Raw genomic sequence first — 44,508 nt, forward strand, 5'->3', positions numbered from 1 at the left:
CTTACAGGGTAACGAGCATCGGAATTCCCGCCCTACGGGAGCGGGTATAGGCACCCTGCGTGATGATCCGAAGGGCGCTCAGGACTATGTGAGCTACGTGAAGTCGACGGCTGCGACACCGCTGTCAGGATGCAAAATCGTGCTCGATTGTGCGAACGGAGCGGCTTCCTTCCTAGCTCCGCAGCTATTCGCGGAACTGGGAGCGGAGACTATTCTATTGCATCATCAGCCAGACGGTTTAAATATTAATCAGGATTGCGGCTCAACGCACCCAGAGCATTTGCGTAAGGCAGTGCTGGAACAGGGGGCTCATGCGGGACTTGCATTCGACGGTGATGCGGACCGGCTGATTGCGGTTGATGAACGAGGCGAAATTCTGGACGGGGATCACATCCTCTATATCCTTGCCGCTAGTCTAGCCAAGCAGGGACGTCTGAGTCAAAACATGGTCGTTTCTACCATCATGAGCAACCTTGGCTTTCATCAAGCGCTGCAAAGCATCGGTCTCGATTCGTTAAAAAGTAAGGTCGGAGACCGGCATGTTATGGAAGCGATGCAGGGTGGCGGCTACAACTTGGGCGGTGAGTCTTCCGGACATATCATTTTACTGGATCATTCCACGACAGGGGATGGCCTGTTATCGGCCGTTCAGCTGCTGCAGGTCATGCTGCAAGAAGGGAAGCCTTTATCCGAACTGGTGTCCCCCGTTGTCAAATACCCTCAGCTGGTGGTTAATGTGCGTGTGAACCATAAATCCAAGCTAGAAGGCAATCGTCGCATTGATACCGTCATCCGTCAGGTGGAAAGTGAGATGGCCGGCCGTGGCCGTGTTTTGGTGCGGCCTTCGGGCACGGAATCACTCGTGCGTGTGATGGCGGAGGGACCGGATGAAAGGGAGTTGTCCGGTTATGTGGAAGGCATTGTAGAGGTGGTCAAGGAAGAGCTTGAATATAGCGTGGTTTAATCCGTTCGTCCCTATGAGAAAGACGATTGTATGCTTGGTTCTTATTCAAATGTTAACAAGCATTCCTTTGTTTTTCCCGGTATACTCGCTTAACACGGAGCTTGGGGTGGCGGTCAACGGGGAGAAGATCGTCTTTACAAATGCCCAGCCCTACATCGATGAACAGACGAGTAGTACGATGGTGCCGGTAAGGGAAATTGCTGAAAAACTAGGTGCTGAAGTGACATGGGATCGTTCCTTGGAACAGGTGACCTTTCGCAGTAAGTACGCTACATCCTTATTAACTATTGGTCAAAAGATTATTTCGGTTGACGGCAAGCAGGTGGAAGTAGACGCTCCGGCTGTCCTGAAAAATGACCGAACCATGGTTCCGCTGAGAGCTGTTAGTGAGAGCCTCGGGGCCGATGTCGATTGGGTTGGAGAACGAAATTTGGTACTGATTACTTCGGCGGACAAAGCGCAAAGGTCCACTTGGATCTGGGACAGCAAACTGATTGAGACGGATGGTGACAGCATCCTCGCGTTTGCGGCGAACCAAAAACTGACTGCCATCTATCTGCGCTATGAAAAAACATACCCGGCTCAGGATGTTTACCGGAATTTCATCCGCAGAGCGAATGAGCAGGGCATCAAGGTTGAGGCGCTGGCTGGCCAATCGGATTGGATCTATGAAGATAAGCATATCTATATCAAGCAATGGATTGCAGCGGTTACGCAATATAACGCTTCGGTAGGTGCTCTCGAACGCTTCCAAGGCTTCCATTTTGATATTGAGCCCTATACATTGGGTATGTGGAAGACTAATCAAACCTGGGTGCTTGAACGGTGGATGGCTACGATCAGATTCATTGAATCGGAAGTGAACAACACGGATCGCAGCATGACGATGGCCTTCGATATTCCCTTTTGGATAAACACGCTTACCGTTCCGGGATCCAGCTACTCTTTTAGCGCGTGGCTGCTGGAGAAGGCGGATAGTGTCGTCATTATGGCTTATCGGAATAAGGCGCTCGGCAGCAACGGCATCATTGCCGTAGCCAAATCCATCATTTTAGAAGCAGCTACACTGAAGAAACAGGCGGTTATTGCCGTGGATACGCTGTCCAGTAAGGAAGCCGATTATACGACCTTTTATAAGTCGAATTCTTCACTTATGGAGTCGGAATTGAAACAGGTCAAGGAAGGCCTCTCCCCTTATCCGAGCTATATCGGCATCGCTATCCATGATTACGTGAGGTGGATCGACCTATTGAACGCTAATCGCTGAGCGGGTTCGATGAACTAGAAGGAGGAGGATGCAAAATGAAAAAAATAGGCTTGATGATCTCTCTGTTGGCTGGTGCGGCGATCGGTGTCTCAGGAATGGCTTTCGCTTTCACAGGCGGCCATGAGACGGCTGGCACCTTTCAGGAATCGTCTTTACCGGGTGGAGGCCTTGAGGTTCCTCATAATGATCGGATTCATCTTTCTACCGATAAGCAGTGGATCTCTTCGGAAGGTCACTTGTCGGATCTGATTCGACTACAGTGGACGAAAGACCGAGCGAAGCCGGCCATCGCTTGGCTGGATGAGAATGGTAAGGACAAGGCGGCTATTATCGCTCATGCCAAAGCGAATAACCCGGAGCAGCACGATCATAATCATATGTCGTTTGAAACAACAATGGCACCTGATGGCAAAAATCCGAATGAGCTGTTCACGCGTCTGGAAATTCCGTTCGACCAGGATGTGGCTGAAATTCGGACGCATTCCTCTAATTTTAATGTGATGGACGGGATTTTAAGAGTTGCCGGAACCGGTGGGGTCAATCGTGATCTGACTTGGGCCAAAGCGGATGATGGGAACGTGACGACGCCACGCTGGGCAATGCGTGCAGATAACTCCGAAGAAACCGGAGGAAATGCCGGCTCCAATCTGCAAATTATCCGTTATTCGGATGATGGTAAAGCACTGGACAATCCGTTAACCATCAATCGCAGCAGCGGCAATATCGGCATTGGAAACTCGGATGCCAAGACGAAGCTTGATGTTAGTGATGACAGCCTCCGCATCAGGAAATCGATGACGCCGGCTTCGTCTACTGCCCCCGGAGAAGTAGGGGAGATGGCGTGGGATGACGGGTTTGTTTATGTGTGTGTGGCACCTAATACATGGAAGAGAACAGCACTATCTTCGTGGTAAAAATAATTTCTTTAAGTCCTCTATTTCATAGAGGGCTTTTTTTTGAGGCATAAGCGGGGAACGCTTTGTGCGACGCGGGATCTGGCGGAATGAAGTGCGCTTACTTTGCGGCTTTTTGTCACTTTTTGTAAGCGGTGTCATGCAATTCCTAGTGTGTAATATAAGAAACACAAGTTCGTATACCCCCTTAAAATGGAAAAGATTGTAGAAATCTATGAGAGGATCATAGAAAGGTGTGAACCGTTTGTGACTTGGAAAGTGTTGATTGCGGATGATGATCCGAATGTGAGAGAAATCATCCGGTTATATTTCCGTCAGCAGCTCATCGAATTAATCGAAGCCCCTGATGGTGTCGCGGCCCTGACCATTTTAGCAGAAGTAAAGCCTGATATTGTGATTCTAGATGTGATGATGCCGGGGCTCGACGGTTATGAAACGTGCCGTGAGATTACCAAGCGTTATGATGATGTGCCGGTCATTATGCTGACCGCGAAGAACGATGAGTTTGATCGGGTGCTAGGCCTTGAATTAGGCGCCGATGATTATATGACCAAGCCCTTCAGTCCGAGGGAGCTAGTGGCGCGGATTAAAGCGATCTTTCGTAGAATGCAGAAGGGACAGCGGGTTATTGAGGTAGATGCCCCCGTCCAATATGAGTTTGATGATTTGGTCATTCATGTGGCTCGCCGAGAGGTGCTCGCGGGGAGTGTGAAGATTGACATGCGGCCCAAGGAGTTTGAACTGCTCGCCTTTTTTGCGAAATCTCCGGGCGACGTGTTTACAAGGGAACAGCTGCTGGAGCAGGTGTGGGGATATGATTTTCTAGGCGATATGAGAACAGTGGACGTTCATATAAAAAAACTTCGTGAAAGATTAAGCCCGTGTCATCATGTTTGCATTCATACGGTTTGGGGAGTGGGCTATAAATTTGAGGTAGCTGCATGTTCCTAAATGCAAATAAAAGCATTCTCCGCAAAATGCTAACCAGCTCCATCGTTACGGTGCTTCTGGGGCTATGTGCGGTGGGGCTCGTTATTTCGATATTTGCCAAGGATTATATCGTCGACTCCAAAAGTAATGAGATGATCCGGCAAGCCAAGCAGGTGAATCTCGCCATTCAAAATCAGACGGAACCGAGTGATAGATTTAAGGAGCAGCTGCGCTTTTTCGATGAAGCCTTTGATTCGCGTATTTGGATATTTGATTTGAATGGAAACATCGTTACTACCTCCTCAAAGGATGAGGTGAACGTAGGCAAGGTCATCAGCACGGAAGTGGTAAACCAAGTCCTGAATGGTGAACCCACCATATGGAATCAATCTGAAAGTTTTAAGGAAGGCATGCTTTCGATTGCTGTCCCATGGGGAAAAGACAACGACGTATACGGTGGTATCGTTCTGCATTCGCCTCTTAAAGGGATGAATGAGACGATCACTCAGCTGAGAGAAACCATCCTTTGGGTGACCCTGCTCGGTATCTTCTTTTCATTTGGTGTATCATTCTATTTGTCCTGGTCCATTAGCCGACCTATCCAACAGATCGACAAGGCGGCAGCCAAAATTGCCATCGGTGATTACAGTGAGAGAATTCAAATCGATTCCAAGGATGAGATTGGTGAGCTTGCGACAACCATTAATCACATGGTGGAGCAGCTTGCACGCGTTGATCTGGAAAAGAGACAGCTGAATCAGCTGCGGCATGACTTTTTGGCTAATGTTTCCCATGAGCTGCGAACTCCGCTTACGGCGATGCGGGGTTTTTTGGAGGCACTTCAGGATGGTTTAATCGAAGAAGGAGCGAGGGATAAATATTACGATATCATGTACAACGAAACCCTACATATGAACCGACTAGTCGATGATATTACGGACTTAATGAAGTTGGAAAATAAGGAAATCGATCTTGTGTGGTTGCCGGTCGATGTTCAGGCGATGATGTCCAAGCTGGCCTTTAAATTCCAACCGGAAGCAGAACTTCGTGGGACGGTGATTCACTGCCTCATGGATGAAAATTCACCACAGGCTCATGCCGATCCGGATCGATTGGAACAAATTTTGAATAATTTGATCAAAAATGCCGTGAAGTTCACCGAGAACGGAACAATCGAATTGAAGGCGATGGCCGTTCCATCTGAAGGGTGTGTCCTCATCACGGTAACCGATACGGGAATCGGTATAACACCGGAGGATCAAGGGCTCATCTGGGAGCGCTTCTTCAAAGTGGAGCGAGGTAGACCCGTGAAGCATAAAGGCTCATCGGGTCTGGGGCTTGCCATTGTGCGAGAGCTTGTCGAGCTTCACAATGGAAGCATTCGCGTGCAAAGCGATCTGGGGATCGGAAGCGCCTTTGAGGTCAGAATTCCGCTTTATGACAGCCGTCCGTATGTGCAGCCGTTGGCAAATTTAGCTGGTGTTGGATAGCTCGTATCCATCTATTAATAGAAAGCCGCAGAAAGGAGGGTTCCTTTTCTGCGGTTTTCTGCTTTATGTTGTATTTGAAGTGGACTAAATAGTTAGAAGGCGCCAAAAGCACCCGATTATAGGGTGTTTTTTTTATATAGGACAGGCACGCTTTAGATTTTGTGAAGTGCTATGTAGAACCCAACGGCAATGTTAAAATGAAGGAAATGGTTATCTTTAGTATTGGGAGGTTATTCATGTTTTCCTTTGTCCGTCTGCTCTGTTCTTCTTTCCTTCAGTACAAGCTGCAGACTGCGCTTCTGTTGGCCGCTCTCCTTGTTGAGCTGGCCTTCGAAACGTTCATGCCGCTCAGCTACAAATTCATTATTGATTTGGCTATCGTTCCGCAGCAGTATAACTTGCTGCTGCTGATACTTACCTTCATGGTTTCCGGCGCTCTCGCATCCGTCGTGGTGGGCATGTACCGTGATCGCATGTTCGCAGGTCTCGGCTCCCGCATTGTGACGAATTACTATAAGCAGCTCTTTGAGAAGCTGCAGAGCCTTTCTACGGACTTTTTCCATCGAATCAACGGGGGAGACATCGTTTCCAGATTCAATAATGATCTCATTTCCATCGATACATTTATCAAGCTGATCCCCTACGCGCTTTTATCCATACTAGGGCTTGTCTTGAATGTAGGGGTGCTTTTCGTGCTGCAATGGCAGCTTGCACTGCTTGCGGTGATCGGATTGCCGCTCTGTCTGATCGGACCGAAATTATTCGGTCACAAGGCTTATGACGCCAGTTATCAGTTGAAAGAAGAACAGGCTAGAATCGCCACTGCCGTACAGGAAAATGTAAGCGCTCAGCCGGTCATTAAAGCGTTTGGGCTTCAGCCGTTAATGATTCAGCGTTTTGCCGATCGTATGTTTCAATACGGGAAGTTATCGACCCGATCCAGTTTCCTGAATTTCCTGATCGACCGTACGACCAATATGGGTACGATGATTTTGAACTTGATGACGATTTGCGTGGGATCAATGCTCGCTTACTTCGGCATCCTCTCTATCGGTTCGCTGCTCGCCTTCAGCGCGATTCTGCTCAGCCTGAGCTACTTGGTTGCGGCTATAACCTGGCTTGCGCCTCAATTTATTGAAGCGACATCCGGTATGCAGCGGGTCCGTGAGCTGCTCGATGAGCAGCCAAGCGTTCCCAGCAATGATCAAGGAGAGCATCTGCCTCATTTTGAACATGACATTGAATTTCGTAGTGTCACATTCGCTTATAGCCCCGAGCAGCGCAGTTTGAACGGCATCAGCCTGACGATTCCCAAAGGCACCTTTGCTGCATTTGTTGGAGCCAGCGGCTCAGGTAAAAGCACGATCATTAACTTGCTGATGCGCTTCTATGATCCGCAGATGGGCTCGGTGCGCTACGATGGAACCGATATCCGTCAAATTGCGTTGCAATCACTCCGATCTCAAATCGGCATCGTGTTTCAGGAAAGCTTCCTCTTTCGATCCTCCATTCGTGAAAATATTCGCCTTGGCAAGCCGGAGGCTAGCGACGAGGAAGTGATGGAGGCAGCGCGTTTAGCCGAAATCCACGAATTCATCATGAGCCTTCCCGAAGGGTACGATACGGATGTCGGCGAGCGTGGCGGACGTCTGTCCGGCGGTCAGCGACAACGTGTCGCGATCGCCAGGGCGATCATTCGCAACCCGGCCATTCTTATCCTGGATGAAGCGACCTCGGCGCTTGACCCGGCGACAGAGGCGGCAATCAACAAGACGTTACAACAAATAACTGCCACCAGGACAGTCATATCCGTGACACACCGTCTTGCGTCAGCCGAGCATGCCGATTGTATCTATGTGATGCATCAAGGCGAAGTTGCTGAGCAAGGCAGTCATCAGGAATTACTAAAGTTGCCGGAAGGACGTTATAAACAATCGTGGACGAAGCAGAATGGCTTCGATATTAGCGAGGACGGCTATCACGTAGAGATTAGCTCGGGAAGGCTGAAGCTATTTCCGATTTTTTCAGAAATGGATGAATCGTTATTACGGGATATATCCCACTTTTTCGTCACGGAATCGTATGCCAAAGAACGGACGATCATCCACGAAGGTGATCTGGGGGATAAGTTTTACATTATTGTGAGGGGCAAGGTCGAAGTATTGAAACGAAACAGCGCGGGAAACAATGATCGGGTTGCCGTGTTGTCAGACGGTGATTTCTTTGGGGAAGTGGCTTTACTTCGCAACATTCCCCGAACCGCTACGATTCACACGCTATCACCGGTCGTCTTTATCACGCTGCAGCGTGAATTTTTCCAAGACTTAATGAAACGTGCTCCTCATTTGACATCATTCTTGGAAGCACGGTCAAAATAAATGGCTCGAATAGAATCCAGCAATTGCTGCTCTTTAGCAGCGATTGCTACTTTATCTTTAAATTCCGGGCGGATGAGATGCGCCAGCGGCTGTTCGACCTCATCGTAGTGCCGGAAAGCGTCTAATGCCTGAGCATCCCATGCATCAGCGTATAGCAGCAAATCGCCGGGCATCACTCGCGTTCGATCGGTGCCTTCCTCCGGGAAGCATTCAAAAGGTTCATCCACATTCAGTGAGCCGTAATCGTCGGTAAGCTGCTCCCCAGGGTGAATGTCACGGACCGCAATTTCAATTTCGTATGCGGTTCCAATACAATTGGCATGAAAGCTATGGTTTACATAACGGCCATTATCCCAGCAAAGGATGTACTTCCCCTCCTGATTGCGGTAGGAGTATTTCAGAACGAGCTTCTTTCGGTCTTCCTCGAGCGCTTGTACCGTTTCTGTTTCCAGAATTTGATCCAAATCATCGAGTGCCCAAGTTATCGTTCCTTTGGGAATGAGTCGGGTAGCGAATACGCCAAAGCCAATCTTGTCATCAATGTAACGTAGTTCCGTATGCGGATGCATCATATTCTTACACTCCCAATTGAAAATCGACAGTATTTGTCGTTTATTAATATATTACTGATTAACTTGTAGATTCCTGCTTTTATATTAGCTAAAAGAAAAAAGCTACTTTCGCAGCTTCGCCTGCATCCTTCAGCGTTTTTCCTTTAGAAAAGCATGATGATAATCTCCCAATATAAAAAGCCAGAGAAGACTTCCTTCTCTGGCTTTATTACTTCAGCGCTGCTCTTTTCCAAAATCACGGACCAACAGTAATGCTCCCGACACCCCCGCTTGAACTAGGAGTAAAAGTCCAAGTACCAACATTAAATAAATAATTTTGCCCATTGTTGTTATCCCAAGTACCGCTGCCATTATTGAAAACAGCTTCTAATTGGGAAGCCGTTCCAATATTAACGGTTATTTTGGCATAACCGCTTAATTCCGAGTTAGGCATGGCGATTCCGGGTACAGCTGTCCAAGTACCGCCTGCGGGGCGGTAGTGGATGAACGGTGTCGTGAAGCCTTTTTTGTAGTAAACGGTAACGGAGTTGCCCACAGGTGTAGGATTGGTCGTTACACTAATAGCTGCGCTGTCAGCGGACAGATTACCCGCCGCATCATAAGCTTTAACGGTATAACTATAAGCCGTGTTAGCTGTTAAACCAGAATTTGTATAGCTGGTGGTAGCCGTTGTAGCAATTTTCACGCCATTGCGCCAGATCTCATAGCCTGTCACACCAACTGTATCAGTGGAAGCTGACCAGCTCAGGGAGATGCTTGTATCCGTTTTACTCGTGGATGCCAGATTTGTCGGAATGCTCGGGGCTGTGGTGTCAACTCCTTGTGGTAGACCTGCTGTAATATTCCCAACTCCGCCTGTAGAGCTAGGGGTGAAAGTCCAAGTGCCGACATTAAATAGGTAGTTTTGGCTGTTATTATTATCCCAAGTGCCGCTGCCATTGTTAAATGCGGCTTCCAATTGAGTTGCTGTACCGATGTCGATCGTGGTTTTGGCGTAGCCGCTCAACTCAGAGTCTGGAATGGCTTTCCCAGGTGCTGTTGTCCATGTACCCCCTGCTGGACGGTAGTGGACGTAAGGGCTTGTGAACCCTTTTTTATAATAAAGAGTCACCTTATTTCCTTCTGTGTTATCGTTGCTATTTTTCGTGTGATTAATGACATACTGCTTGAAGCCAGCCATATTGCCATTTGCCGAACCATCACTATTAACGAGATTAGCAAGTCTCAACAGCGTGAAGCCGTTGTATCCCCATGACATGATTTTTTCTTCGATTTTTTGAAAATTGCCAGTTGGCAAAGCATTCTCACCGTTTAGTCGAACACCAAGGTTGTTGGCAATGAAAGAGACGTTATCTACCAACGTAGAAGGTTTCGAGTAGGCTGGAGCACTGCCATCATCATTCATTTCCAAAGCGGTAAATGTCAGATCCAAATTGTTGTCTTTAAATTTCTGTATCAGTGTCGTGTAATTGTAATAACCTGCGGTATTTTCAGCGCTGTGGGGAGCAGATGGATTGTTGTACTGCCAGTGGAGACCGGATATTTTAGCTCCTATACGGACACCGAATACGGGATCGAAGTTGGTATGCGCTGCAGCTGCAATGACACCAAGATGGTTTTCAAGCACACTTTGGTACCAGGTGAGGAAATCTTTGCCGTACGTTGAATTGTATCCACCTGTGGAGTAGAAGGTATCTCCATCACTTGGAGGGTTGATTTGGCTTGTGTTGGTTAAGGATAAGTTCCAAGCTTGGTTGACACCGTTCAATGAGCCGTATTTCGTAATCATGGCATTTCGAAAAGCATTCTTAGCCGTATCTGTATATACTTGAAACTTCCCTCTTGTAGGGTAGCTCCAGCCGGCCGAATTGTAGTAGGAAGGATAGCGGAGTTCACCGGAAGGCCCAGCGCTTAAATAAATTTTGGGGATTATGGACTTATAGCTTGTGAAGTTGGCAGCAAAAGAGGCAAATAATTCATTATACTGCTGTCCGATACCACTCCAAAAAGGTGAAATGGCCTCATTGTTTACATAACCAGTTTCACTTTTGTACTTCATTTCATCAGCGGTACCCTTGCTCCACAGCCAGGAGGGGATAGGAATATTGCAATCATCGCCGGGATTCCCTCCGCAAGTATGTGTGGATAAGATCGGTACCCACTTGAGTCCAGACTGACTAACAACATTGGCATACGTCGTGTAGTAGCTCCAGTCAAATTGATTATCACCTGCGGCCTCAACATCGCCCCACCACACATCAGTGGTCAATGCGTAAACGCCATTATTTTTTAACGTAATTAATTGATTCTTAAAGGCATTCCAATCGGTGATTTTCGTTAAAGGAGCCATAACCGATGCTTTGAAATCGTTGGCTACATCAGCGGAAGCCGTATTCGAGTTGCTGAACAAGCCGAGAATTGTGCTGAAAACCAAGAAAAATCCTAATACAAGTATGCGAGCTTTCCTCCAAGCGATCGTAGATAAACTCAATTTTACCATTCTCCTTTTTTGTAGCGATTTGTTGGGCTGGTGGATAAAAGGGCTTCGAGTAGTACATGAAAGAGTTGGAGCCACATAAAAAGGAGGGCGTATGCCGGTCATCGTGTAAGTGTGTTGGAGATGGTAAAGCGCAGAGTTTTGCAAACGTTTGCGGTTTTATTCTAAGCGATTTCCTTGGGTTTTACAGTGGAATTTATTGTTAAAATAGGTTGATTTTGTTGACGGTAAAAGCGTGACCTCGAGGTTTTAAGGATAATTCAGCCATAAATGAGGCCATGCAACCTTATGTTTACTACGCAGCGAATCGTGGCATTATGGAAGGAGATACGACCGCATTGCATATCAACTCCTATTGATTTATTGGGCGATTGAGTAACAACTTTAATTCATTATGAGCAGAATATTTAATGTTCGTAGGGATAAAACGAACAAATGCTCGACTTCAACGCTTTTATGAACCCTTTCCTTCTAGGCGTGACAAAGTGGACTTTACTTGCATACAGTTAGTATTGTGCTAAAGAAAGTAATACACTCCGAAAAGTGCGCCAATATTCGACTAAAATCACAGAAATCTTAACTTTTTCACTTTCTTCCACTTTGCATGAAAGCCACAATCTGTTAGTATATAAAGAAAGACGATAGATTTAGTAAGGATTAAAAGGAGGCACCTTTTCATGGAAAAATTGATGCTTGATTCTATAGATGAAATGACGCATCTGGATCAACTCGAGGCTGAAGCGATTTATATTATTCGAGAAGTAGCGGCGGAATGTGAAAATCCCGTAATGCTGTATTCGATCGGGAAGGATAGTTCCGTGATGCTGCATTTGGCGCTGAAAGCATTTTATCCGGAGAAGCCGCCGTTTCCTTTCATGCATATCGATACCACGTGGAAGTTTAAAGAAATGATTGAATTCCGCGATCGCAAAGCCAAAGAATTCGGAATTAAGATGATTGTTCACTCCAATCAGGAAGGGATTGATCAAGGGATCAACCCGTTCGATCATGGTTCCGCGTATACGGATATTATGAAAACCCAAGCCTTGAAAGAAGGATTGGACAAATACGGATTTACAGCTGCGTTCGGCGGCGGAAGACGTGACGAGGAGAAGTCGCGAGCGAAGGAGCGGATTTTCTCTTTCCGTAATAAGAACCATGCCTGGGATCCGAAGAACCAACGACCAGAAATGTGGAAGCTTTTTAATACAAGAATCAATAAGGGCGAAAGCACTCGTGTATTCCCAATATCTAACTGGACGGAAAAAGACATCTGGCAATACATTCGCAGAGAAAACATTGATATTGTGCCACTTTATTTTGCCAAAGAAAGACCTGTACTCGAACGCGACGGACATCTCATCATGGTTGACGATGATCGCATGAAACTCGAACCCCATGAGAAAATTGAAATGAAGAAGATGCGCTTTCGTACATTAGGCTGCTATCCTCTTACTGGCGGAGCCGAGTCGGAGGCGAATACAATAGATGCCATTATTGAAGAAACGCTTGGCGCGGTTTCATCCGAACGGACAACGCGGGTAATTGACCAAGAAGCGGCGGGAAGTATGGAAAGACGTAAACGGGAGGGTTATTTCTAACATGAAAAGTCTGCTTAAATTTATTACTTGCGGAAGTGTAGACGATGGAAAATCCACCTTAATCGGACATATGCTATATGAAGCCAAGCTATTATTCGCCGACCAGGAAAGAGCGTTAGAGCTGGATAGCAGATTAGGCAGCCGCGGCGGCAAAATTGACTATTCCTTGCTTCTAGATGGGTTACTTGCAGAGCGCGAACAAGGGATTACGATTGATGTGGCTTATCGGTATTTTACGACAGACCACCGTTCGTTCATTGTAGCGGACACACCTGGGCACGAAGAATACACCCGTAACATGGCCGTAGGAGCATCTTTTGCTGATCTGGCTATCATTCTTGTGGACGCCAAGAAAGGGGTTATTACCCAAACCAAGCGCCACACTCGGATTTGTGCACTTATGGGCATTAAACATCTTGTTTTAGCTGTGAATAAAATGGATTTAGTGGGTTTTGATCCTAAAATATTCGATGCAATCAAACAAGAATTCTTGCAGTTGACTGCTGAGTTCAACTTTGAAAGCATTCAGGTGATCCCTGTTTCTGCCACAGAAGGGGATAACATTACGAAAAAATCGTCAAATACTCCTTGGTACGAAGGCCTTGCCTTGCTGCCATATTTGGAAAATGTGGACGTTCATCAGAACGACAATGCAAAGCAATTTATGATGCCGATTCAGCGTGTATGCCGTCCGGATCATACTTTCCGCGGTTTCCAAGGCCAAATTGAGGCTGGGCGTATCGCAGTTGGCGATGAGCTGACAACGTTGCCTAGTCATGAGAAGGCGAAAGTCAAACGGATCCTCGTGGGAGACCAAGATCGTGATTATGCCTATGCTGGACAGCCCGTAACTATTCAATTGGATCGGGAAGTCGACGTTTCGCGGGGTTGCGTATTCACGAAGGATAGTCAGCTTCAAGAGGCGGACCGTTTTAGTGCTACGATTCTTTGGATGGATGATTCTGTACTGACGCCAGGCAAGAACTATCTGGTCAAAGTAGGAACGAAAATCCTGCCAGGTACCGTAACGTCTATTACGCATAAAATTGATGTTAATACGGGAAAAACGGTGCCAACCGATCATATTGTCAAAAATGAATTGGCCAAATGTGAGTTTTCTTTATCTGACGCTATCGTTATTGATTCTTTTGAACAAAATAAAAGCATCGGCGGATTTATTCTGATCGATCGTGTCACCAATATGACATCGGCTTGCGGAGTGATTGAGCAAATCCTTCAAAGCTCCGACATTGCTGCACAGTTAGATACGGAAATCACCAGAGAAGTTCGTGCTCAGCAAAAAGGTCAGAATCCTTTGACCCTTTGGTTCACGGGTTCGGTTTCAGACCAATCGGCCCTTGCGAAGGAAGTCGAAAAACGTTTGGTATCGACAGGCCACCATACTATGTTACTGGGGAATGGCCACGGAGAATCGTTGCAGCGATTAGCAGAAGTTGCGAAATTGATGAACGATGCTGGACTTATTGCATTAGTATCGAATGATTCCCCGAACGTTAACGGCCTAGAAACCGTGCGAGATATCATTGGCAAAGAGTATTTTGAGGTTTATGTTGCAGGCAGCTCGAGCAATGATATACCTGGGAATCAGGAAATTGTAATTGATCTAAGTGAGCTTTCAACCGAAGAAGCTGCAAATCATGTCGTGAAACGCATTATTAAATATTTAATCAATGAGAGTAGTGTTGGACAATTTCTTAATTTCTAATTCGAACAAAATCCCTACATCACCGTGAATCGTGATGTAGGGATTTTTTGTGTCCGCGGCTGACTCTAATCGTGAAAGAGAACGTTAGGACTCGTTATTTAAGTTTGATTTAAGTTATCTGCATTATGATTTACATATGTCAGAAGCGGTAATGCTTTTTGGATAATAATCAGATGATTACTACTTAAATATACGAGGGGTGTTAATTTATGAAAAACAAGAACCTGAAAAGTCTAAGCATCATTACTGTGGCCGCATTACTTAGCGTAGCAGCGGTGGGCTGCTCTAACGCACAAGTCGGTAGCGAGAACGCTACTGCTACTGCAACTACACAAACAGCAACTTCGACCGTATCGTCAACAACTTCATCAACAGCAACCTCAACATCCAAAGCTTCCGTTCAAGATAAATCGGATTTATTCAGTGATCGGGATTTAGAACAGTCGGCAGATCTAGCAACTGCCACACCAATGAAATTGGAAAGCAATCAAGATGTGACACTGAATACAGAAGGCATTTATGTTTTAAGCGGTGAAGTAGAAAATGTGACGGTAGTAGTCGATGCTGCCGAAGATGCAAAAGTTCAAATCGTTCTTGACGGTGTCAGCATAACGAATGAAGATTCACCTGCCATTTATGTGAAGGCAGCGGATAAAGTATTCGTTACATCTACTGGCAGCAAGAACCATATGGAGGTTTCCGGAAGTTATGTGGCGGATGGAGATACCAATGTGGATGCCGTCATTTTCTCTAAAGCGGATATGACCCTGAATGGAACCGGAACCTTAGACATTGTATCCCAAAAAGGTAATGGTATTTCTTCAAAAGATGACCTCAAAATTACTGGAGGCGTGTATACCATTCAGTCATCGGCGGATGCGATAGAGGCTAATGATGCCATTCTGATCAATGATGGAACGATTACAATAGATTCTGATAAGGATGCCCTGCACAGTGAAAACGATGAGGATCCTTCCAAAGGATATATCTATATTGAAGGTGGCACATTAACGATCAACGCTGCCGATGATGCCATCCGTGGCAATAGCTTTGTTCAAATCGATGGCGGCATCATTAACATAAAGACCAGTGAAGAAGGCATCGAGGCCAATAATATCAAGATAAATGATGGTCAGATTACTTTGTATGCGAATAATGATGGCATAAATGCCTCATCCAAAGTTAATTCTGATGTGTCGATTGAAGTCAATGGCGGTACCATTGATGTTAGTATGGCTAGCGGTGATACGGATGCATTTGATTCAAATGGTGATCTCTATATCAATGGAGGAACCATTAACGTAAAAGCAGCCTCCGCTTTTGACTCGGATGGTACAGCTCAATTAAATGGCGGTAATGTTACGGTCAATGGAGAAAAAATCACTCAAATTACCCAATCACGCGGGGGTGGTGGAGGTCGAGGCGGGGCAGGTGGCGGCAAAGGAATGCGCCAATAGCAATAGCAAACGGAAAAGATTAGCCTCAGAGATAATGCTCTGAGGCTTTTTTTAGTTATTCCACCGTTCAATTTAGAGAAGAGTTCTCCTCATCATTGATCGAATATGTTAAGATTTATTTTACTGTGAAGCACGCTACAACGATCGGGGGACTAAACATCCACAATTTTATTTATATTGTCATTGTCCTCTTTTTTGGGTTTGGAGTCTTAAACGAAGGCTATCTCTACGAATTAAATTACTTAGTCGCCACTACCTTTTTGCTAGCTGCATGGCTGATCGTCTGCTTTACCCTGAAGCAGCTGCGCCTGCATCTCATGCATTTGTTTGTCGTTGTTCTCGTTTTATTTTACTGGGCTAGTGTGTTTATCGCGACAGATAGGGAGCAGGCTATTTTAGAGGCGATCAAGATTACGGCCATGCTGCCCTTTTCATTTCTCCTTGCCAACCTGACCCAAGAACAACTGATGAAGCTGTTCAGATGGATGCCATACATGGGGGCATTTCTCGTAGTTGTAGGGATCGTCTTTCAGCTCGAAAGGCAGAATCGATTAGAATCGACGATCGGCTATGCCAATACGCTAGCGATTATATTGCTCATTTCTTTATTAATAACTCTCTTTTTTTATATCCAAAATGCTCGTAAGAGTGATCTTATTCTGATGGTGTTTCAAGCATGTGGGCTGCTGCTCACCTTTTCCAGATCGGTCTGGGTGCTTTGGTTAGTGTCATTAGCCTCACTTGCCTTATTTCAAGAGTTCCGAAAGCGAGACATTTGGCTAAAAATAGTGGCTGTCCACCTGACGAGTTTTATAGTGACGGCGCTATTAAAAAGGGATATTTTGTTTTTTTGGTCAAGGGTTAAATCGATTCAGCCCGAAACCTCTGAGTTCCGATTGAGACTCGTTTATTGGAGAGACAGCCTTCCGATAATTCGTGATCATTTTTGGATAGGGACCGGTGGAGGTGGATGGGGTGTGCTGCAGAATCAGTATCAATCTGAGGCTTATTTTGTTCGTTTTGTTCATAATCACTATCTCCAGTTAGCGCTCGACATCGGTGTTGTGGGAGCCTTACTGTTCATTGTCGGTGTTCTGATCTTCTATTATAGAAGTTCTATTCTGTTAAAAACGATGAAGGCTTCAGATGCAGACTCTTCCGGTCTATGGGTGAAGGGGATTATGCTAATAAGCACGGTACTGCTGCTTCATGCTGGATTTGATTTTGACTTTAGTTTCCTTCTTATCTTTGCGATCTTTCTCGTGTTTATTGCGTTCATGATGGTGCAAAGCCCCGATTTCGCTCATGTAAGTTGGGGGACATCGACGATTGGAAAAGTGATGCTATCGATTGTCTTGGTGGCGATGTTATTCGGTACGACCTGGGTTGCGGTAGGGAAATACATCCAGACAAGGGGCCAGAACAGCGTTGCTGCGGGAGATATAGAATCGGCGATTCTAGCATATTCGCTTGTACAAAAAATGCTGCCATGGTCAGCATCTGCCTATTACGACGCAGCGAAGGTATATGTAATAAGTGGTAACCAGACAGGAGATCGCAATGACTATCTATCAGCCAAGTCTCAAATTGAACAGGCCATGCATCGCGTACCCGATGAGGTAGTGTATAAGCAGTTAAATGATGAACTTTATCAAAAATTAATGAAGGAATAAAATGGTTGGCCTAGATGATTATATCTTTTATGGTATAATCATTTTTGTTATATTACCCTATTACTATTAAAGAGGTGGCTCACTCGTTATGACGTCTTGGAAACCTATTTTCCAAAAGATTAGCCTTGCATTATTTGTAATATTTATTCTCCAAATTAGTTTGCCGACGGTTTCGTATGCGTTTTCAGGTTTTTTTGGTTATTCGGCGCAGGACGGGAAATTACGAGGATACGTCTATGTGAAGGATCCTACTAAGGTAAAGGTGGATGTAATGCAGAATGGATCCGTAACTTCCATTACTTATGATGGAGATAAGGTGAAGGAATCCAATTTTTACAATCCTTACTACTGGTATGATGACCTGAATCAAAAGTTGAAAAATGTGAATATAACGCCCTTTGGCTATATATCCAGCACGGCTCCTACGAAGATTGTTGCGTCGGATGGTCTAACCTCGCAGGAATTTACCAAAGTTGTAGATGTAAACGGGGATGTCCGTTATTTTGGCGATAATACTAGACTTGGGTATTACCGTATTACAGGTAAGCAGTACCTATCGGCTTTAGATGCAAATCATGCGATAGCACCATATAGCGATCTTGTTAGTTTTACGCCTGCTAGTACTGACTCCAATGCTATTCAACTAGATTTACCAAAGGTTGATAATCAATCCGTTATTGATTTTACAAAACTTGCGGTTTCAGATTTTAAACTGCGTGATGACACGACAGGTAATAGTCTGACCATAACCAATATCAATAGAATTTCAGGATATGAGCAACTTGTGCAACATCCAAATATATATTTAAATAGCATCGTCACCCTAGAAACTTCGGAGTTTATGATAAAGGATCATAGCTATACGTTGAGTTTATCTTCTTCAAGTAGTGGGAATGAGTTAAAACTGCCTGTCGAAGGAATATATTCGTTTGATCTTACTCTGGGATATGTAAAAGGGCAATACACCGTTGAAAAGGGCAACGAATACTTCTTCGAAGGTCACAATGCTACTTATTTTGATAATGTCCAGCTCAGAAGTGGTCCGCAGTTAAAGTCGAACGCTGAATATATGGCTGTTGGTCAAGAAATTGATTTTAAACTATTTAATAAGTTTGCTGATGGCTCTTCGGAGGAAGCAACGAACTATGAAATTTTCGCATTAGTTTACTCTAATCCAGCACAGAAGGCTATTTCTTTTGATAGTACGACCAAGAAAATTACAGCCCTTAATCAGGGGGCAGCAACCTTTGCTTTGAAATATAATGGTGCTACTTATGCCTTTACGGTTACGGTTTCTGCTTTAAATGTAGGCGGCGGCGGAGGAGGACCAGTTCTAGTCCCAGGAACAGGAGGGGGAGGTTACTTCCAATTCTCATTTGAAGATCAAGATCTAACACGTGGCCAAATCCATCCAAAGATATCTTGGGCGACTTCTTCGGAACCAAACTATTCCGGCTATGAACTAACCTTTTCTGACATAAATAAAGCGGCAATCGGGCAATCAAGAAGTGTGACAAAGCAAGAAGCCATAAATAATCAATATAAAGTGGATATACCAACTAATACTTTACCGTCAGGTGCTGTATTTGTGAACTTGTTCCCGAAGGATTTATCGGGTCAAATAGGATCAGAAGTATATACTACGCAAATCTATGACAATACATCCAATAGCCCAATCCTACCTGGTGGCAATTCAACAATACCAGCGCCTGTGTTACGGGATGTGTCTTTTAAAGATCAAGATACCAAAATAGGAACCCTAGCGGGAACAATCCTGTGGTATGACGCATCCACGGAACCTTCACCTGCCACGTCCTACAGCCTTTATTTTGTCGACGCCAATAATGCAAAGTTGAAACCTATTGCAGAAATACCGAAAACGAATTTGAGACGAATCTTTCAAGGTGTAGACCTGCCGAGTTACGAAGTCATATTCCCTAGTGGCTATCCGATGCCAAGCGGAGCGCAAAGAATCGGTATTTATGGCAAGAATGAGCAGGGCGAGAGTTCGCAAGGAACTTATTTCGGATTTTGGGATATAACAGCAGGAACATTAGGAAATGATTATTTTGAAGATGCTGATAATCGTGCTGGTCATATCAATGGTACGTTACGTTGGGCGCCGATGCTGAATGAAGCCAATATCGTAAGCTATGTGGTGCAATTCCTTGGCACATTATTTGAACCTCTTGGCACTCCCTTTGCAAAATTGAATAAAGGTCAGCAACAATATAGTGTTTCTATGCAAGGAGATCAAATTCCAGCGAACGCCAAGCTAATTGAACTGCGAGCGCGAAATGCAGACGGACAAGAATTGCTTGTGGGCCGATATACGATTGCCGATAATGTGCTGGGAGAAGTGCCTAGCTCCACATTTGTTGAGCAGCTTCCTGGAATGATTCAAACCCGGAATACCGATCTTGATGGTGAAGCGGGAGAAATTGGAGGAGACGTATATTTCTTTGCTGATTTTTCTACAGTGAATACACCTATTTCACGCTATGATGTTTATTTTACGAATGATCAATTGAAGAAAATCAAACCTATCCTGAGCCTGCCTAGAAATAATGTAGGTGAGTACCACACCAGTATTCCTATGAACACCCAAATACCAGACGGTGCAACGAAGCTTGCGATCTATGGCGTTACGCCAACGGGAGAGAGTCTGCCGACAATCATGAATTTAGAAGATCGGATCTACAGTCATTCTCTCTTGCTTACACAGATTAACATTACAAATAATAAATCAGACAAGGAAGATTCGATTACTATAACGGGGCTGCAAGAGTATGATGTTGTGAGTGTGTACCGTGAAGCGAATTCGATAAATCCATTTTTGACAGGTTCAGTTTTGGGGCAGAACGCTTCTTCCATTACATTCATAGTTCCTCAGCTAGGGACAGAAGCAGGGAGTTTGTATGTTGCGCTTCAGCGCAATAATGGCACTAGAAGCCTCAAAGTGAAAAAAGACTACGATAAGGAACCTGCACCCGCTGGCGGCGGAGGCGGTGGAGGTGGAGGCGGTGGCCCGGCTGAATCATTCAAATGGGACATCGTCAATCAAAATGGTAACATCCGTATTACGTCTAGCGTAGATGCTGTTCAATTGAAAAAACTTGCAGAAGAACAAGCTAAGTCTGGGAATCGGGAGATTACTATTGACGTCAAGACCAACGCAGATGGATATGACTTCCAAATCACGGCAGGTTTATTAGAAGAAGTTACAAGTAAGCAGAAAGACGCTGTATTAGTTTTCAATACAACTGTAGGAACAGCCCGGATTCCTTTTGCTCTACTTCAAGAAGCAGTCGATGCGAATGGTGGAACCGATGCTATGAGCCTTAAGATCAGTGTGGATGGTCTGCGGGTTGCAGAGCAACAAGCGTTGGAGAAAACGATCGCTACTAACGGCGGATCAAGTGTAGGTAAAGCATTATCCTATGAACTCACGCTGATGGATAGTAATAAAACAGTTGCGAACATTGATACGTTTTCCGAGTTTGTGGGGCATGTGATTCTATTGCCGAAAGATTTGAAACTGAATCCTGGCGAAAAGCTTAATGGAGCTGTTTGGGATCCTAGTAGTAACACGCTAATATCTGTCCCAATGAGCATTACTTTGGACAAAGAGGGCAAACCCGCCATCGCAACGCTATGGCGTAAAGGTAACTCGATTTATACCGTGTATAAAGCAAAAAAACAGTTTGCAGATGTGCAAAATGACTATTTTGCCAAAGCAGATATTGAGTCCTTAGCAGCTAGTGGTGTTATCCAAGGGTTCGAAGATGGCTCTTTCCGGGCGGAGGCGAGTGTTACCCGTGCAGAGTTTGCAACACTTCTTGTAAGAGGCCTTGGATTGAAAACAACCAACAGCGCACTTAAAGATTTTACGGATGTGAACGATAAGGATTGGTTTAGTCAGGCTGTCTATACAGCTGTAGGTGCAGGCCTTATCCATGGTTATGAAGATGGCACTTTCCGTCCAACGCAAAGCATTACGCATCAAGAAGCGGTTACGATGATCAGTAATGCGTTGAAATTTATTAATGCTACTACGAAGCTTAATGAATCTGAGCGTACAAAGTACGTGCAGCGTATGAAGGAATTATCTTTGCAAGTAGATGAGTGGGCAAGTGATGCGACAGCATTGGCTTTAAAATTGAATATTTTGAATGTATCGATTGGATTTTCTTTTGGAAAAGATGCGGCAACAACCCGTGGACAAACGGCAGTATTGCTTAATAAGCTACTACAGAATGCGGCTTGGCCAGCAAATTAGTAAAGCTTTAAACAAACACACTTGATATCCAAGTGTGTTTTGTTTGCATTCTGTCTTTATTTCGTAGATCATTATAAAATATCACTCACAAACAACCTACGGAGGTCGACACATGCAAAAGTGGCTCAGAACCACGCTTATTTCACTTCTTTCCCTTATACTTATACTCGCAGTAGCATTTCTAATTTATGCATCTAATTATTATCATGCCGTTGACGTTTCCAAGGACGCCTTGGTAAATGAAAAGACAATCACGACAGATGGAAAGCTCACCATTCTTTCGCCGTCAACGCCGAGCGAGACTGGTTTCATTTTTTATCCTGGCGGGAAGGTTGAGCATATTGCTTATCTACCCATGTTGGAGAAATTACGTCAAAATGGCATCACCTGTGTGCTTGTTGAGATGCCTTTTAACCTTGCGGTTTTGAATAGTAATGCCGCAGATAACGTGTTTGGAAAACTTCCCAAAATCAAAAACTGGTATATCGGTGGACATTCACTAGGCGGAGCAATGGCAAGTAATTATGCTTCTAAACATCAAGAGCAAATCAAGGGGCTTATTTTACTTGGCGCCTATATTTATGGTGACATTCCGCCGGAAAATGCGCTAACCTTGTATGGCTCGCTTGATGGTGTTTTGGACAAATCGAAGATAACCTACAAAGAGAATGTGTTCGTTATCGAAGGTGGCAATCATGCGCAATTTGGAAATTACGGCGCTCAAAAAGGCGATGGAACTGCGACGATCTCAAGTGAACAACAGCAGAAGGAAACCGTTAATCACATAGTTGAATTTATGAAGATGAAAGATAAATCGTGATGAAAATCGAACTCGATAACACAACCATAGACGTAAACGTCCAATATGCCATCCGTAAGAAGCTCTACATCCACATCGATGACACGGGTTTCATCACGGTCAAAGTTCCCAACGACACCAGTCAGGAGCAAATCATTCACGCTGTGCAACAACACAGCAAGTCTATCTTAGACAAGCTAGATGCCATCACCAAAGCACGGCAACCCATCCCCAAAGTCAGAGAATATGAAAACGAAGGCAAGTTCCTGCATCTCGGGAAATATTATTTCCTCCACGAGTTAATTGAAACGAATGGTCTCTCGCAGGAAGAGTTGAAAATCAACCTAAAGAAGTTCTATTTCACGAGCTGCAAGAAGGTCATAGCAGAGCGCATCAAAACCTATCAAACCCAGCTAAAGGTCAAACCCAAGACGATCGAGATCGATGAGTCGAGAACGAAGTGGGGGAGCTGCAGCTCGGACAAAAAGCTAACCTTTAATTACCGTCTAGCCATGGCACCGGTCGATGTGATCGACTACGTCATCGTTCACGAGCTATGCCATCTCATGCATATGAATCATGATCGCTCTTTCTGGCGACGTGTAGGCAGTATAATGCCGGATTTCAAAGAAAAGGAAGCCTTCCTAGCTCGGTACGGCCAAGCGATGACGCTGTAAGCAAGGTCTCACCCAAGGGGGACCTTTTGTCACGCTAAACGAACATCAGATTTGTCCAGATCTCTTATCGGTTTTCTCCATGGTAGGCTAGAAAAGCCAAGTGCTACAATACTACCAAGCACTTACTAAGGGAGTGATACCTGTGAGGAAATTGACGATAGAAGAGAAAAATCACTATGATGAGTTTGGTTATGTGGTAGTTCCAGATCTTTTTCAGAAGGAAGAATTAAGTGGGATGAACGAAGAACTCGATGGGTGCGAAGCACCACCTCAATCTTCGGGGGAGCACGAAGGATTTACGTATCAGCTAGCGATGCTGACGGATAAGACGAAACATTTTGCCCATGACGAACGCATTCTGACCTTAATCGAAGATATTGTGAAACCCGGCATCGCGATCTTCTCTTCCAAGTTGTTGATCAAGCTGCCACACAGTCCATCGGTATGCCACTGGCATCAGGATGATGCCTACTACACGGAGGTTGTGAACAGCGACACTCGGATGTCGATTTGGGTACCGCTGCAGGATACGGATGAGAAGAACGGGTGCCTATGGATCGTTCCTGGCAGTCATAAGCAAGGGCTGCAACCATATAAAGTTCAGAATAATGGCACGTGCCGGAAGGCACTGGATGAAGATCAGGTAGACTTATCCAAAGCTGAACCAGTGCCAATGAAGGCTGGCTCTATCTTGCTTTTCAACGCACTCACCTGGCATTCTTCGAAAGGGAATGAAACGGACCAAGTGAGACGGGCGTTCATTGTATCGTATCAGGAGGCAACGGTGCCAGTCGGGCGAGGGAAACAGCACATTGTTCTACGACCTGTGAGCTAGGTACGGTTCCTTATTTGCAAGGAGTGAGTATGCTGTGTTAAACGCGACCCAACTAGCGGATCATTTTCATAAATCGATGTTTTCGATCGCTTTTGCCGGCAATACGATACTCCCTGCTGGTACGTATCAGGCTCCTTACATTCATAACATTCATTCGATCCATTACATTGTGAGAGGTACGGGTTACTATGTGATGAATAAGGTCAAGTATGAATTGGAAGCGGGCTCCGTGATGCTGTTCGTTCCAGAGACGACGTTCGAATGGTGGATCTCGGATGAAGAAGATGTTGAAATTTACCATATTAGATTCGATTACCACCTGTGTTACAAAGAGAAGCAAGAGTGGGTCATCGCACCCGCAACGAGCTGGCTTGCCCCTCTGCGCGGTAGACTGACGACGGTTCGGCCGGCCGAAATCCGAAGATGTTTTGATATGGTGTTTCAACAATGGAAGGGCTATGATCCAATTTCACAGTATCGCTGTAATTTGGCATTTCGTGAACTGTGGCTCTCTTTGATTCATCAAATCTACGATCAGCAATACAGCAGTGATGCAGACTCTGCTATTGGGTTTACCTGCCAATATATCGCGGATCATTACCAGTCTCCTCTGACGGTGGAGCAGTTGGCTAAGATGGCCGGGCTTAGCGAGGGTTATTACTCCCGACAGTTCAAGCGACTGACTGGCCTCTCACCGAAAGATTACATCATTCGATTGCGAGTGACGAAAGCGAAGGATTTGCTGGCATGTTCCGGATTGACGATGACTTACATTTCCGAGTTAGTCGGGTACGATGACGAGTTTTACTTTAGTCGGGTGTTCAAGCGGATTACCGGAATGACACCTTCATCGTATGCCAAACTATCGAGGAAATTGTGAGGTTAGCGGATTTCCAAATTCGTTTTGATTTGTGTTCAGAAAAAGATGATTGACAATAAGTGTGAAAACGCTTTATAGTTAACGTACAAAGTATGAATATACGGTTGGGCGCGAGTCTAGGAGAAGACCTTATCCGTAATCATATTCTGCCATACAATTGGTGGAATATGTTTACATGGATAAGGTCTTTTTTGCGTTCCTAATTGGATATTGATGATTTCTTACTAGAAGGTGGGACAGATATGGCAAAAGGCTACGTGTTTGATTTGGATGGTACAGTATACCTTGGGGATCGAGCCATTGAAGGGGCGGCTGATGCGATACAAGCATTGCGTTCACGAGGAGACAAGGTCGTATTTTTGTCGAATAAACCAATTGCAACGCGTCAATCTTATGTGGAAAAGTTATCTAAAATGGGAATTCCCGTAACGATCGAAGAGGTGTTGAATTCATCGCAAATCGTTGCTAAATACTTGAATCAGCGTCTCCAGCCAGGTGAGTTAGTTTTCGTTATTGGTGAGGAACCGATTGTAGAGGAACTGTTGGAAAACGGCATCCCACTTACACAGGATAGCGAGCAAGCCCACTATGTGGTGCTTTCATGGGACCGCCAATTCACTTATGACAAATTGAATAATGTGTATCAGGCAGCGATTAGAGGTTCGATCATTATAGCATCTAATCCAGATGCGACCTGTCCACTAGACGGGGGTCAGATTCCGGACACGGGTACATTTATTGCCGCCTTGGAGGTGGCGACGGGCAAGGCGATTGATCTGGTCGTAGGCAAACCGTCCTTAATTGCCGCCGAGGCAGCAGCAGCTCATCTGGGATTGCCTTTCGAAGACTGCTTTATGATCGGAGATCGGCTGGAAACCGATATCAAAATGGCCAATGACGCTGGCATGAAATCCGTGTTGGTGCTGACGGGGGTTGCAACGAAGGAAATGGCGGATAGCTCGCCGAATCGCCCGCTGCATATTATTCCAAGTATCAAAGAGGTCATTCATTTATGATAATTCATGGTATAATGTTCTGACATCGACGAAGGGTGGAATCAAGCGTGTATCCGATTGTTGATTTAGTTGAACATCAAACTATCGCAGCTGTACAAAAGGTCGAAGATATTGAGCTGGCAATTCAAAGTCCGGCGAACATTGTGTTTTTGCTTTTCGGATCCATCTTTACTTTGAAAGAAATGGTAGACCGACTCAAGGATGCAGGCAAGCATGTGTTTATTCACATGGACTTCATTGAAGGCATCGCATCGGACAAGAGCGGTGTCGCATATGCCGCGCAGGTCATCAAGCCGACAGGTGTTATTTCAACGAAGAGCCACTTGATCCGCGGTGCGAAGGAAGCTGGGCTCATGGCCATTCAGCGTATCTTTCTGATTGATCGAAGCGCGGTCCTCCGAGGTATTAAGGCAGCGGAGCAGAGCGGTCCCGATGCAATTGAAGTGATGCCCGGCATCATGCCTCGCATTATTCGCGAAATGACAGATATGACGTCACTTCCTATTATTGCAGGTGGTTTGGTTGGTAATATCAAAGAAATTGAAGAAGCGCTGGAAGCCGGTGCACTTGCTGTATCTGCAGGTTCATCCGGATTGTGGCAATAGGATAAAATAGCTAATTCCAAGTGGGAGAGACCAGGAGAAACCTCTTTGGAAAAGATGCGAGATTTCCGTTCGCATTCTTTTCTATGGAGGTTTTTTTATATTCAGGGGGGAGCAGGTAGGACGATGAGACCGACGTTTTCGGCACAGAGCCGTATCGAGATTTTAAGAAGCATGGCACAGCAGGAATTGGACGTATTAGTCATCGGAGGAGGGATTACTGGAGGAGGGATCGCACTAGATGCGGTCACTCGAGGTATGCGAATCGGCCTTATTGAGAAGAACGACTTCGGTTCTGGAACTAGCAGTCGCTCAACGAAGTTGATCCATGGCGGACTTCGTTATTTGAAGCAAGGCGACGTGAAGCTGGTGCAGGAGGTGGGCAAAGAACGGGCTATTTTATATAAAAATGCTCCGCATCTCGTTATTCCGGCTCCGATGCTTCTTCCCGTGTATAAGGGGGGGACTTATGGCTACCTAGCCTCTTCTATCGGACTGTACATTTATGATTGGCTGGCAGGTGTAGCTCGCAAAGAACGCAGAAAAATGTTGGGGCGCAGTCAGACTGCTCTTCAAGAGCCTTTACTAAAACAAGATGGGCTCAAAGGTGGTGGGCTGTATTTCGAATACCGAACTGACGATGCGCGCTTAACGATCGATATTATGAAAACAGCATATGCACGTGGAGCCCAAATTGTAAATTATGCCGAGGGAACTGAGTTCATTTATCGGGATGGCAAGGTGGTTGGTGTCGAGGTTACTGATCGCATAAACGGGCAAACTTTTCAAATCTATGCGAAGCACATTGTGAACGCTGCTGGGCCATGGGTAGATAAGATGCGTCAAATCGACGGTTCTTTGAAGGGGAAACGTTTGTTTCTGACCAAAGGTGTCCATCTTGTTGTTGATTACACGAAGCTGCCCGTCAAACAAGCGGCTTACTTCGATACGCCAGATGGTCGGATGGTGTTCGTTATTCCTAGGGGGAAGTCGACGTATATCGGAACGACGGACACGGCATTTGAGAAGTCAATAGATAACCCGAGAGCGACGAAAGAGGATCGCGACTATATCATTCGGGCTGTAAATGCGATGTTCCCGAGCATACAACTCACAATCGACGATATTCGTTCTCATTGGGCCGGTCTAAGACCACTCATCTACGAAGAAGGCAAAGGACCTTCCGAATTGTCCAGAAAAGATGAGATCTTCGTTTCGGACAGTGGCTTGATCACGATCGCAGGAGGCAAATTGACCGGATTCCGTAAAATGGCGGAAAAGGTTACCGATCTGGTGGCGCAGCACTTGGAACGTGCAGAGGGCAGGAAAATTCCCGCTTGCAGTACGGACGCTATTACCATTAGCGGCGGTGAGAACAGCGGTGCGTCCAATTACCAAGAATGGAAGAAGGAGATGCTTCGCATTGGAAAGACGCAGGGCGTGGACAGGTCAACGATGCAGGAATGGATCGATACCTATGGGACGAATGCGCTGCAAATACTGGAGTATCTCCCTGTCGCTAAGCAAGTAACCCCCAATCTAGAGCTGCAGTTTGTCCATGCTCAGTTACTGTATGCAATGGAAGCCGAAATGACAGTTACGGCGGTTGATTTCCTGAGACTGCATACAGGCTGGTCGTACTTTCAATTGGAGAAGGCGGAGAAATATGCTGATATTGTCCTTCAAATGTTAAGCACCAGCTTATCTTACAATGCGGATCAGAAGCAGAAGCAGATCGCTATGGTCGAGTCGTTATTCCAATCGATTTACGAATTGCCGGCGAATGATCATGCGATTTAACACCTTGAAAGGAGGTGAAAAGTATGGCCGCTAGCGTGTGGCATATTACTCATTTGGATTTAACGATTCGCATTTTGATGGCAGTAAGTTTGGGTGGACTTGTTGGGCTGGAGAGGGAGTGGAGCAACCACGCAGCTGGCTTACGAACGCATATTTTGGTTTGTATCGGATCCACAGCTATTATGCTGTTATCCATCTATGGCTTCTCCCAGTTCGTTACGGAAGCGAACGTACGCATGGACCCAGCCCGTCTGGCTGCGCAGGTCATTAGCGGGATAGGCTTCCTTGGAGCTGGCACGATTATGAGAACTGGTTCTACGGTATCCGGTCTTACTACGGCGGCTTCGGTTTGGGTCGTTGCAGCCATTGGTCTATGTGTAGGAGCAGGTTTCTATTACTGTGCGGTGCTGGCGACTGTTATGGTTTTGCTGAGCTTATTTGTTCTGAATAAATGGGAAAAGTTTATGATGCGGAACAGGCGAACGCAGGAGGTGGTCATTAAAATCGTCGATAAACCTGGGGTTCTGGGTACGATTGCATCGCAATTTGGCGAGCAAGGGATCCAGGTTGTTAACGTGCAGATGAAGCCTGATGGCCAAATTGAGATATCAGGAGTATCGGAAGGGGTGATGGAGCTTCGTTTTCATTTGAAAAGCGGCTATACGGAGGCGCTGTTGCAAGCGATTGATCGTATTTTGAAATCCAGCCATATTATTTCATTGGAATCCAAGGGGGTACAACTAAGCGGGGGAGCTTCCCGTGTGAATCAAACCTACGCTTTGTAAACGGTTAGGAATACACAAGTTGCTTCTAAATGATAATAAACTTGTTGACATTAACCCTAGAGATATGCCATACTCTCACTAAAGAAAACGCTTTATTTCGTTCAAAACGATTGGGTGCGGAGATCATTGAGACAGCCCAAGAGACGAACGGACCGTGCATAAGTGTGCGGCCCTTCTGTTTCTTGTCTGCTTAATGTTCTCCTTTTTTATGCTTATCTCGTCCACGAATGATACCGATCAATGAAAATTCGCTTTAATCCAGAGAGGGGATTTGTATATGAAAAGTAAAAAATGGTTAACCACACTAGCGACATCATCTTTGTTATTGACAGCATTGACGGCCTGCGGCAGCGGCGGTACAGAGACGACGGGGGAGACAACGGCTGAGGTTCCGCCAGCAGTTGAAGATAACACGCCTGTTACGATTCAATATTGGCATTCCCACGCAGAAGTTCAAATGCCCGCTGTGAATGACATGATCGCGGCATTCCAGAAGAAATATCCGAACATTACGGTAGAAGCTGTGTTCCAGGGAGCTTACGCTGATTTGCAAAAGAAACTTCAGGCAGCCATTGCAGCGAAAGATGTACCAGCTGTGACTAACGTAGAAGTATCTGCGCTTCCGAGCTTTGCAGACAGCGGTGCTTTCGCAGATTTATCCGGGTATATCAAACGGGATAAAGTAGACATGAACGACTTCTCACAAGGTATGGTGCAAGCGTATTCATATGATAAAAAGCAATTCGGCTTCCCGCTAATTGTCAGCACGAGCGTTATGATTTACAACAAAACCATGCTGGATAAGCTCGGCGTGCAACCTCCTCAAAAGTGGTCTGAAATTGAAGAGTTTAACAAGAAAGTAGCCGTTAAAGAAAATGGGAAAACGACTCGTTACGCATTCTCAGTTCCTGGTTGGGATACTTGGTATATGGACCCGTGGATTTCAAATGGCGGAGGCTCGATTCTTAACCCTGAGCATACCAAAACGTTGCTAGATCAGCCAGATAGCATGAGATGGATCCAAAACTTCAACAAATGGTTGAAAGATGGTTCCCTTCATATGGGGTACGGTAAAGGTGCATCGGATACGATGAGACAGATGTTCTTGGATGAGAAGGTAGCTATGGTACAGCATACATCAGCGGTATTGAAAACATACTTGCAGAATGCGAAGTTTGAAGTTGGTGTATCCTTCATTCCTGGTGATAAAGAGCGCAAATCACATATTGGCGGAGCAGGAATTGTCATGATGGAAGGTGCGCAAGCTAAACAGAAGGAAGCTGCTTGGAAGTTCATCAAGTTTATGACAGATGCTGAGCGCAACATCAAGTGGGCTGAAGGAACAGGCTACTTACCAACGCACAAATCGGTACTGAATACCGATGAAGGCAAGCAATATTTTGCTAAGCTACCACAATACAAAGCTGTATTTGATAACTTTGATAACGTTGTAGGACGTCCACAGCACCCAGCTTATCCGGAGTTCAGCAAAAAGTATATGGAAGTCGTAGGTAAGATGATTTTGGAGAATGCAGATCCAGAACCGACGATGAAAGAAGCTGTGAAAGAAATCAATACCATTTTAAGCGAAAGTTAATCCGAAATAATTCGAAATAATTAGCTGTCTCGTCGTGTAGAAAGCTGAGGTTTTCTACACGACAGTTCATTTAAGTAAGTTGAGAGGGGGATACGCCATGAATACGGACAACAAGCCGAGCCAGATTCATCCAGAAGTTGGCGGTATCGTGAGAACACGTTCTCGTTCCCGCCTACTGGAATATTTGAAAGACTTCTCGTTTGCCATACCTGCATTGGTCATCCTGATGGTATTCATCTATTATCCACTAGCTAACTCGTTGTATATAAGCTTTACGAACTGGAATATGACGAAGCCGACGAAGAAGTTCATCGGATTCGATAACTATGAATATTTGTTAACCAGTAAGACCTTCTATAAGGTGCTTCAGGTTACATTCACCTATACGGTAGCGGATGTTTTGTTAACACTTGGCATTGGATTACTGCTCGCCTTGTTATTTAATCACACCTCGCGTACGTTCAATTTCATGCGAGCTATTATTTTCATGCCGCACTATGTATCAATGGTTATCGTCTCAATGATCTTCTTGTGGATTTTCAACGGTCATTACGGTCTGATGAATAACATCATGAAATGGATAGGACTCGAGCCTATTCAATGGCTTACGAATACGAAAACAGCACTGTGGGTGCTGGTTGCCGTTGGGGTATGGAAAGGCGTCGGCTTTACGATGATTATTTTCATCTCCGGTCTAAGAAGTATACCGCTTGAATACTACGAAGCTTCCGGTATCGATGGGGCATCGAAGTGGACGCAATTCTGGAGAATTACGGTACCTCTTCTTTCTCCAACTACATTGTTCCTTGTCATTACCCATTTCATCTCTTCGATGCAAGTGTTCCAGTCCGTTGACGTTATCACGAACGGTGGGCCGCTAGAGTCAACCAAAGCCATGGTGTACTGGATCTATGAAATGGCATTTACGGATTTCAAAACAGGCCGCGCATCAGCCTTAGTTGTGATCTTCTTCATAATTATTATCTTGTTAACCATGGTTCAGATGTATGTGTCTAAGAAGAAAGTTCATTACGAAGGGTAGGTACAAGAACATGACAAAACCGTTGCTCCATACTACCCGTATCGGTATTGCCGTTATCATTACGCTATTGATGTTTTTCCCGATTTATTGGATGCTGATTACCGCTTTAAAAACGCCGGCCGAGCTCCGGATGTCATCTCCGACATTTTGGCCGGATAAGGTGATGTGGGAGAACTTTGCTACCGCATTTAAAGCCATTCCATTTTATCGGTTTACGCTGAATACGGTTATTCAAACTGTGGGGATTGTTTTTCTGCAGATTAATATTGGTCTTATGGCGGCTTACGCTTTTGCGAAGGGAACATTCCCTGGCAGAGATAAGTTATTCGCACTCGTACTCGCTGCGCTTATCGTACCAGAACAGGTTGTATTCGTACCGGTATATGTACTGATGTCGAAGTTGAATTGGATTAATACGTATTACGCGCTTATCATTCCGCATGCTGCATCTGCTTACGGCATATTCCTCCTCCGTCAAATGTTTCGCTCGATTAATAATGATGTGATCGAGGCGGCGAAAGTGGATGGTGCCAATCGGGTTCAGGTGCTGTACAAAATACTAACGCCGATGGCCATGCCTACCGTCTCTACTTTAGCTGTTATCAGCTTTATTAGTAGCTGGAATGCCTATTTCTGGCCGCTCATCATGACGAATTCGAACAAAATGCGCGTGTTAACTGTTGGTATTTCCATGATGCGGGATTCGATCGCTGGGGATGAAGCATTAAATATGCATATCATCATGTCGGCGAGTGTGCTGATAATCTTGCCGATCGTCGTATTGTTTATTTTTGCGCAAAAATATATTGTGGCTGCAATGGCTAATTCCACTTTTAAATAACGTGTTTAATGCATAGGAGGAATGTATGAATATGACGCAACCATCAGTATTAGTCATCGCTCATCGTGGTGCCAAAGGGGAGGCCCCGGAGAATACACTCGGCGCTTTCCGTCTCGGGATTGAACAGGGCTGCGATGCCATCGAATTGGACGTTCATTTATCCAAAGACGGTGAAATCATAGTCATTCATGATTTCACTATTGATCGAACAACAGATAGGAAGGGTGTCGTACATGAGATGACACTTTCTGAATTAAAACAGGCTGATGCGGGCCGCTGGTTCAGCTCACAATATGAAGGTGAACGAATTCCTACATTAGAAGAAGTGTTCGACCTTGTTCCGCCGGAAGTGATGATTAATGTAGAGATCAAAGATTCTTACGACCGTAAGCTCGAACCAGCACTGGCCGAGCTCATGAAAAGGAAAGATCGCGTGCATAATGTGGTTGTCTCCTCCTTCGATCACAAAAGCCTTCTCTTCCTAAAACTTTTGCTGCCTGAAGCGAAAATCGGGCTTCTATATGAAATCAATCCAGGAAGTCACGCTGGTTTGGCGACAGGATTTGGGGTTCCGGTGTATTCCCTGCATCCTAATTTTAAAAGGATTAACCGAGAGGATATCAGGGATGCCTTAAGTAAAGGAATCCAGGTGTATCCTTGGACGATTAATGACGAAAAGAAGATGAAACAAGCCATCGAAAAAGGAGCTTCTGGTATAATTACTGATTTCCCTGGTAAATTACGCAAGATTTTGACAGCGTGGAGTCAGCCCTTAGGGGGCAAGGATGACTAGGATTCACTTCGCTTATGTTGTGGTTGTGGCGGGATTGATCGCGTTAACAACGGTAGGCTGTCAGAAGCCAATAGCGATTGCCAATGCTAGTGTGATTCCATCAGCTACACCGATCGAGGCAGTTGCTACTCCTAAGCAGGTGATGAACACAATGACGGGGATAACCCAAGAAGAAGCGGGCATTAAGATTCGTGTTGATATGCCTGAAATCCGAACATTTCTTGAAAAGAGCAAGCAGGGACCTGTCATCCCGGCATTGAAGCAGAATGCGATTCCGCAAGGTATGGCGTACTTGGAAGAGAAGAATTGGCTATTGGTCACTCATTACCGCGAGGACGGCAAGCCTAGCATTATCTCGGTTATTGATGAGAAGAGCGGAGAGATGCTCAAAGCTCTTGAGATCTTTAAGAACGAGACTACACCTTATACAGGTCATGCAGGCGGTGTTGCTGTTAGTAACAAATACATCTGGATATCATCCGAGGGCAACGCCTACTATTTCCCCAAGGAAGATCTCTTGAAAGCGGATAAGGCGGGTAAAATCGTCTTTAAAGGAGCCGTTCAAACGGATACGCGCGCTTCATTTAATGCTTTTGCTGATGGCATCTTATGGGTTGGTGAATTTGCACAAGGTGCCAGCTACCCTACGGACGCCTCACACTATATGACGAACCGAGATGAGAAGGAGCATAAAGCTTGGGCTGTCGGCTATAAGCTTGACCCTTCGACAGACTTGCCGAGTGCTTCTAAATTGCAAGCGTCGGGACCGGTTGTACCTGATATGATTATTTCGCTGCCTGACAGTGTTCAAGGGATGTATCTCGACAAGGGCGGCTTATGGCTCAGTCAGTCGTACGGAAGAAACAGTATCAGCGACTTAACGCGATATAAGAACAATTTATTGGATAAACCGCATACGACGGTTAAGCTCGGACAATCTGAAGTACCTGTCTGGTTTCTAGACAATAAGAACAAGATGGAGAAAATGGAAATTGCACCGATGGCTGAAGGCATATTTAAATGGAAGGGCCACATGTACATCTTATTTGAATCGGGTGCAACCAAATACAAAACCTCCACGACTTATGCGTTAGAGCGAATTTATATGCTGCCCTGGAGTGAGTGAGGTACAGTGGTCGGTTGTCTATATTTGCGTTATGATTATAAGGTATACATGATAACCGGAGGTGGACAACACGACATGATCACTGGCTTAGCTCACAGGGGCTACCCAAAAAAGTACCCGGAAAACACGATATCCTCTTTTCAGGCAGCTTTAGATTTGTCTTACAGTCATTTGGAGTTGGATGTTCAACTTACGAAAGACGGAGTGCCTGTCGTCATTCACGATACAACCGTGAATCGAACAACAAATGGTACTGGCCGTGTTGCAGACTACACATTTGAGCAAATTCGGAAATTGGACGCAGGCGGAGGTCAGCAAATTCCAACACTGAAGGAAGTTCTTTTGCTGGCGAAGGGGAAAGCTCAGGTAGATATTGAGCTGAAACAAAGCGGGTTGTTGTATCCAGGTTTAGAGGAGCAAGTGTTGGAGACGATTCAAGTTGCAGGGGTTCAGGATCAAGTATTCGTAACTTCCTTCGATCATTACGCCATCGTTCGAACAAGGGAACTATCCCGTGATATTAATCTGGGACTCGTCCTTTACGGCGCAACACCGGCGGTATTCCCACTTGCTAAGGAAATTAATGCGAAGTATGTATCTGTGAAACATATTTATTTAACAGATGAATTTGTTCATCGCTGCGATGAAGCGGGTATACAGTTGATTGCTTGGACGATCGATGATGAACAAGATATGCGGAATTTGCGGTCGCAATATCCTCACATTTGGGCATGCACGAATGAGCTTGAGAGATGGATTACCGTATTTTAATATGGAAAAGGAGGAGCTCACGACGATGTTGTGGGCTCCTCCTTTTTACGTATCATCTAGCCGCTCCTACAGATCATTCTCATGCAAATAAGCTATCGTCTCCGACCGTCCAGAGACATTTAGCTTCTTATAAATAGCACTCAAATAATTCTTCACAGTCCCCGTGGTCAGAAACATGTCAGAAGCGATAGCTTGATTCGACTTTCCTTGTTTCAAATTCTTCAGAATGTTCCGTTCCTGAACAGAAAGACCAGACAGCTTGTTTTCTTGTGGTTGTGTCTCAATCGATTGTAGATTTTCCTCCAGTGCCTTTTCTTCCTGTTCCTCTGAGGAACGTAGTGCTTGGACAAGGCGCGGCTGAATACTTAGCGGGTATGTAATGCCACCATCTAAGCAGACCTGAATGGTTGAGAGTATTTTTTTCGTCTCGACGCCTTTCACTAGATACCCGCTGGCACCGTGACGTATCGCTTCCCATATGTAGGCTTCATCCTCAAATGAGGTCAAAATAAGTACCTTAATCTCCGGGAATTCGGCTTTGATTTGTTTGGTAGCCTCTAAGCCGTCAAGCTTGGGCATATGGATATCCATCATAACGAGTTGAGGACGATGCAATTGTACTTGTTCTATGGTGGCTATACCATCCCCCGTTGTCGCTACGACTTTATATCCTTCTTCCATACCTAGAATAGCTGCTAATCCATCGCGGATGAGGGGTTGGTCGTCTGCGATAAGAATGGTTGTTTGAGACAATTCGATCACTCCTTCCGATCATTTTCGACTGAAGGGTATGGCTATATCCAGCGTTACTCCGCCAGATGCACCATTGTTACGTATTGAAAACGTTCCCCCAACATCTTCCACGCGTTCTTTCATCGCAGTAAGTCCGTAACCATACACAATTTCGAGTGGTGGATGACCATTATCGGACAAAACGAAGCGAAGAACTTCCTCATGATACGACAATGAGAAGTGGAAATAAGTACTTAGGCCATGGCGAATGCCATTCGTCAAACCTTCTTGTAGTGCCCGATAAATCGTAAGCTCGATAATAGGTGTTAGATCAGGCGTCGTGGTATCAATGGTGTAGGCAATATCCACGGTAGTTTGCTTTTTCGTATCATCGATCAACCGAATAAGCTCAGGTATGAAGCAGTGATCTGGGAAGTTCTCGCGCAACACATGGACAGAGCTTCGTACATCATTTAGACCTCTGAGAATACTTTCTTTCGTTCGATCGATCATCTCTTTGGCGATTGGATAATGGCTTTTCTCCAAAGCATGCGCTGCCGTCTGTAATCCGGTTAACGCTGATGTCAGCGTATGTCCAACCGAATCATGAATATCGCGGGAAATTCGCGTCCGTTCTTGTAATTTGGCCTTCTGCTCCAATGCAATTGAGGCTATTCGCAGTTGCTCGTTGTCGATAGCTAATTGATTCTTTTGTTGAAACGCAATCCTAGCAAGCAAGCTCATCCCGTAGATCGCAAAGAAATCAATCACTCTAGGAATAATTAAATAGATGTCCTCAAAAGGCGGAAACTGACGATAGATCATGACGCCTAGTAGAATACAAACATAATTGACAATCGTAAAGATAATGGCATGCTTTCTACCGTGGTGAAAGGTGAACTCACCAATGAGAATTAAGAGGTAAATTTGAGAAAAATAACTTTCCGACCATACACAGATAACGAGAGCCAAAGCTAGTTGAGCGTATAAAAACCGGAAGCCACTCCTACTATGCAGAGCAATCTTTAGGATATAATCCCGCATAAGGACGGCAGCCACATAGCTACAAGCTAGCAGCAGAAGTCCTACTGAAAATTTACTCGTATGAAACAATAGTGAGAGTGTTGCACCCATCACGATGATATGCAAGGTGAGAGTCATGTTTTTATTTAAATGTACATCCATATCTTTACCCTCAAATTACAAAGCTTTATTTACTACTTATTTTACCATAAACATGACTTAAGTCATACATAGAACGCATAAAGTGTCGAAAAGGTTGCATATCTAGTGAACTTCTTCATCTTGGATAGGTCTTTAGTAGCATCTATAATATAGATAGAGGAATTATGGAATTTCCAAGGAGGCATGTCCAAATGTTGATGATTTTATGGAACTTACTAGGTGGCATTCTTCTAATCTTGAGTTTATATTTGCCGTTGAAACAATTATTGGAACGTAACCCTGAGTAGGAGGGAGTACGACTTGAAAGAAGACTTGCTTGATAGGAAAAATGGGGGCATGCATGCCTCATGTAGCACGGATTACGAGCGTATGAATGAGTTTCTAATTCAGGAAACAGGTAACTCTATGGATGTATTTTCGAATAGGTATCAAATTACGAAGCGCGAGTCGGAAATTTTCCTGATGGTCGCTATCTATGGTTTTTCCAATCACGAAATTGCCGAACGTTGTAGGATCAGCGAAAAAACGGTCAAGATTCATCTTGCTAATATAATGAACAAAGCTGGCATCAAATCGATGCGGAAATTACTTTCGCTGTTATTTAATCATGTGCTTTACTTTCGTGAAAGTAACCGATTGTCCGAGGAAAAGTAGGGATGTCATTATTATCGTGATCCAAATAACAAACCGTCCATAATCACAACAGGTGATGGGACGGTTTTTTCATTTTATCGTAACTAATCACTAGCCCAATGCGTCTATTACTATGTTGCTATGAAACTAATTCTAGCAGTAGCAGATATAGAGGGAGAGGGAAGAAGACGTTTATGTTGAAAAAAACAATCTTATTCGGCACGCTGTTTGTTCTATTGTTTGCAAATACCGCTTTTGCCTACGATGTACAACTACAGCCCTTCAAGGATGAGGAACAAGACTATGCCAAGGATCCGATTTACACCTTATCCGCATTAGGTATTATTAACGGCTATGAGGACCAAACCTATCGTCCCAATGATGACTTGTCTAGAGAGGCTTTCATTAAGTTGCTCGTTATGGCAGGTAAAATAGAGAGTAAAGCTCCACTGGGGAGTACTCCCGTTGATGTAGCGAAGGACCGTTGGTCGGCACCTTATATTGCTGCTGTCTACGAACGGAAATGGCTTGATAGTTTACTAGATCAGGAGGGCTTGCTTCATCCAGCGCAGACGATCACGAGAGAAGAAGTTGCGATGCTCGTAGGGAAATCGTTGCTGGAGTCTGAAAGTGAAAAGGCTCGTCAACAATGGTTAACCATGGATTGGAAGAAAGAGCAGGTTGTTAGAGGTTTTAAGGATAATTCAACTATAAATGAGGCAATGCAACCTTATGTATATTACGCAGCGCATCGAGGTATTATGGAGGGAGATCAGACAGGATTTAGCCCGAAAGAGTCTTTGATTCGTAAGCAGGCAGCAGCTGTTATCTATCGTTTGATTGATAAGCGGATTGCTGAACATAAGATCGATTTCACAGGTTATTATGCCCTTACCTCCTACCCCGCGATTAAGCAGATGAATAAGCTTTCTCATGTGATTCTTGGTTGGTCTAGCTTGGTATATAGCGGTGCTGGAACGGCTTCATTGAACATCAAATCTCCGGATTATCGGGTTCCACTTGGTTATGAAGAGGTCATTGCCACTGCGGATGCTGCCCAAGTTACGAAGGAATTGATGGTTTTCTATGATGGTGCTAATTTAAAAGACTTCCTTCAAGATGAATCTGCCAAAAAGACCTTTATTGCATCGTTGCTCAGTACATTAAAAGATCCAGCCTACTCGTTTACGGGGGTAAGCATTGATTTTGAAGGATTGAAGGAAGCAGGAAGTGCAGTCGACTATACCGAGTTTCTTCAGGAGTTGAAAGGTCAGTTAGGTTCGCTTACATTGTCGGTAGCCGTTCCGCCGATTTATTATTACAAGGGTTATGATTTAAAAGAGATCGGAAAGCTAGCCGATACGGTGATCCTTATGGCTTATGACTTCACACATAATGAAAGTGTATTACCATCGGCACCCCTGCCATTAGTGAACGATACCGTGCTAACCGCGCTGCAATCGATACCCAAGGAGAAGCTTGTTCTTGGCATTTCCAAACAGGCGAACCAGTGGGTCACCCAAGCTGGCGTAACCGGGCCCGCCCTTAAACCAGCCATTGCTGATGTTGAGAAAAGGCTGGCGATGCCAGGTGTGAATACCACGTGGGACATGCCCTATTTCTTGAAGAAAGCTACGTTCGCGGACGAGCGGGGCAGCCATGTATTGTACTACGAAGATTCGCAGAGCATAGCCAAGAAGATTTGGCTCGCCAAGTTCTATGACCTGCAAGCTGTTTCCTTATGGTATATGGGCAACTATACGGCATCGGATTGGGAGCGAATTGGAGAGCAAGCGGCTAAGTAATAGTGGTATAAAGATCGACCTCATAAAAAGCTGTGATACGATTATGTAGTCATTCATCCCTTTCAGAAAAGAGAGACAAACAAGATGATCCCAATAGTTAAGTCAAAAGTTGAAACCAAGCTTCAGTCCTTCATCGGGATTGAAGCCTATATCCATAGCGAAGCGACTTCGTTTGTCTTCGTACGTAATTTTAAGATCAAGGTTACCCATGCCTTTATAGCAGGGGAAGGACCATTTCGTACGGCACTCCGATTCGATGGGCATGGTTGGCTGCGAATGGAGGCGATCACGCATTATGAAATTGATGAAAACGGCTGTCTTTTACTGGCCGGATATGATGATCGAGGTCGGATGAACGTTGCGCTACACATTGGAAGGGAGCCGTTTCCAGAATGAATACTACCCAAAGAGGCGCAGCGAACAAGCTGCTCGCCGTATTTGCGCATCCTGACGACGAGTCATTTATTTGTGGAGGGACACTTGCCAAATACGCTAGTGAAGGGGTCAACATTACGCTGGTGAGTGCCACGCGCGGAGATATGGGACGCCGAATGGGCAATCCACCGTATCTCAATCGGGAAACGATGGCGGCTGCTCGTGAAATTGAACTACGAGATGCCTGCAAATGCTTGGGCATCCAGCAGCTCCTTTTTTTCGATATCCGCGACAAGACAGTTGAGTTTATTGATGAGGAAAGCCTGACCTCAAGAGTTGAGGCTCTAATCCGTGATGTGAATCCAGATGTCGTGCTCACGTTTCACGAAACGTTAGGTGGACACCCCGATCATTGTGCTATTGGGAAGGCTACGACGGCTGCATGTCAACGAACAGGACATCTGGACTCGTTATATTTCATAACGTTCGGTGATGCGATGGAGCGTCCGGAACGGTTTGGGTATTCCCATAAGGATGTCATGAAAATTGATGTAGCAGCTCATTTGAAAGCTAAACTGGCAGCGTTCCGGGCTCACCGCTGCCAGACGGAAATAGATGAGTGGGTATGGCTGCCAGACCATGAGGCGTTAAAGAAATTCGGCCGATATGAATACTTTTTGAAAGCGGACATTGAATCTCCGTCCAAAACTTACGATAATTTGTTCTAGTATTTCCCTTAGATCACAAGGACTTCTCGATTAGGGCAGCACTGGCTAAGTTATGAAGCACTGTACTATCCATTGGTGGATTATGCAGGCCTGCGCGAACATCCCGATAGTACCTTTCCAAAGGCTGCTTGCGGGACAAACTAGCGGCACCGACGATTCTCATCGCGAGGTCCACGACTTTGATCGCATTGTTGGTAGCAACATACTTGGCCAAGCCTAGCTCTGGTTTTAATGCTGGTCGGTTGAACTTCTCTTGATCCCAACGATCCGCCGTTGCATAAAGGAGTGCACGTGCAGTTCGTAGTTCGATTTCCATCTCGCCGATGGCATGCTGGACAGAGGGGAGTGAAGAGATCGGTTCGTTCATATGGTTCGGTTGATAGGTATGAACGAATTCAAGGGCATAATCACGTGCCGCCATGGCAATGCCCAAGTAACAAGCCGGAATATGTAAAAGCCAGCCGCCGCCATCATCCACGCCTTTTCCAGAAAGCCTCATGGTTTTATCCACGAAAACCCCATCCAAAACCACATCATGACTGCCTGTCGCTCGCATCCCGAGTGTATCCCAAGTTTCCACGATAGTTACCTGATCTGTTCGATGAACGAGGAAGTCCGCTGTTCCGTCTTCATCCGGGATAAAAGCTGATACCACAAAACGATCTAGGATCGGTGAAAGGGTACTAAACGTTTTACGCCCCGTAATTAGCCATCCGTCGGCTGTCGGGAGCGCTGTAGTTTCGGGTTTTCCGCCTCGGCTGGGACTACCAGATGCAGCTTCACTAGCAAAGGTATTAATCATAGTCCCATCACTCACGACGGAGTAGCACAAATCAGCGAAAATAGCCTCTGGCCATTTTCGAGTTGTTCCAAGATGTAAGACCTGACCAATGTGCCAGCCTACGGCTAATGCGGTCGAACCATCCCCATAAGCAAGCCGCTCTTGCAGCATAACGAGCTCATAAAGCGAGATGCCATCCCCGCCGAATTCTTGTGGGACAGTTAGCTTTAAGTACCCAGCCTCTCGCAAATCTGTGAAATTTTCAAATGGAAAAGATCCCTCTTGGTCATGTAACGCGGCTCTCATCGCAAAAAGGGATGCCAACCCTTCTGCTTTTCTAGCTAAAGCGCGCTCTTTCTCATTCCGAATATATTGATCAATCATTTTGTTCATCCCATTCACACTCCTATCTTTATTTATTATATCAGCTAGGAGATTCTCCTGTCGTTTCGGAACGTCATTCAGACATCAAGGTTAATTAAATCGTTCCCGAGCATAAATCATATATGGTAAACTATAGGTAAAATGAACTATTTCCTCACATCCTACCGACTGACTCTACGAAAAGGCGCTGAAACCCTCGATGCTTTATTTATACCGATCCGTCCTACGATATCTAGCGAGTAGCAAAAAAGTATTCACCGTGTTCATCATTGCGTTATTATTTGAACTCAGCTTCGAGTACTTTACGTCATTAAGTATCAAATATTTAATTGACGATGCCATTACGCCTCGGAATATGACCATATTCTTTGGTCTGCTCTTAGCGCTTCTCATTGGCGGTGTCTTGAACTTATTAATTGGTGTCGGCGGCGATTATGCGATGTCCAAATTAAACGAGACGATTCTCATTGGGCTGCGCAAAGATCTCTACGAACAGACGCAGAAGCTTTCTGCGCATTTCTTCTCACGTTATCGAATCGGGGATATTGTTGCACGGTTCACAATGGATATTCCAGCGGTAGAGCATGCGATGATGCAGACGTTTTCGACGCTTATTCTGGCTAGCCTCAGCATGGTGGTGGGGACAGCGATATTATTTGTTCTAGAGTGGAAATTGGCGCTTGTTGCATTCGTTGGCATTGTCTTCATGTTCGTCCCGCAGAAACTACTGAATAAACGCGCGCAGCGTTACAACGAGGAGTACGTTAACATTGTAGAGTCATTTTCTAATAATATGGATGAGGAAATGAAGGCATTTAAGGTCATTCGAGGCTTTCAACTGCAAGAATCTATGAAAAATAGGTTCACAAAGCAACTACAAGTCTGGTTTCGATTAGGTGTGAAGAGGAGCTTCATTAACTCCAATCTGGAGAGACTTCCGATCATGGTGTTATCCGTTGTTAACGTGATTATCCTTGGTTTAGGGGGCTATTTTACGTTTCAAGGATCGATGACCATCGGGGATTTGATAGCATTTTACTCGGTTTTTGATACGGTTGGCGTATCGGTGATCCAATTCATGGAGGTCGTGCCCGATCTGATTGAAGGTGAAGTGGGCATTCGACGCATCAATGAAGTACTTGAGATTCAACCCGATCTAGAGGATGACGAGCAGGCTGCTCAGAATCCTTCTTTGAACAATGAAATCAAATTCGATAATGTTACTTTTGGCTATACGGAGGCGCACCCTGTTATACATGATTTAACCTTATCCATTCCTGTGGGTAGTTATGTAGCTTTGGTGGGGCCCAGTGGTTCAGGCAAAAGCACGTTGCTCCAACTGCTCATGCGTTTCTATGATCCGCAAAAAGGCTCCATTCAAGTGGATGACCTTGATCTCCGTAAAATTCAACTGTCTTCACTGCTTACGCAAGCTGGTGTTATTTTTCAAGAACCTTATCTATTCAATACGACGATACGTGAAAATCTACTGATTGGTCATCCGGATGCCACCGAGGAAGAGCTTCTCGAAGCGACACTTGCGGTCGGTGTTCATGAGGCGATTATGCAAATGTCGAATGGTTACGATACCTGGATCGAAAATGAGGGGGCCAATCTGTCCGTCAGCCAACGGCACCGGATCTCGATCGCGCGCGCGTTACTGCGATCGAACGAGCTGACTTTCATGGACGAAGTAGCGGCATCGCTAGATCCGGAGTCAGAAATAGCGCTGAATGAGACCATCTCTCGAGCTAATCATGGTCGAACGGTAGTTGCTGTATCGCATCGTTTGAAGACCGTTTCACATGCGGATCTGATCTATTTCATCCATGAGGGGAAAGTCATCGAATTCGGTACGCATCAGGAACTGTTAGAACGTCAAGGAGCTTATCACCGACTATGGCAAAAGCAGCAAGGCTTCCAACTATCCCAAACGGGAGAAGTTGTTATTGAAGTCGAGCGCTTAAGGCAGATGCCTTTCTTTGCCTATATGAATGAGGACCTGCTACATGAGATCAAAGATTTACTGATGACGGAAAAAATTACGAGCGGCCAAGATGTGTTTCGGCAAGGTGAAGCGGGACATAAATTGTATATCATTGTACGTGGCAAAGTGGAAGTGTCTAAAAGGAATGCACAAGGCGAGAACATACGAGTAGCAGTTCTTCAAGATGGAGACCATTTCGGCGAAATCGCGTTGCTGAAGGATACCCCCCGTAATGCCAACATCACAGCGCTAACGGAATGCACCTTGTTGTCGTTAACACGTAACCAGCTGCTGCCGTTATTGGATCGCTATGAGGATATGAAAGCGAAGTTGAATCAGTCGTTGAGTGAGAGGAGCTAGGCGAAGAGCAGATGAAACTAATTGTGAAATGGAAAAATAAAGCATTGCATTCTTTGTCGAAACCATGCTATATTATCACTCCGGCCGCAAGACAGGCAGGCGAGAGTAACTGAAATTAACTCGAAAAAAAGTAGTTGCACATTAAAAGTAAACATGGTATATTACTTCTCGCTGCTTCGGTAACACGGCAGTGAGCGAAAGAAATTGATCTTTGAAAACTGAACAA

General features: G+C 45.2%; 35 protein-coding genes (1 of these 35 running past the window's edge). 30 read left to right on the forward strand and 5 right to left on the reverse strand.

From position 1 onward, the window contains the following. From glmM to ASL11_RS09540, 6 genes are all read left to right on the forward strand, one after another. Positions 1 to 964, forward strand: partial view of a phosphoglucosamine mutase gene (glmM, locus tag ASL11_RS09515; protein ID WP_056612878.1) — the 3' portion only. Its footprint begins 395 nt before the window's first position; only the last 964 of its 1,359 coding nucleotides appear in the window; the start codon falls outside the window, past its left edge; its stop codon occupies positions 962 to 964. Next, positions 945 to 2,231 carry a copper amine oxidase N-terminal domain-containing protein gene (locus tag ASL11_RS09520; RefSeq protein WP_056612880.1) on the forward strand — a complete coding sequence of 429 codons (1,287 nt, stop codon included), beginning with the start codon at positions 945 to 947 and terminating at the stop codon, positions 2,229 to 2,231. The genes glmM and ASL11_RS09520 overlap by 20 nt, the downstream gene beginning before the upstream one ends. A gap of 35 nt (positions 2,232 to 2,266) precedes the next feature. Continuing rightward, a complete protein-coding gene (locus ASL11_RS09525) occupies positions 2,267 to 3,145 on the forward strand; it encodes a hypothetical protein (RefSeq protein WP_056612883.1) in 879 nt (292 codons plus the stop codon). A 192-nt stretch (positions 3,146 to 3,337) separates the two neighbouring features. Continuing rightward, positions 3,338 to 4,096, forward strand: coding sequence for a response regulator transcription factor (locus tag ASL11_RS09530; protein ID WP_082595345.1), 759 nt, complete (start codon positions 3,338 to 3,340; stop codon positions 4,094 to 4,096). Continuing rightward, the gene (locus ASL11_RS09535) at positions 4,087 to 5,565 is read left to right on the forward strand and encodes a sensor histidine kinase (protein ID WP_056612887.1); all 1,479 of its coding nucleotides are present in this window, start codon (positions 4,087 to 4,089) and stop codon (positions 5,563 to 5,565) included. Before ASL11_RS09530 ends, ASL11_RS09535 begins: the two co-directional genes overlap by 10 nt. 236 nt (positions 5,566 to 5,801) lie before the next feature. Further along, positions 5,802 to 7,943: an ATP-binding cassette domain-containing protein gene (locus ASL11_RS09540; protein WP_056612889.1), complete on the forward strand. Its 2,142-nt coding sequence runs from the start codon at positions 5,802 to 5,804 to the stop codon at positions 7,941 to 7,943. Here ASL11_RS09540 and ASL11_RS09545 read toward each other — a convergent pair. After that, complete coding sequence (locus ASL11_RS09545; RefSeq protein ID WP_056612890.1) at positions 7,907 to 8,515, reverse strand: SET domain-containing protein; 609 nt, start codon at positions 8,513 to 8,515, stop codon at positions 7,907 to 7,909. The genes ASL11_RS09540 and ASL11_RS09545 overlap by 37 nt on opposite strands. Before the next feature lie 235 nt (positions 8,516 to 8,750). Beyond that, positions 8,751 to 10,949 (reverse strand): family 14 glycosylhydrolase, encoded by a 2,199-nt coding sequence (locus ASL11_RS09550; protein WP_442953054.1) that lies wholly within the window; start codon positions 10,947 to 10,949, stop codon positions 8,751 to 8,753. A 740-nt stretch (positions 10,950 to 11,689) separates the two neighbouring features. On the opposite strand from ASL11_RS09550, the gene cysD reads away from it, so the two are divergent. From cysD to ASL11_RS09645, 19 genes are all read left to right on the forward strand, one after another. Then, entirely contained in the window at positions 11,690 to 12,613 is a 924-nt protein-coding gene (cysD, locus tag ASL11_RS09555; protein ID WP_253074980.1) for a sulfate adenylyltransferase subunit CysD, read from the forward strand. Between the two features lies 1 nt (position 12,614). Continuing rightward, positions 12,615 to 14,339 carry a GTP-binding protein gene (locus ASL11_RS09560; RefSeq protein WP_063795523.1) on the forward strand — a complete coding sequence of 575 codons (1,725 nt, stop codon included), beginning with the start codon at positions 12,615 to 12,617 and terminating at the stop codon, positions 14,337 to 14,339. Between the two features lie 209 nt (positions 14,340 to 14,548). Further along, complete coding sequence (locus ASL11_RS09565) at positions 14,549 to 15,796, forward strand: carbohydrate-binding domain-containing protein (RefSeq protein ID WP_056612892.1); 1,248 nt, start codon at positions 14,549 to 14,551, stop codon at positions 15,794 to 15,796. A 95-nt stretch (positions 15,797 to 15,891) separates the two neighbouring features. Beyond that, the gene (locus tag ASL11_RS09570; RefSeq protein ID WP_056612893.1) at positions 15,892 to 17,469 is read left to right on the forward strand and encodes an O-antigen ligase family protein; all 1,578 of its coding nucleotides are present in this window, start codon (positions 15,892 to 15,894) and stop codon (positions 17,467 to 17,469) included. Positions 17,470 to 17,557: 88 nt separating this feature from the next. Beyond that, entirely contained in the window at positions 17,558 to 21,748 is a 4,191-nt protein-coding gene (locus ASL11_RS09575) for an S-layer homology domain-containing protein (protein WP_056612894.1), read from the forward strand. Positions 21,749 to 21,860: 112 nt separating this feature from the next. Continuing rightward, positions 21,861 to 22,568: an alpha/beta fold hydrolase gene (locus tag ASL11_RS09580; RefSeq protein ID WP_056612896.1), complete on the forward strand. Its 708-nt coding sequence runs from the start codon at positions 21,861 to 21,863 to the stop codon at positions 22,566 to 22,568. Then, the gene (locus ASL11_RS09585; protein ID WP_056612898.1) at positions 22,568 to 23,224 is read left to right on the forward strand and encodes a M48 family metallopeptidase; all 657 of its coding nucleotides are present in this window, start codon (positions 22,568 to 22,570) and stop codon (positions 23,222 to 23,224) included. Before ASL11_RS09580 ends, ASL11_RS09585 begins: the two co-directional genes overlap by 1 nt. Before the next feature lie 142 nt (positions 23,225 to 23,366). After that, entirely contained in the window at positions 23,367 to 24,059 is a 693-nt protein-coding gene (locus tag ASL11_RS09590; RefSeq protein ID WP_056612900.1) for a phytanoyl-CoA dioxygenase family protein, read from the forward strand. A 34-nt stretch (positions 24,060 to 24,093) separates the two neighbouring features. Further along, positions 24,094 to 24,939 carry an AraC family transcriptional regulator gene (locus ASL11_RS09595; RefSeq protein ID WP_056612902.1) on the forward strand — a complete coding sequence of 282 codons (846 nt, stop codon included), beginning with the start codon at positions 24,094 to 24,096 and terminating at the stop codon, positions 24,937 to 24,939. 242 nt (positions 24,940 to 25,181) lie between these two features. Next, positions 25,182 to 25,955, forward strand: a complete 774-nt coding sequence (locus ASL11_RS09600; RefSeq protein WP_056612903.1) for an HAD-IIA family hydrolase — start codon at positions 25,182 to 25,184, stop codon at positions 25,953 to 25,955. Between the two features lie 47 nt (positions 25,956 to 26,002). Next, positions 26,003 to 26,560, forward strand: a complete 558-nt coding sequence (locus ASL11_RS09605) for a glycerol-3-phosphate responsive antiterminator (protein WP_056612905.1) — start codon at positions 26,003 to 26,005, stop codon at positions 26,558 to 26,560. Positions 26,561 to 26,683: 123 nt separating this feature from the next. After that, positions 26,684 to 28,357 (forward strand): glycerol-3-phosphate dehydrogenase/oxidase, encoded by a 1,674-nt coding sequence (locus ASL11_RS09610; RefSeq protein WP_056612952.1) that lies wholly within the window; start codon positions 26,684 to 26,686, stop codon positions 28,355 to 28,357. 23 nt (positions 28,358 to 28,380) lie between these two features. Further along, positions 28,381 to 29,142, forward strand: coding sequence for an MgtC/SapB family protein (locus ASL11_RS09615; RefSeq protein WP_056612907.1), 762 nt, complete (start codon positions 28,381 to 28,383; stop codon positions 29,140 to 29,142). Between the two features lie 277 nt (positions 29,143 to 29,419). After that, positions 29,420 to 30,739, forward strand: coding sequence for an ABC transporter substrate-binding protein (locus ASL11_RS09620; protein ID WP_056612909.1), 1,320 nt, complete (start codon positions 29,420 to 29,422; stop codon positions 30,737 to 30,739). A gap of 97 nt (positions 30,740 to 30,836) precedes the next feature. Continuing rightward, positions 30,837 to 31,781: a carbohydrate ABC transporter permease gene (locus ASL11_RS09625; protein ID WP_056612911.1), complete on the forward strand. Its 945-nt coding sequence runs from the start codon at positions 30,837 to 30,839 to the stop codon at positions 31,779 to 31,781. Between the two features lie 10 nt (positions 31,782 to 31,791). Further along, positions 31,792 to 32,622, forward strand: coding sequence for a carbohydrate ABC transporter permease (locus ASL11_RS09630; RefSeq protein WP_082595349.1), 831 nt, complete (start codon positions 31,792 to 31,794; stop codon positions 32,620 to 32,622). Between the two features lie 31 nt (positions 32,623 to 32,653). After that, on the forward strand, positions 32,654 to 33,415 hold the full coding sequence (locus ASL11_RS09635) for a glycerophosphodiester phosphodiesterase (RefSeq protein ID WP_082595350.1): 762 nt from the start codon (positions 32,654 to 32,656) through the stop codon (positions 33,413 to 33,415). Further along, on the forward strand, positions 33,408 to 34,541 hold the full coding sequence (locus tag ASL11_RS09640) for a hypothetical protein (protein ID WP_056612917.1): 1,134 nt from the start codon (positions 33,408 to 33,410) through the stop codon (positions 34,539 to 34,541). The genes ASL11_RS09635 and ASL11_RS09640 overlap by 8 nt, the downstream gene beginning before the upstream one ends. 75 nt (positions 34,542 to 34,616) lie before the next feature. Continuing rightward, positions 34,617 to 35,312 carry a glycerophosphodiester phosphodiesterase gene (locus tag ASL11_RS09645; protein ID WP_056612919.1) on the forward strand — a complete coding sequence of 232 codons (696 nt, stop codon included), beginning with the start codon at positions 34,617 to 34,619 and terminating at the stop codon, positions 35,310 to 35,312. A gap of 66 nt (positions 35,313 to 35,378) precedes the next feature. On the opposite strand, the gene ASL11_RS09650 is transcribed toward ASL11_RS09645, so the two are convergent. Together ASL11_RS09650 and ASL11_RS09655 are read right to left on the reverse strand one after the other, a co-directional pair. Continuing rightward, complete coding sequence (locus ASL11_RS09650; protein ID WP_056612921.1) at positions 35,379 to 36,065, reverse strand: response regulator transcription factor; 687 nt, start codon at positions 36,063 to 36,065, stop codon at positions 35,379 to 35,381. Between the two features lie 18 nt (positions 36,066 to 36,083). Then, on the reverse strand, positions 36,084 to 37,229 hold the full coding sequence (locus tag ASL11_RS09655; RefSeq protein WP_056612923.1) for a sensor histidine kinase: 1,146 nt from the start codon (positions 37,227 to 37,229) through the stop codon (positions 36,084 to 36,086). A 300-nt stretch (positions 37,230 to 37,529) separates the two neighbouring features. Here ASL11_RS09655 and ASL11_RS09660 point away from each other — a divergent pair, with 300 nt between their 5' ends. The 4 genes from ASL11_RS09660 (at position 37,530) to ASL11_RS09675 (ending at position 40,770) form a co-directional block, all read left to right on the forward strand. Continuing rightward, complete coding sequence (locus ASL11_RS09660) at positions 37,530 to 37,883, forward strand: helix-turn-helix domain-containing protein (protein WP_056612925.1); 354 nt, start codon at positions 37,530 to 37,532, stop codon at positions 37,881 to 37,883. 173 nt (positions 37,884 to 38,056) lie between these two features. Next, positions 38,057 to 39,667, forward strand: a complete 1,611-nt coding sequence (locus ASL11_RS09665; RefSeq protein ID WP_056612927.1) for a glycosyl hydrolase family 18 protein — start codon at positions 38,057 to 38,059, stop codon at positions 39,665 to 39,667. Between the two features lie 84 nt (positions 39,668 to 39,751). Beyond that, positions 39,752 to 40,063 carry a DUF1806 family protein gene (locus ASL11_RS09670; RefSeq protein ID WP_056612929.1) on the forward strand — a complete coding sequence of 104 codons (312 nt, stop codon included), beginning with the start codon at positions 39,752 to 39,754 and terminating at the stop codon, positions 40,061 to 40,063. Continuing rightward, positions 40,060 to 40,770 (forward strand): PIG-L family deacetylase, encoded by a 711-nt coding sequence (locus ASL11_RS09675; protein ID WP_056612930.1) that lies wholly within the window; start codon positions 40,060 to 40,062, stop codon positions 40,768 to 40,770. The genes ASL11_RS09670 and ASL11_RS09675 overlap by 4 nt, the downstream gene beginning before the upstream one ends. A gap of 13 nt (positions 40,771 to 40,783) precedes the next feature. Here the strand turns inward: ASL11_RS09675 and ASL11_RS09680 are convergent, their stop codons facing one another. Continuing rightward, the gene (locus ASL11_RS09680; protein WP_056612932.1) at positions 40,784 to 41,944 is read right to left on the reverse strand and encodes an acyl-CoA dehydrogenase family protein; all 1,161 of its coding nucleotides are present in this window, start codon (positions 41,942 to 41,944) and stop codon (positions 40,784 to 40,786) included. A 190-nt stretch (positions 41,945 to 42,134) separates the two neighbouring features. On the opposite strand from ASL11_RS09680, the gene ASL11_RS09685 reads away from it, so the two are divergent. Continuing rightward, a complete protein-coding gene (locus tag ASL11_RS09685) occupies positions 42,135 to 44,282 on the forward strand; it encodes an ABC transporter transmembrane domain-containing protein (RefSeq protein WP_056612934.1) in 2,148 nt (715 codons plus the stop codon). Positions 44,283 to 44,508 lie beyond the last annotated feature (226 nt).

Source organism: Paenibacillus sp. Soil750 (genome assembly GCF_001428045.1).
GTDB lineage: Bacteria > Bacillota > Bacilli > Paenibacillales > NBRC-103111 > Paenibacillus_E > Paenibacillus_E allorhizoplanae.

Excerpts from the sequence above, each read along its gene's own strand:
- ASL11_RS09525 (WP_056612883.1), top strand. The coding sequence starts at position 2,267 with ATGAAAAAAATAGGCTTGATGATCTCTCTGTTGGCTGGTGCGGCGATC.
- ASL11_RS09530 (WP_082595345.1), top strand. The coding sequence starts at position 3,338 with ATGGAAAAGATTGTAGAAATCTATGAGAGGATCATAGAAAGGTGTGAA.
- ASL11_RS09535 (WP_056612887.1), top strand. The coding sequence starts at position 4,087 with ATGTTCCTAAATGCAAATAAAAGCATTCTCCGCAAAATGCTAACCAGC.
- ASL11_RS09540 (WP_056612889.1), top strand. The coding sequence starts at position 5,802 with ATGTTTTCCTTTGTCCGTCTGCTCTGTTCTTCTTTCCTTCAGTACAAG.
- ASL11_RS09545 (WP_056612890.1), bottom strand. The coding sequence starts at position 8,515 with ATGATGCATCCGCATACGGAACTACGTTACATTGATGACAAGATTGGC.
- cysD (WP_253074980.1), top strand. The coding sequence starts at position 11,690 with ATGGAAAAATTGATGCTTGATTCTATAGATGAAATGACGCATCTGGAT.
- ASL11_RS09560 (WP_063795523.1), top strand. The coding sequence starts at position 12,615 with ATGAAAAGTCTGCTTAAATTTATTACTTGCGGAAGTGTAGACGATGGA.
- ASL11_RS09565 (WP_056612892.1), top strand. The coding sequence starts at position 14,549 with ATGAAAAACAAGAACCTGAAAAGTCTAAGCATCATTACTGTGGCCGCA.
- ASL11_RS09575 (WP_056612894.1), top strand. The coding sequence starts at position 17,558 with ATGACGTCTTGGAAACCTATTTTCCAAAAGATTAGCCTTGCATTATTT.
- ASL11_RS09580 (WP_056612896.1), top strand. The coding sequence starts at position 21,861 with ATGCAAAAGTGGCTCAGAACCACGCTTATTTCACTTCTTTCCCTTATA.
- ASL11_RS09585 (WP_056612898.1), top strand. The coding sequence starts at position 22,568 with ATGAAAATCGAACTCGATAACACAACCATAGACGTAAACGTCCAATAT.
- ASL11_RS09600 (WP_056612903.1), top strand. The coding sequence starts at position 25,182 with ATGGCAAAAGGCTACGTGTTTGATTTGGATGGTACAGTATACCTTGGG.
- ASL11_RS09610 (WP_056612952.1), top strand. The coding sequence starts at position 26,684 with ATGAGACCGACGTTTTCGGCACAGAGCCGTATCGAGATTTTAAGAAGC.
- ASL11_RS09615 (WP_056612907.1), top strand. The coding sequence starts at position 28,381 with ATGGCCGCTAGCGTGTGGCATATTACTCATTTGGATTTAACGATTCGC.
- ASL11_RS09620 (WP_056612909.1), top strand. The coding sequence starts at position 29,420 with ATGAAAAGTAAAAAATGGTTAACCACACTAGCGACATCATCTTTGTTA.
- ASL11_RS09625 (WP_056612911.1), top strand. The coding sequence starts at position 30,837 with ATGAATACGGACAACAAGCCGAGCCAGATTCATCCAGAAGTTGGCGGT.
- ASL11_RS09630 (WP_082595349.1), top strand. The coding sequence starts at position 31,792 with ATGACAAAACCGTTGCTCCATACTACCCGTATCGGTATTGCCGTTATC.
- ASL11_RS09635 (WP_082595350.1), top strand. The coding sequence starts at position 32,654 with ATGACGCAACCATCAGTATTAGTCATCGCTCATCGTGGTGCCAAAGGG.
- ASL11_RS09640 (WP_056612917.1), top strand. The coding sequence starts at position 33,408 with ATGACTAGGATTCACTTCGCTTATGTTGTGGTTGTGGCGGGATTGATC.
- ASL11_RS09645 (WP_056612919.1), top strand. The coding sequence starts at position 34,617 with ATGATCACTGGCTTAGCTCACAGGGGCTACCCAAAAAAGTACCCGGAA.
- ASL11_RS09655 (WP_056612923.1), bottom strand. The coding sequence starts at position 37,229 with ATGGATGTACATTTAAATAAAAACATGACTCTCACCTTGCATATCATC.
- ASL11_RS09665 (WP_056612927.1), top strand. The coding sequence starts at position 38,057 with ATGTTGAAAAAAACAATCTTATTCGGCACGCTGTTTGTTCTATTGTTT.
- ASL11_RS09670 (WP_056612929.1), top strand. The coding sequence starts at position 39,752 with ATGATCCCAATAGTTAAGTCAAAAGTTGAAACCAAGCTTCAGTCCTTC.
- ASL11_RS09675 (WP_056612930.1), top strand. The coding sequence starts at position 40,060 with ATGAATACTACCCAAAGAGGCGCAGCGAACAAGCTGCTCGCCGTATTT.
- ASL11_RS09680 (WP_056612932.1), bottom strand. The coding sequence starts at position 41,944 with ATGAACAAAATGATTGATCAATATATTCGGAATGAGAAAGAGCGCGCT.
- ASL11_RS09685 (WP_056612934.1), top strand. The coding sequence starts at position 42,135 with ATGCTTTATTTATACCGATCCGTCCTACGATATCTAGCGAGTAGCAAA.